This is a genomic window from Novosphingobium sp., from assembly GCF_049240505.1.
Lineage (GTDB): Bacteria > Pseudomonadota > Alphaproteobacteria > Sphingomonadales > Sphingomonadaceae > Novosphingobium.
Genome location: NZ_JBMLSM010000172.1, coordinates 1 through 57671, shown reverse-complemented (window position 1 = coordinate 57671; position 57671 = coordinate 1). Strand labels below are relative to the sequence as shown.

The following is a 57671-nucleotide window of genomic DNA, read 5'->3' as shown; positions in this document are numbered from 1 at the left end:
AGCGGAACGCCTTCTGGAGAAGCAGCCGCATCTGGCTCTGGGCAAGGCTGAGGCGGTGCTGCGCGCCGCACCGGGTTTTCCGCCCGCCGCGTTCCTTGCCGCACGGGCATTGCGCCGGATGGGCAAGGGCAAGCAGGCGGTGGCGACACTTGACGGTCTGGCGCGCGCCAATGGGCGGGTTCCGGCAGTTCTGTGGGAACTGGGGCAAGCAGCGGGCGAGATTGGCGACACGCCTCGCGCCATCGCCGCGCTGGAGGCATTGACGCGATTGCAGCCCGCCGTCGCTTCGGGCTGGTTTCTGCTGGCGCGGCAACTGCGCAAGGCAAAGCGCGGGCAGGATGCGTGGCGCGCCGACCTTTCAGGCATCCATGCTTCATCGCGCGATCCCGAACTGCTCAAAGCCGCAGTGGCGGTGAACGAGGGCGATCTGGATACGGGTGAGGCCCTGCTGGCCGCGCGTGTGGACGATCCCGCCGCACTGCGTTTGCTGGGCGAAATCGCATGGCGGCGGGGCGATATGACGCCTGCACTGGAACGGGTGGAAAAGGCCGTGACGCTCGCCCCCGGCTTCGATCTGGCGCGCGATTTCCTGATCCGCCTGCTGTTGCAGACCAACCGTCTGCCCGAAGCGCTGAGCCATGCCGAAGTGCTGGTGCAATCGCCGGTCCCTTCGCCGGGGCACCGGCTGATACTGGCATCGGTGCTGGTGCGGCTGGGGCATCAGGAGCGTGCGGCGGAGCTGTATCGCGCCCTGCTGGCCGAGCAGCCTGATCAGCCGCAGGTCTGGCAGAACCTTGGCCATGTGCTGAAGACACTGGGCGAACAGGCCGAAGCGGTGGATGCGTATCGCGCCGCCGTTAGCCGCCAACCGACGATGGGGGAGGCATGGTGGAGCCTTGCGAACCTCAAGACCGTGAAGTTGGGGCCGGACGATATTGCCGCGATGGAAGCAGCGCTGGCAACGCTCGATCCAGCGGACGAGGCGCGCCAGGAGGACAGGTTTCACCTGCACTTCTCGCTGGGCAAGGCGCTGGAGGATGCGAAGGATCACGCCGCCTCGTTCGCCCACTATGATCAAGGCAACGCCCTGCGGCGCACGATGATCCGGCATGATGCGGATGCCTTTTCCGCCGAAGTACAGGCCGCAAAAGACACATTTACGGCTGCATTCATCGCACAGATGGGCGAAGGCGGTTGCCCTGCCCCTGACCCGATCTTCGTGGTCGGCCTGCCGCGCTCAGGCTCCACACTGGTCGAGCAGATCATGGCCAGCCATCCGATGATCGAAGGCACGATGGAACTGCCCGAGATGATGATGATTGCCGCCCGCCTGCAATCGCGGGTGGATGAGGGCGAATTCGCAGACTTCGGCGCGATGATCGCGTCTCTCACCCCCGCTGATCGTTCCCGGCTGGGCGAGGAATATATCGAACGCACGCGCATTCACCGCCAGACGGACCGACCGCTGTTCATCGACAAGATGCCCAACAATTGGCAGCACATCGGTCTGATCCGCCTGATTCTGCCCAACGCAAAGATCGTGGACGCGCGGCGGCATTCGATGTCCTGCTGCTTTTCAGGCTGGAAGCAGCACTTCGCGCGCGGGCAGGCCTTTACCTATGATCTGGGCGATATCGGGCGCTATTACTGCGATTACGTGGGGTTGATGGCCGCGTGGGATGCGCAAGCGCCCGGCACGGTCCATCGCGTGATCTATGAGCGGATGGTGGCCGATACCGAGGCCGAAGTGCGGCATCTTCTGGACTATATCGGGGTGCTGTTCGATCCTGCTTGTTTGGAGTTCTACAAGACCGACCGCGCGGTGCGCACGGCGAGTTCGGAACAGGTGCGCCAGCCGATTTTCCGCGATGGGCTGGAAGCGTGGAAGCCCTATGAGGCATGGCTGGGGCCGTTGCAGACGGCGTTGGGGCCAGTGCTGGAAAGCTACCCGGACGCGCCGGTGGGTTGAGGTTATCCCCAATCATACCTGAACCCCAGCGCAGGCGGGGGCCTCAGGCGTTTTACACAACCCTTCCGTAACAACACCGAGGCCCCCGCCTGCGCGGGGGCGCTGATGGTGTGGTTCCCCCTCCTCTGAAGAGGAGGGGGCTTTTTGACGCACACAAAAAATGGCCCCCACGGTTTCGCGTGGGAGCCAGTCTTTCCTTCGCAGGGTAACGCGTGAAATCAGTACCGCTGGCCCCAGCGGATGCCGAAGAACTGCGGCTTGATCGGGAACGTGCGTGACGAGCCTGAGCAGAACGTGATCGAGCAGAACGTGTTGCGCGTCAGTTCGCCGCGCTTGTCGAAAGCGTTCTGCAGGAACACGTCGAGCGTCCAGTTGTCTTTCTTGATCCCAGCCGAGAAGTCAAAACTGACGAAGCCCGGGGTGGCGCACGAACGGTTTGCGTCGGTTTCGGCATCGGCAATATCAGGGCAAACCAGCAGGTTGTTGTTGTAGACGTTGAGGTTCTGCGTGGCGTTGGTCTGATACAGCGCGGCACCCTGAATATAGGCGTCGGCATCGCCGAAGCTGGTATCGAAGCGGATGGACGTCGTGCCCTTGAACTGCGGCTGACGCGGCAGGCGGGTGCCGGATGCAGCAGCGACTTCGGCCACCGGCGGACTGCCGAATGTCGCCCCCGGCGAACAGGCTGCCAACTGGTTGATTGAAAGGCTCGCCGGATCGAACTGGAAGTTGCAGAAGTTCCCCGAAAGCGCGGCGTTGTTGTAGGCCCCGCTGGTGGAGATGGTGAACTTGCCCAATTGTAGGTCTGCTTCGTATTCAACGCCATAGACACGCGCCTTGCCGGCGTTGCCGGTCATTCCGGCCCCCTGCGTACCGGCAATCACGACGCTGTACTGGATGTTGTCCCACTTTTCGTAATAGATGGAGGCGTTGAAACGGAACATGTTGTTCCATTTGCCCTTGAAGCCCAGTTCGAAATTGCTCAGCTCTTCCGACTGGAACGGCGGCACAGTGGCAACGCCGATATTGCGGATGCGCAAGGGTCGATTGAAACCACCGGGGCGGAAACCAGTAGAGTAGTTGGCATAAACCATCTTCGTCGGATCGAACTGCCAGTTCAACGCCACCTTGTGCGTCTCGCCTTGTTCCTTGTAGCGACCGACCTGATCGGCAGCGGCAAGGTTGGTGTTGAGGCACTGCAGGCGATCCGCCGGAAGCGGGATCGGGCATCCCATCGTGCCGGTGGGCACATAGAGCGAGGTCACCGTGTTCCGCGCCGAACCCGCCACACCGGCAAAGCCGACGACCGCGAATTCCGTCCAGAAATAGCGGAGGCCGCCGGTCAGTTTGAGTGTGGGCGTGATGTCATAGTGACCTTCGGCGAAGATCGCGTAGTCTTTCCAGTTCTGGTCCTGTTCGGTCATGTAAAAGGCATCGCCCTTTACCGCCGGGCTGCCGAGGACCATCGTGCCGCCCTGCGCCACCGGAATGCCGAAGCCTGCCGGGTTACTGTCTCCCCCGCCTGACTGGGTATAGCCCGCGATCTGATCAAGCCCGCGCGTGGCGTAGTTGTTGTTAACCTCGTTTTCCTGCTTGTGGTAGAAACCACCGAGCGTCACGTCGAACGGCCACGATTTCGGTGTGGAAATGCGCAGTTCCTGCGTGAACTTCCGCTCATTACGCAAACCGTGATAGTATTGCTGCGGATTGATCAGGGTGTTGCATTTCAGCGTTGCACCCGCGCCTGTGCAACCGTTCTTGTCGAAGAACTGAAGGTAGTTTTCATACCCCGGACCGAAACCATCATAGGTGACGGTGTAGTAGGTATAGTCATTGAGCAGCTTGGTCTGGCGCTGGAAATATCCGGTCGCCGAAACCACGTCCCAGTCGCCGATGTGGCCATGAATGCTGAGCGCAGCCTGATAGAACTTGTCGTTCTGTTCGGTCACATCGTAATCGTGGACCTGAAGATCACCCACGCGCGGGTCAAACCCGAAATAGCCGCTGGCGATCTGCTGCTGCGCGGTGATCTGGGGCATGATGTCCCAGCCATCGACCGGCGACCACAGCACCTGAAGGCGACCGCCGTATTCCTCGATACCGTTGTAATCGTCGCTGGCGATCGCTGCGTTGTTCAGCGTGTAGTTGGTGTTCGGGTTGTTATCGCCCAGCGTAAGCGTGGCAGGCTGGCCATTGTTGAGCAGGCCATTGTTCGGCGTATTGTCGATATAGCCGCCGTCCTTGCGGTAATATCCCATCGCGCGCACGGCCAGCGTATCGGATACCGGCACGTTGATGAACGACTGGTACTGGCCACCGAAATCGCCTGCGCCATATTTGTTGACTTCGGCATCCCAGCCGAATTCGAACTTGTCGAGTTTGGGCTTGTTCGAAATGAAGCGGATCGTGCCTGCAAGCGAACCCGCACCATAGAGGGTGCCCTGTGGGCCAGACAGTGCCTCGATACGTTCGAGATCATAAGCATGGATATCGGGCAGGCCTGTGCCGGTGATCGGGATGTCGTCGATATAGTAGCCGACCGATTCACGCGCGCCACCGGCAGGCACGATGCCACGGAAGTAGGGCGTGTTGCGGCCCGGCCCGATGCCCGCGAAAGTGACCGAGGGCAGCAGTGCGGCAAAATCGGTCAGGCCTTTTACCTGACGCTGCGCCAGCATATCCGCGCTGAGTGCCTGCATCGAGATCGGGACTTTCTGGATCGACTGGGCCGATCGTGTGGCGGTGACCACGATTTCACCAAGGCCACCTTCGCTGCCCTCCGCCTGCGGTTCGGCAGCGGGGGCCATCGCTTCCTGCGGCTCTTCGGCAGCGCGTGCCGCAACCGGCAGGGCCATCGTTGCCAGAATCGTTGTGGCACCCAGCACCCTCATGGCGCGTGACCGGACCGTGATCTGCTTTCTCATTCCGATTAACCCCCTAGAAGTCGTTCTTGGCGTTCCCGCCCTCCCCTGACAGCACCCTCAACAATTCCTCGCGCCGCCTTATGCTGCGTCGCAGCACGCCATTGGCGCTGCGCGGAGCACTCGGCTGGAAGAGGCAAGACTTCCCCGCAGCCGGAAGACAGCAACGTCTCCGGCCCCGCCGCATTGGCGCGGCAGCGTTCAGGTTGTCAGTAATACCCCTTCGACAAGCGCGGCCTTTTGGCCATTCCATGACGCCTGTCCGGGATTGATAATGCTGCACAGCAACATGGAGTCAACGCCCTTTTGCGCAGCCGCAACACCCTTTTCGTGACGATCTTCAAACAAGAGCGGCGCCGGGATCCCTCCCGACGCCGCCTTGGCTTGCCAATTGCGGGCAGTTCTACCAGGTGCCGGTGTTTGCCATGCTGGCCCACGGCTCCTGCGGGGGAAGGTGTCCGTCCTGCAGCAGTTCCACTGAAATGCCGTCGGGAGATTTCACAAAAGCCATGTGGCCATCGCGCGGGGGGCGATGGACGATGTGGCCCGCATCGATCATGCGCTGGCACGTCTCGTAGATATTATCGACACGATAGGCGAGATGGCCAAAGTTGCGCCCACCTGCATAGGTTTCGGCAGGTGAACCATCCTCTGGCGGCCAATTGTGGGTAAGTTCCACTTCCGCCACACCTTCATCGCCCGGTGCGGCAAGGAAGATCAGCGTAAAGCGGCCCTGATCGCTGGAGAAACGGCGCACCTCTTTCAGGCCGATCAGTTCGAAAAAGGCGATGGTTGCATCCGGGTCGGTCACCCGGATCATGCTATGCAGAAACTTGGTCACGATGGGCCTTTCCGTTCAAAATCGGTTCATCGACAGAATTACACATCTCGGCGCAGTCCAGCAAAACGCGGGACGACAGGGAGATCACGATGCAGGGCGAAGATAGGGACGATCAGGGTGAGGCGAAAGCGGGCGTGATGCGCTTTGTGCCGCAGGGTGGAAAAGGCCTGCTGCCTGTTGCCATCCTTGCCGCCGGGCTGGTGATCGGCGGATGGTTTATCGGCGATGGTTTCCGCCGCGCCAAGGTGGCAGACCGCTCCGTCACCGTGCGCGGCCTTGCCGAGCGCGAGGTTACGGCAGACCTTGCCACGTGGACGCTCGCCTATTCCGCCACCGCGCCCGACCTTGCCAGCGCGCAGGCCAGCGTTGACCGCGACAGCCAGTCGATCCGCACGTTTTTCAATGAACTGGGTTTCCCCGCTGAGGCGTTGCAGCCCACCGGCGTCAACGTGCAAAGCTTCAACAACAATGGTGTGGTCAGCTTTACCGTGCGACAGCGCATGACGCTGCGCACCACCGATATGGATCGCGCGCAGAAGGCGGTGAAGCGGCAGTTCGATCTCGTGCGGCGCGGGGTAATGCTGGAAGAAGGATCTGGCATGGCCTTCACCTTTACCCGGCTGAATACGATCAAGCCCGAAATGGTGGCGGCAGCCACCAAAGACGCCCGCGCTGCGGCAGAGCAGTTTGCGCGGGACAGCGGTGCTTCGGTCGACGGGATCAAGACTGCCAGCCAGGGCTATTTCGAAATCACCGCGCGCGATGGCGATGGCGGCGGCTGGGGCGTATCCGACACGCCGTACAAGAAGGTGCGCGTGGTCACGACGATAGACTTCTATCTGCGGTGATGGGCTGCCGCCCGTAAACCTCGCATGTTGCAACGCGCACAGGTTGCCGCCATATCGCGCGGTAACGAGGGTCCATGTTAAACAAGTTGCGCTCCCTGTTTTCCACCGGTGCTGATGACGCCGACGTCGCCGCCATGCCGACCGCGCGCCTGCCAGAAGGGCAGCGCGTCTATGCCGTGGGCGACATCCACGGACGGCTCGATCTGTTCGAGCAGTTGCTGCAGCGCATCGAAGAAGATGATGCGCGCCGGGGTACCGCAGATACGACGCTGATCCTGCTGGGCGATCTGGTGGATCGCGGGCCGGAAAGCCGGGGCGTGGTGGATCGCGCGATTGCGCTTTTGCAGACGGGCAAGGTCCGCGTGCTGGCCGGCAATCACGAAGAAATGCTGCTGACCAGCATGGAAAGCGACGAAGCGCTGCGCCATTTCCTGCGCCACGGCGGCAAGGAAACGCTGTTCAGCTATGGCCTGGACCCTGCAGAATACAGCCGTTCCACCCTGCCGGAACTGCGCGAACGGATGAACGCGCTGGTTCCGGCAGAGCACATCGCCTTTTTCCGCGCGATGGAAGATCGCATCGTGGTTGGCGATTACCTGTTCGTTCACGCAGGAATCCGCCCCGAAGTGCCAGTGGAGCAGCAGACCACTTCGGACTTGCGCTGGATACGCCGCGAGTTCCTCGACCATGTGCAGTGGCATGGCCACATGATCGTGCATGGGCACACCATCACCGACGAACCCGAAGCCATGCCCAACCGCATCGGCATCGATACCGGCGCCTACGCATCGGGCCGGTTGACCGCTTTGGGCGTGGAAGCCGATGAATATTGGTTCGTTTCGGCTGTAATCATACCCGATCCGACCGCAGCGGGAGAGTGAACGCGAAAAGGGTGGGGAAACCTTCGCGCTCGCAGCAATTTTTGCCCCGCGTTGCACAAATGCAACTCCCGCCATTTCCTTAGGGATACAGCGTTTCATCTGAAACAATATGTCCCGCATACAGAAATGGACGCAACGCAATTTCAATCGCCGAACAGCGAATGTCTTTCGGTCGCAACATCGTCATTCTGGTGTCACATGAGACCGGTTTTGGGGCCTCCACAGGGGCGGCTAAGGGCTGTTCGCAGCTGAACCGGCCGGGGTGATTCCCTGGCCGGGCAGGTGCGACGGCGCGGAAACGCCCACGCTGCAACCGCGCTCATCCGGGCGCATCAACGGGGTCACATACCATGCAACTGAGATTCCTTCTGGCCGCAAGCGCTGCCAGCCTGACGATGGCCGCCGCCATCGCAACGCCAGCCTACGCGCAGGAAACAGCGTCTGCCGTTCGCGGCACCGTGATGGCCGATGGTCAGCCTGTTGCAGGCGCTACCGTCACCATCGTTCACACCCCGTCGGGCACGACCGCATCGACCACGACCGATACGGGCGGCAACTTCTCGTCGAACGGCCTGCGCGTTGGTGGTCCCTTTGCGGTGACCGTCGAAGCAGACGGCTTCGAAACCGCGACCGTCAATGACCTTTTCCTCCAGGCCGGTTCGCCCGCACGCCTGCCAATCACGATGCAAGCCACTCAGCAGATCGTCGTGACCGCATCGGCGATCACATCGGTGGTTGGCGTATCGGACGGCCCCACAACTTCGCTCAACGCCGCGAAGATTGCTTCGTCGGCCTCGATCAACCGCGACGTGCGCGATCTTGCCCGCCGCGATCCGCTGGTCACGCTTGACCTCACCAACAGCCGCACCATCGAAATCGCGGGCAACAACGGCCGCTTCAACCGCTTCTCGGTTGACGGTATGCAGATGTCCGATGACTTCGGCCTCAACAACGGCGGTCTGCCCACCAATCGTGGCCCGGTGCCGTTCGACGCGATCGAGCAGTTCACCGTCAAGGTTGCGCCCTATGACATCGCGGAAGGCGACATGCAGGGCGGCGCGATCAACGTCGTGCTCAAATCGGGTGGCAACAAGTTCCACGGCGGCGGATTCTATTCGTACACCGACGATGGCCTGACCGGCAGCAAGACCAAGGACCGCACCGTCAACCTCGACTTTGACTCGAAGCAGTTCGGTGGCTGGCTTTCCGGGCCCATCGTCAAAGACAAGCTGTTCTTCATGCTTGCCTATGAACGCACCAAGGAAGGTCGTCCGCTGGAAGCCGGTTTCGGCGATGGCTTTGCCAACCAGGTGCCGGGCCTTACCCAGGCGCTGATCGATCAGGTAACCGCGACCGCCAAGACCCGCTTCGGCTATGACACGCAGGGCCTGATTTCGACCACGCAGGAAGAAGACGAAAAGATCGTCGGCAAGCTGGACTGGAACATCAGCGACGATCACCGCGCTTCGCTGACCTACATCCGCAACGTCGGCACCAACCAGTTCCAGCAGAACACGTTCCTGACCGCGCCTTTCGCGCTCGGCTACCTGTCGAACGGTTATGAACTGCGCGAGGAAGTGAATTCGGGCACGCTCGAAATCAACTCCACCTGGTCGGACAGCTTCTCCACCACGGTGCGCGGATCGTATCGCGACTACAACCGCGCGCAGAGCCCGTTCGGTGGCAACGCCTTCCCGCAGATGGAAGTCTGCACCGACGCTACGTCAAACGGTTCGGCAACCGGCTGCACCGGCACCCGCCTGTTCTTCGGCCCGGACGTTTCGCGTCATTCGAACGCGCTCAACACCGAGAATCTCTCGTTCGACGTGAGCGGTCGTTATGACACTGGCGACTTCACGCTGCGCCTGAACGCCGGTTATACCCGCGTCAACGTCTATAACCTGTTCCTGCAGCGTTCGCTGGGTGACTTCTACTTCGACTCGCTGGCCGATTTCACCGCCGGCAACGCAGCCCGCCTGCGTTACGGCAATGCCGTGCCGTCGAATGACCCCAACGATGCCGCAGCCCGTTTCAACACGACGAACTGGACGTTCGGCACGCAGGTGGATTGGCAGGTCACCCCAACGCTCGATCTGACGCTGGGTGCGCGTTACGATCTGTTCGACAACAACGTGTCGCCGCCGCTTAATCCCAACTTCCTGGCACGCTACGGTTATTCCAACCGTTCCACGTTCAAGGGCCGTGGTGCCTTCCAGCCGCGCTTTGCCGCAAACTGGGAAGCGACCGACCGCCTTGTGGTCCGCGTTGGCGCAGGCGTATTTGCTGGCGGCACGCCGGACGTTTATCTCTCGAACGTGTTCTCGAACACCGGCCAGCTGACCAATGCGGTTGATATCACCCGCGCCAACTGCGCCGCTTCGGGCACCTGCGGTGCACTGAACGGGCTGACCACCGGCACGATCCCAGACAGCGTCGTGAACTTCCTGTCGCGCAACACCGCCAGCCTTGCTGCGGCGCCGACGGACAACATCGACCCCAACCTGAAGATCGCGCAGAAGTTCAAGGCGACGTTCCAGGCGGACTACAGCGCCGATCTGGGCGGACTGGGCGACAACTGGCTCTTTGGCGTGCAGTTCCTCTACGACAACACGCTGCAGGGCTATATGTGGCGCGACCTCCGCTCGGTGGCAGTGGGCACCCTGCCCGACGGTCGCACGCGCTATGGCCCGATCGGCGGTGCGGCAACGACCAACCGCGACCTCCAGCTGACCAACACCAGCGACGGTCGCAGCCTGTTCGGCACCTTCCGTTTCGCCAAGAACTGGGACTTCGGCCTTGGCATTTCGGGTAGCTATACCCGCGCGGACGTGAAGGACCGTTCGTCGTCCACGTCGTCGACTTCGTCTTCGAACTACGGCAACAACGCGTTCTTCGATCCGAACCTGCCTGCTTACGGTCGTTCGATCTACGAATACCGCAACCAGTGGAAGTTCGGCGTGGACTTCAGCCGTGCGTTCTTCGGCGATGCCAAGACCACCGTATCGCTGTTCGGCGAACTGCGCTCGGGCCGTCCATACAGCCTGACCATGCTCGACAACACCAACGGTCGTGGCGCAGTTTACGGCACCGTGGGTAACCTCGGCAACGTCCTGCTCTATGTCCCGACCGGCGCGAACGATCCGCTCGTCCAGTTCGAGAATGCCGCTGCAGAAACGGCGTTCAACGGGCTGGTCGACCAGCTTGGCCTTGGCAAGTATCGCGGCAAGGTCGTGCCGAAGAACTCGCAGACCTCGCCGAACTTCTTCAAGGTCGATCTGCACTTCGGGCAGGAAATCCCGATGCCGATCGTTCCAGCCGGAAAGATCGAACTGTTTGCCGACGTCGAAAACGTGCTGAACATGATCGACAAGGACTGGGGCGCGCTGTCGCAGGTGGAATTCGCCTACAACGCCGCTGTCGTCCGCGTGACCTGCGCAGCAACGTCGGGCGCAAACTGCACCAAGTACCAGTACGGCACCGTGCAGGCCCCGAACGAAGTGCTGCAAACGCGCCAATCGCTCTACGGCATCCGCATCGGCGCGAAGGTCAAGTTCTGATCATCGCCTGATTGCTCAACACAAGATGGCGCGGGAGGGGAAACTCTCCCGCGCTTTTTTGTGCGCTGTCAGGTTACCGATAAACGCAGGCGTCCAGCCCGTCGTTCTTCACAACGCCGACGCGGCGCGCGATGGAATTGCCGTGGCGGCGGGTAAAGCCGCCCGCGCCGTTGACTTCGCGCTCTTTGGGTAGCGGCAGTACGGCGGCGATGCGAGCGGCTTCGACGGCGCTCAGCTTGCGCGCGCTCTTGCCGTAGTAGCGCTGGGCACCTGCTTCGACGCCATAAGTGCCGATGCCGGTTTCAGCGACGTTGAGATAGACTTCCATGATCCGGCGCTTGCCCCAGATCGTTTCGATCAGGACGGTGTACCAGGCCTCAAGCCCTTTGCGCAGATAGCCACCGCCCTGCCACAGGAAGACGTTCTTGGCAGTTTGCTGGCTGATCGTCGATCCACCGCGAATGCGGCCACCTTGCTGGTTACGCTTGAACGCCTGCATCATCGCTTCGTGATCAAAACCGTTGTGCAGGCAGAACTTGCCATCCTCGCCCGATATCACCGCGTCGACCATGTCACGGTCAATGTCATCCAGCGATGTCCAGTCTTTGGTTACAGGGTTATCGTCCATCAGCATGGTCAGCGTGATGGGCACCGGCACGAACTTGTAGATCACCACCTGCGCTACTGAAATGAACAGGAATGCGGCGATCAGCCGCGCGATCAACCAGCCGAAGCGGCGCGCCGGGCGCGGGATGGAGGATACAGGCTGGCGAGGGTTCTTGAGGTCTTCGAGCATCGCGCGCCAAGGTATCCGCGATGCCTGCGTTCTGGCAATGACCTTAGAGCACTTTCCGACCGATCTGGATCACCGTGACGGAGCCGAATTTGGTTCAGCGCGAGGCGCGAGGAAGGAGCAATGCTGAGGCATTGTGACTGACGAGCAACGCTGCGCTGGAGCAAATTCGGCCCGCCGCTTTGCGGTTGCGATAGGAAGCTCGCTGGACAGCGTTGCATCGCTTGCAGGGGCAACCAGCCCCTGCTGCACGCTGCGCCTTGCCAGCGAGCCTCCTATCGCAATCACGATGATCTAGATCGGTCGGAAAGTGCTCGAAAAGCGAACGATACAGCCCGATTGATCAGGCCGTCTGGGAATAACGATGCAGCCGATCCGCCAGCCGCGCCACCGACGGGACCAATATCCGACGCCCTTCGCGTGCCAGCAGACCTTCGCGCACCAGCAATGCGAATTCGCGCGTCACCGTTTCGCGGTTGGTGCCGATGCGAGCGGCGAGTTCGGCCTGCGTGGGCACGCGCACGATGCAGGCCGAGCCATCAGCCGCAGGCTCGCCCGCAAGGCGCAGCAGTTCGGCCTGAAGGCGCGGACCGACGCCCATCGTGGAGAGTTCGTAGATCCGGTTCGTCAGGTAACGCACCTGATGCGCGAGATAGCGCGCCAACCATAGCGACACCACCGGCTCGCTTTCAATCAGGCCGGTGAACGTGGCCCCGGGAATGACCAGAAGCGTGCTGTTTTCCACCGCCACGACATCGGCAGAGCGCGGCTGCCCGTCAATCGCGGCGAGTTCTCCGAACATTTCGCCCTGTTCGATCAGACGCAACACCGTTTCGCGCCCCTGCGAGGAAACCAGCGAAACGCTGACGCTGCCTTCGGTGACCAGATAGACGTCGTTGGCCGGAAGACCCACCGCCAACAGCACATGTCCCTTGCGCACGCGCAATTGCCGACCGTTGCGCGCCAGCACTTCGCGCACGTCATCAGGCACTTTAAGATAGGAATTCGACACGGTGCTGGTCCGTTTTCGAGTGATTTCTCTGGCTCGACTTACCGAATGTGCCAAGAATCACAAGCGGCAGGTGCGCTGGACAACGGCGAAACGTTGATAAGGCAGGCAATAACGTCGGCTCTGCCTTGCCGCGCGCGGCATTTCCTGCCCCCATATTGCCGAGCCGATGCACCGCTACCTGATCTGGAAATCCGGCCCTGGGCCGATTGACATAGAATTCAAACGCTTGGGCGAGGCCGTCCTGCGTCCGTCAGTCTCGATCGTGACGCCAGTGGGGGCAACGGTTGTCCCGCGGGAAGACGCCTGTGAGATTGCACGCTTCAGCCTTGATCAGGCAGACGTGGCAAGGTTGCTGTCCCCACGTGAAGAACTGCGCGCACCCTGCATCATGGTGCAATGCGATGCCTTCATGGCAATGGCATCGCGCCGTCGACGCTGGGGCTGGTCGATCCGCGTTTCCCGCAATGGTCAGGCGCTACAGGGCTATCATCTCGATGGCCGCCCTCTCAGCCTGAGCCGCGATGGCTTTACCCGCGCCCGTCTGCAGAACATGTCCGAAAGGACAGGTATGGCTCACGGTCATGACATCATTGGGTTGATCTGACTGTGTTTGCCGGTCCGCTTCTTTATTGCAGGCCGGTTAAAAGCCCGAAACGACGAGAATTTTCGTTGCGGTTCGCCACCCAAACTGAATACGTGATCTTGCCGGGGGGCATGGGGCAGGATTCGCCGCACCCGGCCTGGGGGTGCAGAAGCAGATCGTGCGGATTCTGGGAGTCGAAAACGCGGAAAACGCTCAGGGCAGCCCGTCACGATCAGGCACCCTGCCCGAACGGCTTTCGGCCGAACTTGATTCCATTCGCTTTGCCACCATCCTTTTCGCCGATATCGTCGGCTCAACACGCCTGCTGCGCGCGCTCGATCCCGAAGACGGGCGCGATCTGCTCGACAGTTCCATCGCGCTCATTCAGGACGCCATTCACGAATTTGGCGGATTGGTGGTGCGCATACAGGGCGATGGCGTGATGGCCGTGTTCGGTGTGCAGCCCGCGGCTGAAGACCATGCGCTGCGCGGCGCACTAGCCGCCTTGCGCATCGGCGAAAAGATGAAGAGCGGCGCCCTCGGCTTCCTTCCGGCCCCCCAAGTGCGCGTTGGCATTCACGCCGGGCCGATCCTGCTGCGGCGGCAGGACAACGATTTCGGCTCGATCCTTGATGTAGTGGGCCACGCCGCGCACGTTGCCGGGCAGATCGAAAAGATGGCTCCGCCCGGAAGCGTTGCGATTTCCGCGACGATTGCCTCGCTCATTGCAGAACCCACTGAACTGCGCCCTGCCGGCAGTATCGAAAGCGGCGGCAGCGAAACCCCCGAAGGGCGCGGCGAAGCAGTGTTCGAGCTTCTGTCCGTCGATTTCCTTGGCAGTGATCGCGTGCCGGTAAAGGGCAATGCCACGGCTCCGGTCATCGGCCGCGAAACCGAACTTGAACAGTTGCGCGCCCTCGTCGGTGGACTTGCCAACGCGAGACAAGGCACACTGGCGATCATCGGTGAAGCCGGGATGGGCAAAAGCCGCCTTCTGCTGGAAGCCTCGCGGATTGCGGCGGGGCATGGCACCACGTTTGCGGCGGTGCGCGGCAATGCGCTGCTGGAAGCTGTGCCTTTCGGCTGTCTTGGCGGAACATTGCGGCACCTGATCGACCTCCTCCAGCCTTTCGCGCCGGATCCGGCGGTGGCAGCGCAGCTTTCAGCGAACGAAGCGGCCTGCCTTGCCGGGTTGAGTGCCAACGAAACTGGCTGGCTGTCGCACCTTCCTCCCGGTGACCGCAGCCGCATTGCCACCGGCACCATCGTGCGGATCGTGGAACTGGCCGCCGCGCACATGAGGTTGCTGCTGCTGGTGGATGATGCGCAGTATCTCGATAGCGAGACGCTGATGGTGCTGGCCGCCATCACGCGCGGCGGACGCATCGCCATGATCGTGGCCGGGCGGCCAGAGGGGCTGCCCCGTATAAACGGGCTGTGCGCAACGCAGCTCAGGCTTGGATCGCTTTCCCGCAGCGCTGCGCGCACGCTGGTTTCGCTGATCAACCGCATCGCGCCAGTAGATGACAGCGTGATCGACCATGTGATCGACCGTGCCGAAGGCCTGCCGCTGGCGCTGCAGGAATTTGCGGTCATGCTGCAAGGGACACCGGCCGCAGATGCTGACGGTGGCGACGACGCATTAAGCGCCGCCCCGCTTCCGGCGCGGCTCGATGCGCTGCTGGCCGCACGATTGGCAGCATTGGATGCAGATGCCACCCGTCTTTGCCAGATTTGCGCCGTCCTAGGGCCGGTGTTTCCGGTCAGCCGTTTACAACGCGGGGGTGAACTGGTTTGCCGCAATCCCGTCACCGCCGTGGCTCGTCTGGTCGATGCCCGGGTGATCGAATTTGTCGGCACCGGGCAGGCGCGCTTCACCCACCAACTGGTGCAGGAAGCCGCCTATCGCGCAATGGCGCGGCGGCGGCGCACCGCGATGCATGGCAATGCGCTGGTCATCCTGAAAGAGGCGAAGGCCAGAACCGACTTGGCACTGCGCGCCGGCACCGGCGATGAAACCGCAAGTCACGCCGAACTCGCGACCCATGCCGAAAAAGCGGGACTTCATGCAGAGGCACTGGTCCATCTGTGGGAAGCCTGCGTGCAGGCACTTTCGCTGGCCGCAATCGATGCCGTCCGCCAGTTGCACGAACGCGCCTGCGCAATTGTTGCACGCCTGCCTGCCGCGCAAGCCGCGTTCGAACGTAGCCGTTTTGCCATGCTGGTGTTCGACACACTCCAACAACTGTCGCTGGAACAGATTTTGCGCACCGATGTCCTGGCTGTGGCTGACGGCAAGGTAAATCTTGGACCGGGTCTGCGCACGGTCGCGCGGATAAATATGGCTCTGCTCGACTGGATCGATGGCGCGCCAACGCGCGGCATGGTTTGGCTGGCACAGGCCGAGGCCGATCTGGACAAGCATGAAAGCCTGCCACGCCGCACCTATGCCGATCTGACAGCGGCCTATCTCGCCTTCTCGCTTGGGAATCCCGCCGAAGCAGTAAACCGGATCGATCGGTTGGGCGCGCGGCTGGCGGACGGACTGCGCGGCGAAACCTTCGGCGCGGTCGTCGTGATTCCCCACGTCCTCGCACGGGCGTTCGGCGCGTGGTATCTCACCGACCTGGGGCAGACGGCAAAGGCCCGATCGTGGGTCGCAGAGGCAATCAATCTCTCTCGCCGCTATACCCATGCCTATTCGCGAATGCTGGCCGATCTGGCGCATGGTTATCTGCATTATCGCGCGGGTCGGATGGAACGCGCTCTGCCGATCCTCCGCCGCGCCCATGCTGATTGCCTGCGGCATGATTTTCTCGGCTTCGAACCAGCCTGCGTCAGTTGGCTGGCGCTTTGCATGATCGAACAGGGCTTGCTGACAGAAGCTGCCCAAGTGCTTTCGCAATCGGTTGAGCGCGGACATTTCCGCAAGGTGCGCACATCGGCCACGTACTATCTGCACGAAGCCCGCGCCCGGCTGGCAATGGCACGAAATGAGGCCTCCGAAGCTGCAAATCTTGCCGCCCTGGCACTGAACCACGCCCGCGATTGCGAGGATGTGGTCCACGAACTGCACGCACTTACGCTGTGCGCCGAAGTTTCCGCGATCTCCGGCCAACCAGTCGCCAGAGCAGATACGCCCAGCATTTCTACGCTTAAGGCGCGGGCAGACGAACTGGGACTGGCCGTTTTGCAAAAACGGCTTGAAAGGCTGGCCATATGAGCGCGGAAGCGGAACTGGCGGCGGTTGGCCGGCGCCTGCTCGATCCTGCGGCCCTCCCGCTTGAACGGCTTGAATCGCTGGAAGATTCCAAAGTGCCGGTGCGCGTATTCGTGGCGGCACGCCACGATGCGGTGACGGGGGTATTGTGCGACGAGGCGGTGTTCTCGCTCCGCCACTATGACGAATTGCTCGAACAGGTCTTGCCCGGAACGCGCTATCTGGTGGGTGAGGACGATGCCGCACGGCAAGTGCGCTTGCGCCAGCTTCACGCGGCACAAGCCTGGCTGGACGCCCGGCGCCCGCCGGAAACCTCGACTGAGCCGCCTCAGATGGCACCCGGTTTTCGCACATGGGTCGCGGCAATGGCGCGCGAAGAGGCGAACGCCATTCTTGATGTGCTGGAGCACCGCGCACGCACGGGTGAAGCCGTGAACTTTGCCCGCGAATATGCCTTCCTGATCGCCTATCGGATGGCGCGACGGATCATCGGCGTTCCTGCTCCTGAAAAAGTCCCCGGCCTCGTCAGGCTGATTGTCATGGCCCGCAATGTAATGCGCCCCGGTCCGTGGCTGCGCCTGAAAGATGAACTGGGCGATTCCGTGGCAACGCTGGTCATGCTGCAACCGCTGTTCGGCCATGTCTTTGGCACGGTGGTGCGCAGCAATGGCGCCATTGCATGGTTAAGCCGCAAGACCGCAGGCCCCGCGCTTGACGCGATCGACACGGCCTTTGCCATGCCGCAGATCGCGCCCGACGACAGCCTGCTCAGCGCGCTGGTTGCCGTGAAACCCCAGTTCGCAGACGTAACGGATTATGATCTGCAGGCGCGCAGCGTGCTCTTCGAACTGATGGGCGCGCTGGTGCTGATCATCGGTAAATCGCTTTCGGAAATGGCGGCCTTCACCACATCTCCGGCTGGTGCGGCGGCGGGCGTCGATTGGCACACTCTTGTTGCTCGCCTTTCGGATCGGGGAGCAACCGTCAGGGATCACGATGCGGTGGTGAACGAAGTGCTGCGCCTGACCGGTGGCAGCCGCCTGACCCGGACGGTGCGGCACGATTGCCAATGGCGCGGGGTTGATCTGAAAGCGGGTGACCGCGTGGTTGTGCTGATCGATGCGGCATCACGCGATCCGGCGATTTTTGCGCAGCCTGAACGGTTTCAACCTGATCCAGCGCGGCCCTATGTCACTTCAGGTCCGCTACAGGGGCCACACGTGTGCTATGGCCGGGGCATTGCCTGGACCATCATACGCGAGGCCATTGTCGCCACGAAAGGGCGCATCATGCCCGCAGACGGCGCAAGCCTCGCCGTTTTCGCCGGGCTGCCCGACGATCTGCCCTTCATCGCCTGTCGCCAGTAGCCAGAAAGATCCCGCGTATGAGCCTTTCGCAGGACTTCATTACCATCGCCATCCCTTTTGGCGACAAGTCCGAATGGTGCGATGTCGGTGACGTGGAACGCAAGATCGCCGAACTGGGCAATCCGGCGGGCGCAGACTTGGACACGGCCTTGCGCAAGACCGGGATCGTCCATTTCGCCAGCATCCATGCCATCGCACCCGAAGCGCCGGGCCATCCTGCACACCTGCTGATCGAAGCCACTGTCGATGGCAACGCCGACCGGGCGATTGACGTGATTGCAGAGCACGCCGCAACGGTGCTCCTCCCTATTCTCTGGCTGACCAGCAGAATCGAGGATGAAGCCGCCGTTCTGCCCCTGCTCAAGCAGCACAGCCATCGCATCAGCCAATCACCCCTGCGCTGGCCCGGCCGCTTGCTCGGCCTTCCATTCGGCGGACTGCCCGGGCTGAGCGTCGAAGCGATCACGCGCAACCGCGATATCGTGGAAAAGGCACGCGCAATCATCGGGCATGAACGCGCGCACTCCTCGATGATCGGGCCGCAGACCCTGCTGAAAAAGGTGGGCGAAGCGCTTGAAAACGACCTCACTGCCCTGCCGGACAAACAACCGGCCGCGCTGGCGTTTTGCGACACCAACGATGCGCCGTGGCTGGACTTTGCCAAAACGCGCTGGTCGCTGGGTTGGATCGGGCGCGGACTTTGGGATGCGCGTCCCCTGTGGTTGCCGCTGTTGCTCCTGCCTTATGCGATCGCGCTCGTGGTGTTGCTGTGCGTCGGGGAAAGCGTAGTTTCGGCGCTTCTGGGCGCGATCGTGCCTATGGTGCTGTTTGCGGCGAAGATCGTTGCCGTCATCGCCTTCGCCCTACGGCGTGACGAACAGGCCAACACCCCGATCGACCGCACCCCTTCCGCCGCCGCGCTGGGCGCGATGATGGCGCGCGAAAATGCGCCCGGCGTAGTGCAGAACCACATGATCAGCATTACCCGCCTGCGTGCCGCGTGGATACGCAAGCTAAGCCTGCCACTGGCCTTCATCGCCGTGGCCACGATGGCCCGGATCGGCGTGATGCGGCGCGGCTTTCTTGCAACCATCGGTACGATCCATGCCGCGCGCTGGATCGTGCTGCCGGGCACGCGGCAACTGGTCTTCGTTTCCAACTATGACGGCAGTTGGGAAAGCTACCTTGAGGATTTCATCACCAAGGCATCCGAAGGCGTCACCGCCGCATGGAGCAGTTCCGAAGGCTTTCCGACCACCCGCTTCCTGTTCTTCAAGGGTGCAGAAGATGGCGACCGGATGAAGCGCTTTGCGCGCGGGTCGATGCAACCCACGCCCTGCTGGTTTTCTGCGCATCCCGATCTTTCAACCTCGGCCATGCGCAAGCACGCGCTGATCGTCAGCGGGCTGCTATATCGTTCGCGGCTGGAGAATTGCCCGTCTGAAGCCGAAGCCTGGCTCGACCTGTTCGGATCGATCCCGCGCCCGACCTACGGCCTGCAATACGAAGAAATCCAGACGCTGATGTTCGGCGGGTTGCGCCGCCATCCGCACAGCCTGCTGGTTGCGCTGAACTTTGGCGCACCGAGCAACGATGCGGGCATTCATCCCTACGCCCACGTCCAGAAATGGCTCGCCGGATTGATCGCGCGCGATGGGCTGGCCTTTGGTGACAAACCACCTGAAAGCCTCGTCGCCAACATCGCGTTTTCGGCATCGGGCCTGCGACTGCTGGGACTGGACGAAGAACTCGCGCTTGAAGGGCGTGGCACCGACCAAGGCTTCCCCGCAGCCTTCGCACTCGGCATGACTCACGCCAGCCGCAAGCGCGCCCTGGGCGATCCGGCCATGCTGGAATGGGCCGACGATGGCACTCACGCCGTCCTGCTGCTCTACGCGCGCGACGAAACGGTTGCCGCACGCTTTGCAGACATCATCACCGAAGCAAAACAGCACGGCCTTTCGGTCACGACGAAAATCCGCACCGGTATCAATTCCTTCGATGTCGACAAATTCCACGCCGCTTGGGACGCCAGCGATGGAAAACCGCTCCCGCAACCCGTCTTGCAACCATTTATCCACGCCAAGGCCGACACCAGCGACGAACTTTCCACCGAACCGTTCGGCTTCGTCGATGGCGTATCGCAACCGCTGGTGCGCGGTTTTCCGGGCCGTCATGGCGCGCCCGATCCGGTCCACGGAGTCGAACCGGGCGAGTTCATCCTCGGTTATACTGACAATCGCGGCTACTTTCCGCCCTCGCCTTTGGTGGAGCGCGCCAACCTTGCCAATGGCCTCAAGCGCCGCCTGCTCGCCGCACCACCGCAGGGCCAGCCACTCGAATACCCGGACTTTTCAGCAGGCGACGCACCTGCGCGCGATTTCGGGCGCAACGGCAGCTATCTGGTAATCCGTCAGTTGGAGCAGGATGTTAATGGCTTCCATACCCAACTCGGCAAGGCCACCGATCAGGTGTGCAAGCACAGCGACGTGATCAACCCACACAACGGCAATCCCCACCGTACTGGCGAATGGATCGCCGCGAAAATGCTGGGCCGCTGGCGTGACGGATCGGCGCTGATTGATCACCCCTTTACCCCATCGTTCCGCAGCGGCGCCGATGCCGTCCGGCGCAACGGCTTCCTCTACAAGGATTCCGATCCACAGGGGCTGCGTTGCCCTTTCGGCTCGCACATCCGCCGCAGCTTCCCGCGTGACAGCTTGGCGCAGACCGATCCGGTGGAACTTTCAGTGACCAACCGCCATCGCCTGCTGCGCCGCGGCCGCCCTTATCTGGATGACAAGAACGGAACAGCGCGAGGCACGCTGTTCATGTGCTTCAACGCCGATCTCGAACGGCAGTTCGAATTCGTGCAACAGACCTGGCTGGGATCACCAACGTTCCACGGGCTTGAACAGGAACCCGATCCTTTCGCCATGCATCACGGCGATGCACCGGGCACGGAAAAAGCCCGCTTCACCATCCACGGTCGCAATGCACCGCTGGAACTGCCCGATGTAAAGCGCCACATCACGGTGCGCGGCGGCGGCTATTTCTTCATGCCGGGCCGCCACGCGCTATGGTTCCTTGCCGGAAGCGCGCTGGAAGATACGCCCGATGGTCCGGGGCTGGCCATCACCGCCCGCTGATCCAGTTCAGGCTTGCATCAGCGCCTTCCCGCAACAGGCGGTAAGTGCGGCAAGCGTATCTTCGGGCGGGATGCCGGTGTTCAGCGCACCGATCTCATCCACCGTGCGCGTGCCATCTGCTGCCATCAGCAGAGAGCGCAGTTCGCTCTGCTCGATCTTGATCACCCCGTGATCCAGCGTGCAAAGCGTTGTGTCGCCCAGTTTCAGCATTCCGCGCACCAGTGCGCCAGAACATGGCTTCTCCGCCGGAGCGGAAGGGAATGGCGCCGGAGCAGGATGCAGAGCGACGTACCATTCGGTATAAAGCTGCAGGATCACACGCAGCAGCTTGGGATCGCTGGTAATCGTATTGATAGGCACGCGCTGCGGATAGGCAGCGGCGGCGCGCGTCAGGGCATCGGCAAGGCCATCGTCGTTGATCGTGATCACATCGTCACCCAGCACGAACGTGCCATCGTCCTGTCGCTTGATTTTCGTCGAAAGCCACAGGTTGGCAATGCGCATAGCGTCGATCCGGCGATCTGGCACCTGTTTCACGAACAGGCTCTGCCGGAAATATCGCAGCGCGGCATAATCATCGCGCGATGCGGCCAGCAGCACTTCGCCTTCGGGATCGTCAGGCATGTCCGCCCCATCGGCAACGAAGCCGTCAAGCTGGCGATTGCGCCCTGCATCGGTCAGGAAGATCAAGCCGTTGGCATGGGCCTCAGCCGCCACATCCAGCAGGCGCTGCGGATTGAAGCAGGGGCCAAGTTCATCGTGGAACAGCACCGCATCGGGGCGCTGCAACATGTTCCCAGTCTGCTGGCGCAAGGTCGTCGCCAGTGGCTCATCCCCATCGCGAGCGCGGGCGTAATCCTCCAGAAAATCTCGCACCGCGGCAATGCGCTGGTCGGGATCGTCGATTTCCCCGATGGCATCCAGCAACATCTCACGCATGATCATCCGCACATGCCCACCGGGCATGGCGTTATAACTGATGAAAGCCACACCCCGGTCCGACAGCACATGCGAAGCCAGCCGCATCGTTGCCTCACGCACATGATCGGGCACCCAGGCATAGACGCCGTGGGCAATCACATAGTCGAAAGCTCCCGCCGGATAGCGGTGATGCGCCTCGCAGATGTCCTCCACCGCCAGCGTCACGTTGGTCAGGCCCGATGCGTCGACAATCTCCTGCCCGCGCGCAATCGCGGTTTCGGAAAGATCAAAGCCGTACGCATCACACCCCGGCCACATCGCCGCCATCGCCAGCAGGTTAACGCAGGTTCCCCCGCCAATCTCCAGAATACGCGCTTCCTGCGGCGGCACCGGGTGCAGCCCCGCCAGATGCGCCAGCACCGCCAGACGTTCGGGATTGGTCTGGGCGAATACCGTGGTCGGATAGGCAACGCGATCATAGGGCGTGGTAGTCAAGCGAGCGGTCCTTCTTCAGTCGCGCACATATGTGAAAGTCTGGCAACGGTGCAGATCGAAATCGGGATCAGGGCCGGGACCGCTGGCCACATCGTGAACCGAAAGGCGCAGTTCTTTGGGCTTTGCCGGATCGGACAGCGCGAACGATACGGACAGCACCGGCGCCGCACCGCACAGGCCATCCTTGCCCCACACCGGCTTTGCGCCGTCAGCCGGATTTACGCGCGCCAGCGTGGGTGAAACCGGTTCGATGCGCAGCGTAAGCCCTTTGGCGAAGACCAGCCTGTCCGGCTTGATATCCAGTGTTCCCAGCACCTTGTGCGCATCGTTGTCATAGGCCTTCCATTGGCCCAGCAGAGCCGCGTTGATGGCGTGCGGCGTGTTGGAAGTTGCAGATGCAGCCTCCGCAACCGCTTCACTTGCTGTTGCACTTGGCGCAGGCGCATTACAGCCTGCTATGGCAAAGGCCAACGCGATGATCACAGCGCGCGCCCTCATTTTCGCACAGGCCTCGCCGGCGGGCGGCCCGGCTGGTTGCGGGCCTCGATTTCCGCGATCCGGGCAGCGGACAGAAACAAGTCCTTCACTTCCTTGTTGCGCTCCGCCGAAAGCTGCGGACGGTGTGATTCCAGCGCCGCGCGCTTCCAGTCAGGCCCTTTGGGATTGTTGATCGCGCGTCCAAAGTTCTTGAACTTCTTCGCTAATCCGTTTGGACCGAGGTTGTAGACCATATCCATCAGCCCAACCTGCGCGTCTTCCGGGAACGACGCGAAACCCGGATAGATAGTGCGCAAATTCACGATAAACGCATCAAGTTTCAGCACACGGAGACGGTCCGCTTCGGTTTGCATGATGAACAGTTGCGCATCCTTGCGATAGGATTGCGCCGAATAGTTCCTATCCGTGCCCGCCGGACTGATTGCCCGCAGCCGCCGCCATTCTGCTCGCTTCTCATCAGCCGTGGCAGGTTTCTTGTTGGGATGGCGAAGGTCCACCCCAACTGCGGCTTCTGCATCGGGCAGCATGGTGCCGTACCCGATCGTCACATAGCTGACCGAGTCCAGATACATCCAGTTGATGAACGCTTCACCCTTGGCAATCAGAGCAATAGCGCGGACCTTGGCATTGGCTAAGGACATCCCGACACGCTTTCTTCCGGCCCTCGTTTCTATCCGAAACTATACCCGAACCCATCGCCCTCAACCGTGACATCAATCACCTTTACCTCTTCGCCGTTCATCTGCCGGTTGAGCAGTTCCATCGACAGATCGGGCAACATTGTGTTGGTCAGGATCGCATCGATCAGACGACCGCCGCTGGCCACCTCGTTGCAGCGTGACACGATCAGATCGACCACCTCCTGCCCATAGTTGAAGGCGATGCCGTGGCTGTCTGCAATGCGCTTCACGATGCGGTTCAACTGGATGCGAACGATGCCCTGAAGCATGGTGGGGCTGAGCGGGTAATAAGGCTCCACAATCAGGCGGCCCAGCAGGGCGGGCGGGAAGACCTTGAGCAGTTCAGGGCGCAGCGCGGTCGCCAGCGCGGCTGGTTCGGGCTTCATCTCCTCGTCCTCACTCATCGTGGTGATGAGGTCGGTGCCGACATTGCTGGTGAGCAGGATCAGCGTGTTCTTGAAGTCGATATAACGGCCCTCGGCATCATTCATGAAGCCCTTGTCGAAAACCTGGAAGAACATCTCGTGGACATCGGGGTGGGCCTTTTCCACCTCGTCAAGCAACACGACCGAATAGGGCCGCCTGCGAACCGCCTCGGTGAGAACCCCCCCCTGCCCGTAACCAACATAGCCTGCTGGCGCGCCCTTCAACGTCGAAACGGTATGCGCCTCCTGAAATTCGCTCATGTTGATCACGATCAGGCTGTCATCGCCCGAAAACAGCAGCTCCGACAACACCATCGCGGTTTCGGTTTTGCCCACACCCGATGGGCCGCAGAGCATGAACACGCCCACCGGCTTGTTGGGATTGTCCAGCTTGGCACGGCTGGTCTGGATGCGCTTCGCGATGGAATCCATCGCGTGATCCTGCCCGATCACCCGCTTCTTGAGCTGATCGGCAATGGTCAACACGCTTTCGATCTCATTCTTGACCATGCGCCCCATCGGGATACCGGTCCAGTCACCCACAACAGCGGCAATCGCATCCTGATCGACCACGCCGAAGACCATCGGCTCGTCGCCATGCGCTTCGCTCATCGCCGCCAGCGCAGCTTTCAACGCCTCTTTCAGCGCATCCTCACCCTCGACCGGCCCGTCGCCAGCAGCCTTGCGCGCTTCGGTCAGCGCATCGCGCGCGGCAACCACTCCGGTCAGAGCGTCCTTCTCGCGCTCCCACTTGGCGCTGATCTCTTCCACCGCGATGGTGGCTTCGGCCATCGCCTCATCCAGCTTGGGCAAACGTTCACCGCTTGTGTACTGGCCCCCTGCTTCGCGCAGCGCAATTTCGCGTTCCACTTCAAGCAGTTCCAACCGCCGTTTGCGATCTTCGACCTGCGCTGGGGTGGAATGCTGCGAAACCGCCACGCGCGCGCAGGCGGTATCCAGCAGGCTCACCGCCTTGTCCGGCAACTGCCGCGCCGGGACATAGCGCTGCGAAAGCTTGACCGCAGCCTCAACCGCCTCGTCCAGCACAACCACGTTGTGATGCTTCTCCATCATCGGCGCGACCGAACGGATCATGGCCACGGCCTTGTCCGTTTCCGGCTCGGCCACATCCACCGTCTGGAACCGCCGGGTCAGCGCCGGGTCTTTTTCGAAGTACTGGCGATACTCGGCATACGTCGTCGCCGCGATCGTCCGCAGGTTCCCACGCGCCAGTGCTGGCTTGAGCAGGTTGGCTGCATCGCCCGTGCCTGCTTGCCCACCAGCGCCAATCAACGTGTGCGCCTCGTCGATGAACAGGACAATAGGCACCGGGCTGGCTTCAACCTCATCGATTACCTGGCGCAGGCGCTTTTCGAATTCGCCTTTCATGCTGGCGCCAGCCTGCATCAGGCCGATGTCGAGGCTACGAAGAGTGACGCCCTGAAGCGAGGGCGGTACATCGCCATCGACGATGCGCTTGGCGAAGCCTTCGACGACGGCAGTCTTGCCCACGCCTGCTTCACCAACGAGGATCGGATTGTTCTGGCGGCGGCGCAGGAGGATGTCGACGCACTGGCGGATTTCGCTGTCACGCCCGACGATGCGGTCGATCTTGCCGTCACGCGCCTGCTGCGTCAGGTCGACCGAGAACTTGGCCAGCGCCTCGCCATCAGCAACCGGACCTGCGCCTGCCTCTCCGCCAGCGCTTGCGCCGCCAAGGTCCGCGCCCTGCGTGGTTTCGTGACTGGACGCGCAGGCTGCTTCAAATTCGCTGGCAAGACGTTCGACCTGCACCTTGCGGAATTCGGCGCTGATCGAAAACAGGGCGTTGCGCAGCGTTGCGGTCTTGAGCATCCCGTATAGCAAGTGCCCGGTGCGCACGCGCCCGGCGCCGAACTGCAACGAGGCATAGAGCCAACCCTTCTCGATCGCCTCTTCAATCTGCGGGGAAAAGTCGGAGATGGCGGTGGCGCCGCGCGGCAGCACATCAAGTGCAGCGACAACCTGCCGGGCAAGGCTTTCATCATCAAGACCGAAGGCAGTGCGGATCGCGGCAATATCGTTCTGGGGATCCTGCAACAGGACGTGAATCCAGTGAACCAGTTCGACATAAGGGTTGCCGCGCATCTTGCAGAAGCCGGTTGCGGTTTCGATCCCTTTGAGCGCGGTCTGGTTGAGCCGCCCGAACAGGGCGCTGCGGCTGATCTCGGTCATCCTGCCGGTTTCCTTCTTTTGAGGCTGGTCTTGCGTAAATGGGCGTCGGCTCGGATCGGGCCGGTGGATTGCGAAGGCTGGGCAGCTTCCGATCCAGTAGCAGAACCGGGCTTGCGGCGACGACGCGCGATGGCAGCGATGGCCGATCCACGGGGTTTGAGCCAACCCGACCACCCCAGCCGTGTCTTGCCATCAAGCCGCGCCGGCGGCGCATCGGCATCAGCCAGTTCAACGCACAAATCCCATTCGAGATGTGTGGGTTTGAAAGCCTCGATCGCTTCCGCCGCCACGGCAAAGCGCGTGCCGCCGGGCATCAGAGAGAGATAATCGGCGTGGTTCTGCGCGCGCACGATCACGCGGAACGCATCGGACGCGCTATAAATACGCCCGCCCAGCACCGCATCCTGTCCCAGCGTGGCATAGTTGCGACCAAGCCGGGTTCGATCCTCCCGTTCGAGATCCCGCCAGCGCGGCACGAATTCCACCACTTGCGCAGGCTGGCGTAGCAGATGACTAAGCGCATCCTCAATCGCCACAGCGCTGCGCGGCCCGGCAAAAACGCCAGCATAGTGGAGCCGCGCGCGGGCGTGGAAACGATTGTCCGGGCCGGCCCCCTCGCCCGCACCCGACAAGGCACCAAGCCAATCGGCAAAGCGATCGTCCGCCGGACGGTCTGCCTGCGCGGCAGGCTGCGATTCTGCCCATGCGCGATAGAACAGTTGCAGCATTCGCCCGGAAATCGTGTTCAGCCAGTCAACAAACGGCTGCTTCTGGGCATAGCGCCGCTCATAAGCGGCAAATTCGGTCAGGTGGATGGGCAGTGGTCCCATCGGACCCAACAAACCCAGCCATTCACCATAAAGGCGTGGCCTGCCGTGGCGAAACTCCAGCTTGGCAAGCGTATGCGGCGCAAAGGCGAGCGACGGTTCCTGCGCCAGATCGACGATGGACTGCTCCGGGCGGCGGGCCGCACCGATGCGTGGCTTGCCCGCGTCCTTCGCCTCTGCCCGGCGCAGCACGGCAAACAGCCCGCTACGCTGCAGTTCGGCGATTTCCGCCGACCAGTCGATCAGATCGTGTGTTTGCGTCCGATCCGGGGGGGCCATGACATTATCGTTCCTTCGCCCGGCGTGCGGACGATCGTTTCGGTGAAGCTGTTGACGGATGTGAAATCGGCCAGAAACCGTTCCACCACGGCGGAAAAGAGAAACAGGCGTGCGTTTTCGAACGAGGCATCATCGAGCGTCAGTGTCACACGACTGCCGCGTGCCACGGCCATCGCGCCGCGCCCCGGCACGCGCCGCACCACGGGGCGCGAACCGACAGTTACGATGCCGTCGATCTGCCGCCGCAGCGCCGCATTGTCGCGCGGACCATAAAGCGCGAGGTGATCGCGCAGCATTGACGGATCACTGCCATCTTCGGGCACGAGCGTGGCATAGTTGGGCGTAAGATGCGCAATGATCCGCCATGCCGCATCATCAAGCCCCAGCGGCGGACGCGGTTTGCTTGGGCTGCGCAGAACGCTGACGGAGCGCACCGGACCGCCGGGCGGGACAAAATGCTCTGTCCCTCGAAACGACAGTTTCGATGGCAGTTCCCGGTTGGTGACCAACGCACGGACGGCCAGTTCCTTGATATCGGCAATACGTTCAGGATTGCCTGCGGCGGTTAGCGATATCCACGTTTCAGTGCCGGTGTAATCATCGCGCCGCAACCGGCGCTGTTCGCGCGTGGACAGCCTGCGCAGCTTGAGCCGGGGGACAAAAAACAGCGCATCGCGCCAGTCATAAAGCAGCGCCCCCAGTGCATAGAGCGGCGCAACCGGGCGCGGTTCGGTGGATTCGCGCAAATGCGCCGTCACATCAAGCAGCCGCCAAACTTCGAAATCGAGCGGCCTTGTACGATCAGGCATGAGCAAAAATTCATGCCCTGCCGGATCAACCTGAACACGACCAAGCTGCTTTTCAAACAAGTTGATCGCGGGCGTAGCGAAAAGCCTGAAGTTTGCGGGCGACAGTGCACCCGCCAGCGCCGGGGCATTGCGATTGAACAGCAGCACCACATCCACTGCGCCACCATCCGCAGCGGCAAATCCCTTGTTCAGGCCGTTCAGGCTGGCAAAGAGGAAGCGTTCGGGGCACGCGAAATATTCGGTCAGCAGCCGATAACCCCGGAAAGAACGCTCCTCAGCCGGGAGCAGCGCCTCATCCTTGTCAAAGCCGATCTGCGCAGGCAGCGGCAACTGCACCGGTGCTGCCGATGCGGATTTGGCAGGTTTGGCCAGAACAGCCACGGTTTCGCCAATGATCTGGCGGTAGAGTTCGCCGGGGATCGTTTCCGACCCGTCAAGGTAGATGGGCAGATCGGTGATGCTAAGCTTTTCGAGCGGGATCGCCCCCACCCCTTCGAAGCGCAACCGCAGGCCCGCCTCTGCCCTGATGCCCGCACTGGCGGCAAAACTGGCAACGGCGGTGCGCGAACCGAGATATTCGACTTCGGAAATCCGCAAGGGGTAAAGTTTCACCGCATGACCCGTGCGGAACGTCACCGGGCTGGCTCCCGCCTCGTCGGTCATCGCGACAAGTTCGGTCTGGCGCGGCACTTCATAGCCTTCGGCCAGAAGCGGATCGCCATCCTTGGGATCAAACCCGGCGATACAGATCGATGGGACCGGTGCCAGATAGTGCGGTTGCACCGCAGAAAGCAGATGCTGGGTGAATTCGGGATATTGGTCCGAAATCTTCAGCTGCACGCGCGCCGAAAGATAGGCCACGCCTTCCAGCAGCCGCTCAACATAGGGGTCAGGGTCATTCGGCGTCTTGAGGCCGAGCCGGGAGGCCACAGTCTCGTGCTCTTCGCCAAACTCTCGCGCGGATTCGCGCAGATAGGTCAGTTCTTCGTTGTAGAAACGGAGCAGCCGCGGGTCCATGTGGCTATTCCCGCACCGTTACCGCTGACGAATCCGATTCCACATCAGTGCGCAACTTGATCGGTATGGCGCGCAGAGCCGAACGCACGTCAGCCTCAATCAGAAAGGTCAGCGAATTCTCACGCTCAACCTTGCCCGAAAGTTCGACATTGAGCGAAACTGGATCGATCCGCGGTTCGAACGCCTGTACCGCATCGCGGATTTCCCGCGCACGGCGCAGGATCGCGCGGCTGCTGAGCGACTTTCCCGCAAGGTCGGACACACCATAATTCAACACGCTGGTGCGGACCTGCGGATAATTGGTGAGATCGACGCTGGATTCGAGATTTGTGGTATTGAGCAGCCAGGCCAGTTCGCGCCTGACGGTTGCCCTGAGCGCGGTTTCGTTAAAGCGCTCTACCGCAGGCACCGACAAAAAGCGCAAGGCTTCGCGCCGTTCTTCGGCATTCTCGATTTCCTCACCGCGCATTCCGCCAATGTCGTTTCCGGCCACAAGCTTGTCAAAAAGCGTGGGATTGAGAACCGGTTGGGAAGGACTGCGCGCCATCAGGCGAAAGTGAGTTTGCGCAGATCGAGCAGTGCGGCATCGCCGCCGTCCGAAAAACTCCAAAGACGCTGGCCGAGGCCGGATTGAATCGCGGCATCGCCTTCCCCCGACTCCACCCAGTCGGTTTGGCGACCAAGTCGGACCACCGCAGCAGGCGCGGCTTCCGTTCCGGGATAGCGCGCGGGAAGGAAAGCCGCGATCGACTGGCCGGATTTCAGTGCGAGTTGGACAGGATACCACACGGTATCACGCAGATCCTGCGGTCCATCCGACGTGATCGAAACAACGGCATCAAACGGCACAAGGCCATAGCGCCCCGCTACGATTGCCTCAAACGTGGGGCCGAAACGCATGTCCGCATCGGCGATCCAATCGAAAGCCTGAGCGGGGACGCGCACACCTTCGAACGTGCCGGGCGTATCTGGTGCTTCGCTGAAAGCCGCGTCGCGTGCATCAGCTGCTTCAGTCATGCGGCCTTTTGCGCCCAGCGAAATCGCTTGCGCCACACCTTCGATCCATCCGCCCATGCCGACAAGCACCGGCATATCCGCCTTGCCCGCAAAGACATCAGCCCGGAGCAATTCGGCATCGATCGCCTGGTTATAGGTTGCAGCCAGCATCTGTGCGTTATCGGCAACCTGGGCAAGTGCCTGCAATTGCTTGCGAGCCTTATCCCATTCGCCGGTAACGCACAGCAACTGGAACAGGAACATTCGGGCCTTGTCATCTCCAGGCCGTGTGCGGACGATTTCAACCAGAGCAGCACGTGCTCCGTCCAAATCGCCCTCGCGCAGCAAGGTGTCCGGATCTGCCATTTTGACTGCCCCCAGTCCGTACAACTTGTGCCCGACACACGGTCAGGCGAAAAATCAGACCGCCTTGTTGGCCTTGAGATCCCAACCGAACTTGGCCACGCCACCGAGGCCGCCCTTTTCGGTCTGTTCCTTGTAGTCGAACTTGATCTCGGCAAAGTTCAGCGAGACCTGCTCCATCGGATTGCTGCCATCGCTGCCAGCGTTCGCGATGCTCGACACCAGAATGTTCTTCAGCGTGATGCGATAGTATTCTTCCTGCTTGCCGCCTGCCTTGCGCACGGTCAGCACGCCTTCAGCGATGTGATCGCCATTGGCGCAGGCCTGCATCAGCGAAGGGGTCGACAGGTCGCAACGCTTGGTGATGGACATGTCGTTGAACGACACCTTGCCCGCGCCGCCGCCGCCGCCAGTTGCCCAGTCACCGCCGTTCTGCAGACCCCACGAGAAGTTCTCGATGTCGATCTCACCCTTGTGCTTGTCGTCCTTCGACTCGCCTTTGATGTTGGTAAGCTTCAGAAAGATGTCAGCTGCCACGTTCCGTCTCCTATAAACTCGGTCAACAGGTTGCGAACCCGAACGACGTTCAGCCCGAAAGACTGATTGGCACTCAAAAACTCTAGGCCATGCAAGCCAGTGTCCTGCGATGGGTTGGGCGTTGTTCTTCTTGTCGCCCTCAATCAGATATACCCACCGCCTGACTCATCATGTGACCAAATGCACTAACCGCCCGAATTCGGCAGCTTCGAAACCATGCTCAACGACACGTCCATGCCTTCAAGCTGGTAGTGCGGAATGAACAGGAACTTGCCCTTGTAGTAACCGGGGTTCGATTCATCAGGCACGACCTCGATCCGGGCATCCTTTAGCGGCAGACGCGCCTTCGTCTCTTCGGTCGAACTGTCGGGCTGGCCATCGATGTAGTTCGAAATCCAGCGCTGCAGATCCTGTTCGATCTGCCGTTCGGTGCGTGTGCCACCAATCCAGTCGCGCACCATGCACTTGAGATAGTGGGCAAAACGGCAGCTTGAGAAGATGTAGGGCAGACGTGCCGAAAGGTTTGCCGAAGCGGTGGCCGCCGGATCATCATAAACGGCTGGATTGTTGAGCGTCTGCGCACCGATGAAGGTTGCCTGATCGGTACCTTTGCGGTGAACCAGCGCCATCAGACCAGCCTTGGAAAGCTCTGCTTCGCGACGGTCGGAGATGGCGATTTCGGTCGGGCAGGTCATGTCCACGCCGCCATCGTCGGTCGGGAACGTTGCCACGGGCAGACCTTCGATCGTGCCGCCACTTTCAACACCGCGAATACGGCTGCACCAGCCCCAGGTGCTGAATGCATCGGTGATACGCGTGCCCATCGCATAGGCCGCGTTGACCCACAGGTACTTGTCGTGATCGCCGCTCGTATCTTCTTCGAAGGCGAACTCCTCAACCGGATCAGACTTTGCGCCATAAGTCGGGCGGCCAAGGAAACGCGGCATCGCAAGGCACATGTAGCGGCTGTCCGGGCTGTCACGGAAGGTGCGCCATGCGGCATAGTCGGTCGCTTCGAATAGCTTGGACAGATCGCGCGGGTTGGACAGTTCGGTCCAGCTCTGCATACCCATCAGACCCGGCGCGGCACCGGCAATGAACGGCGCGTGTGCCGCAGCACCGATCTTGGCCAGCCCCTTCATCACTTCAAGATCGGGGCCGGAATGATCGAAAGCGTAATCGCAGACGAACGAACCGAAGGGCTGGCCACCCAACTGGCCGAATTCGGCTTCGTAGACCTTCTTGAACAGCGGGCTCTGATCCCACGCAGCATCGCGATACTGGCGGAACATCTTGCGGCATTCGTCCTTGCCGATGTTCAGCACCCGAATCTTGAGATCCTTGCCCGTCGAGGTGTTCATCACCTGATAGTGCAGGCCGCGCCACGCGCTTTCGAGGCTCTGGAAATCGGCGTGGTGGATGATCTCGTTGACCTGTTCTGTCAGCTTGCGATCCAGCGCGGCGCGCAGCGCGTCCATCGTGCTGAACACATCGTCGCCAATGATCGAAACGTCAGCCAAGGCCTGCTGCGCCAGCGTGGACACCGCCTGTTCGATGCGGTTCGCGCGGGCATCATCGCTGGGCTTGAACTCCTTGCGAAGCAGTGCTGCGAAATCGTCGGGAGCGAACTCCGTCTCGGTTGCCGCTGCTCCGCCCTGTACCTGTTCCGTCGCCATCTCAAGCCATCCTGTCTGCCTGCCACGACACTGCCGTGGTCGGAAATTTCATCAACCGTCCGCTTCCCGCGATCAGCCTTCGCCGCCTGCACTCGGCTCCTTGCCCGCCGCCGACATCGCCTTCATCAGCGTGGGGTCCTTGAGCAACTGGTCGAGCAGATCCTGCGCGCCGTCCTTGCCGTCCATGTAGAGCATGAGATCGTTGAGCTGTTCGCGCGCTTCGAGCAGTTGCGCCAGCGCGGGCACCGACTTGGCGATGGCACCGGGCGAGAAGTCCTCCATCGTCTTGAACGTCAGGTCCACGGCCAGCTTGCCTTCGCCGGTCAGCGTGTTGTCCACATTGAAGGCTGCGCGCGGCGCGATGGCAGCCATGCGCTGATCGAAGTTGTCCATATCGAATTCAAGGAAGTCGCGATCATTGAGCGACTTCTTCTCGACCAGGCTTTTGCCCGAAAGATCGGACATGATGCCCATGACGAACGGCAGTTCAACCTTCTGCTTCGAGCCGAAGGTTTCAACCTCATACTCGATGTGAACACGAGGCGCCCTGTTTTCCTTGATAAACCGCTGACCACTCTTCGCCATTTACGCCTCCATCGCCGGTCCGGTCACCCTCTCGGCACGTTGTCTACCGTATTCCTGCACCCTCTTGCGCCGTCCGGTAAGTGCCGAAAATCACCATTCCGAAGACGCCTGCGTTTCACCCCAAGATCCAGCTTCCGCCACCGCTTCTGCCGCAGCAGGTGCCGCGCTGCGCCGGGAATGCAGAACCCGCGCCGCTTCATCGACTCCACCGGGCGCAAGGTCCTGCAGCACGGTCATGAAATCAAGGCCCGTCCATTCGCGCGCGCGTTGCAACAACAGCGGGACCGGACTACCCGGCTCCATCGCGGTGTAATAAGCGCAGATCGCATCAAGCGCGCGCACCACGTCATCACGATTGCGGATGCTGCCGGAAAACGCCGGACCGGATGACATAACTGCCGCCGGAGCAGTGCCTGAAGAACTGCTGCTGCCCCAATCGTCAGCATCGTCTGCGGTGCCTGTATCCGCCACTTCAACGGGCGCCTGTCCGGGCAACACCGCCGACAGCGCATTGCGATAGCGATCAAGCTTTTCGTAAGTCGGCTTGAAGTTGGTGGCTGTGTCGCCTTCGGCATTGATGGTCAGCACGCCATCGATCCGGCGGAAAGCGTTACGCAGCGCATCGAACCGATCGACCAGCCCGGCAATGGCCTCGGCATCGGTCGCCTCGATCGTCGCACGGAACGGTCCATAACCGTCAGCCGATGCGCCCTGATCGGCGAAGCGTTCGATATCCTCACCGGTAAAGCGCCCAAAACGCGGATGCTCGATCAGCGGGACGCGGGAAAGCGGAGCGAGGAAATCACTGATGCGGGTAAGCGATTCGCAAGGCGCCTTGCGCCCGATGAAACCATATTCATCGAGTTGCGGGTGCAGATCGGCCCAACGTTCCTCAAGCAAACCCGCCAGCCATTCGGCAGCTTCACCCAGCAGATCGAAGCGGCGGGCAAAAGTGGCCGCGCGGATGAGGTAAACCGGCAGCCAGATATCGCGCGTCTGCGCACCCTGCGCAATGATCTGGTCGATGACCTTGCGCCAATCGATGTCCGACTCACCGCCGTCTTCACTGACAGGCCGCTCGAACGCGCTTTCGATCTCCATGCGAAGATCGTCGTAGGACAAGTCGGGGCCTGATGGCACCTCTTCGGAGAGAGGCGCGATCAGGGCCGCGATATCAAGAGTCATTCGGTTCAGCCCCCGCCAACCGCTTGTGGTCAGTCGATCTTCACGATCTCGACGCGGCGGTTTGCGGCAGCCTTGGCGTTCAATCCAGCTACCGGCTTGTCAAAGCCATAGCCTTCGGGCTGGAGACGCGAACGTTCAACGCCGTTTTCAACGAGAAACTGCACCAGCGCCTCTGCACGGCGCTTCGACAGATCGATGTTGTATTCACGCCCGCCAACCGAATCGGTGTGGCCGCCGACGATGAAGCGCTTCGAAGCTGCCGACGGAGCCTTGAGCGCGCTGGCCAGCATCTGGGCCTGTGCGCGGCTGCCCGGAGCGATTGCCGCCGAACCCGAGGCGAAGTTGATCGAAAGCGTGGAGCGACCAGCCTGCGACTGTGCAACGGGTGCCGCAATCCGCGGCTTGGGCGCTGCAACCGCAACGGTACGCGGCTTTGGCGCGGAATATCCCGGTGCTGGCGGCACGACCTTTTTCTTTGCGCCCTGCGGGATATCAAAGCGCAGCGCGCGCTTTTCGCCCTGATCGCGGGTTGCGAGTTCCTGATTGAAAGCGTCGCAATCGCTGGTCAGTTCGCAAACGATCTGCGCGTCCGACTTTTCTGCGACAGGTCCGGCCTGAGCCGTAGCGATGGTCGGGATCGTGATGAGAAGACCCGATGCAATCATCTTGAATACCATAGCGCACCTCTTTCCGCGGACCTGATGCCCGCCCCGGCAATGCCGGTCATTGTTCTCGCGACGCCTGTGGTTAATATTTTCCGATATTCTTACAGGTCATCAACCAACGCCGCAAACGATTCCTGCTTTGCTGTTCACTACTGCTGTGCCAACTGGGCTATCAGTGCCGCTTCGGGACAATCTGGCCGCCAATCGTTTCATCAGATCATGAACGTGCTGCTCTCCGCTTATCCGGCGGAATAGGTGCTTCATAACAGGGTGCCGTTCTGGTAGCGGTGACGACAGTCACAGACGAAGTGGCAAAGAAAAAGCACACGGGTTGCATCGGTTCGGCATGATTGCCGGGACTTCCTGCAAGGGGAACTGATTTGGCTGACAGCCCGATGCGGCAGACCGCCCTGGCCCTGCGGCTTGGAAACGGCTCCGAACAACTCAAACTCGTGCGCCTCGATGCTTTCGAGGCGTTGAGCCAGCATTTCTCGATCACGCTCGAAGTGCTTTCGCTTGATGAGATCGAACTGCTGCCCAACCTTGGCAAGCCCGCTTCGATCGAAAGCAAGCTGGATGGCCAGCTGCTGCGCTATTTCCACGGCATCGTGGTGGACGCGGAATATGTCGAGGAAATCAACGGCGCGGGCTTCGTCTATCGGCTGGTTCTGGCCCCGGCGGGGCAGTTGCACGATCAGGGCAGCAACTTCCGAATTTTCCAGAACAAACCCGTAATCGAGATCATCAAATCGGTGCTCGGGGAATGCGGCATGGCGTTCGAGGTCAAAGCATCGGGCGGGACGCGGCAGCTTGCCTATTGCGTGCAATATGGCGAAAGCGATTTCGATTTCGTCTCGCGCCTGATGGAAGAAGAAGGCCTCTACTACTTCTACCAGCACAGTGCTTCGGCCCACACGATGACGATCTGCGACAAGCCGGGCTGCCACGTGCCGATGCCGGTGGGGCCGATGACGTACAACCCCCTGTCTGATTCCGCCGCAATGGTCGATTCGACGAGTCGTGGAGGCACCACGGGCCTGTTCGTGCAATCGTGGCACGAACGCGCATCGACCGGCGGCGAAGCGCGCGTGACCATGCGCGACTATGACTTCAAGGAACCGACTCGCGCACGGCAAGCTGAAGCAACCGACAAATGCGCCCATCCGCTTGATGAGATCGAAGTCTACAACTGGCCTGGCCGTTATTATCAGGAGTCAGCGGGGCAAACGCTCAGCACCGTGGTGCTGGAAAGCCGCCGGGCGCAGCGTTTGCGTTACGAAGGGACCAGCACCTTTGCCGGTATCGAGACGGGATACCATCTCCAGTTGAAAGGCCACACGATAGGGCGGTTCAACCGCAAATACTTGATCGTGCGTTGCCGCACGACGCTCGCGAACGAACAGTACCGGTCGGGCGGCGCGGCAAGCCAGACGTTTGTGGAATTCACCACGATCCCGCACGACGTAAACTTTCGCGCGCCGATCACCACCCCCCGTCCCACGGCCCGCGGCCCCGAAACTGCTGTGGTGACCGGCCCCAAAGGCGAGGAAATCCACGTCGACGAATTCGGGCGGATCAAGGTCCAGTTTTTCTGGGACCGCGAGGGCAAGCTGGACGACAAGTCAAGCTGCTGGATCCGCGTTTCGCAAACGGGGGGGCTGGGCAACATCATCATCCCGCGCATCGGACATGAAGTGCTGGTCGATTTTATCAACGGCAACCCCGATCGCCCGATCATCGTCGGCCGCGTGTTCAACGCCAGCCACATGCCGGTTTACAAGCTGCCCGACAACAAGACCCGCGCGCTCTGGCGCACCAAGACCTACAAGCGCACCACGGGCGATGCGCTGTCCGAAGCGGAAGATCTGGATACCAAAGCCCCCGGTGCCAACGAGCTTCGCTTTGAAGATGCGACGGGCAAGGAGGAAGTCTTCCTCCACGCCGAACGCGACATGAACACTCGCGTGCGCCACAACGAAACGCACAAGGTGGGCCGCGATGTGGAGATCAGCGTCGGCAAGAACCGCAAGGAGCGGGTCGGCAAGAACGAGGAAATCCTGATCGAGGGCAACCGCAAGGAAGAAGTCAAAGGCACCGAAACGATCACCGTCCACAAGGATCGCAAGGTTGAGATCAAGTCCAACGATACGCTGGACGTGACCAAGAAGATAACGATCAAGGCTGGAGATTCCATCGATATCAGCGCGGCCAACAAGATCACACTGTCGGTTGGTGGCAGCACGATCACGCTTGACCCGACCTCGATCAAGATTTCGACGACCACACTCAAGATGGAAGGCATGGCGACAGCCAAGCTGGGGTCAGCCATGACTACGGTCGAGGCTTCGGGCATTCTGACCGCCAAGGGCGGACTGGTGAAGATCAACTGATGGGCGACTGGAAGCTATCCACCTGGACCGATGCCGCGCAGCTTGCAGCCAGTGTGAACCCTCGCGAGGTGCCGGAAGCAGCGCGGGGGATCGCCCCGTCAGACTGGTTCACCGGCCTGCGCGAAGCAGGTAAGGCATCCTACGCGGTGAATTTCCTTGCCCATGCCATGCCCCGCTATGAATGTGTGGTCTGGGCAGTGCGCGCCCTGATCGAACTGGGCGTTGATCGCGCGGACCCGGCGATAGTTGCGGCGCTGCGTTGGATCGATAATCCTTCGGACAACCTGCGCCGCGCCGCTTCCGATCTTGGCGAAACGCTGGACGACGAAACGCCGCAAGCGCTGCTGTGCAAGGCGATATTCCTGTCCGGCGGATCGATTTCCGAAGAAGACCTGCCTGCCATCCAGCCTCCGCCTGATATCTGCGCGAAACTCGCCGCCGCCGCAGTGCTGACGGCGGCCTTTATCGGCAAGGATCCGTCGGGGGCCATCACGGCAAGCCTGCAAATCGGGGAAAGCGTTCTTGCGGGATCCTGATTGCGCGGCAACACTGCGGTGCATGATGACATTTCGAACCTGAGAAGCTAGTTCATCCGCGTGCCTTTGACTCTTACCATCCGCAATGCCGAACGGCTGGACAACGGTTCACCGCTTTCGCTGGTGCTCGACCGCCGTGGCGCGCTCATCGGGCGAGCTGCTACATCGGACTGGTGCCTGCCCGATCCATCGCTGCACGTTTCTTCGCGCCATTGCGAAGTACGCTTTTCAGGCGGTGGATACGAACTGATTGATCACAGCACCAACGGGACCTTCGTGCACGGGCAACAGGCCCGCCTTGCTGGCCCTCACGCCATTTCCCAAGGCGACGTTTTTCACGTCGGTCCGTTCGAGATTGTTGCCGCGCTGGACGATGCTTCGGCCGCCCTCGCGGCTGAGCGCAACAGCGATCCAACCCCCGCAAACTGGAAGGGCTGGACGTCCGATGCCGGTGGAGCCGCTCCGGCGGCACAAGCGTCAAGTTGGGACGCACGACCGGTTGGCTCGGCAATTTCCGGCACTGGCCCGATGTCGCAAAGCTGGGCAGCACCGCCAACCGCAGCGTCTACCCCCGCTTCTGGCGGTTGGGGAGCACCACCACCTGCGGCGCCGCCACCGGTTACAACGCCTTCCGAACCACCGTCTGCAGGTTGGGGCGCGGTTGCATCCCCTGCCCCGCCACCCGTTTCGGGCTGGGGCTCACCAACGCCTGTTGCCGACACCACCGGTCCTTCAACATGGGGCACGCCCGCGCAAGAACCGCTCAAACCGGCGTCTGACTGGTCAAGCCCGATTGCCGCACCACCACCTCCCGCCGCTGATGATATCTGGGGCAAATTCGCACAATCCAATGTGGTCGATTGGGCGCGGGGCGGCTTTGGCGCTGCATCACCTCCGGTCACACGTGCCTTCGCGCCACCACCGCCACCCGCACCGCCTCAAACAGCGGCGCCTCCACCCCACGCACCTGCTCCTGTAGCAGCGGTTCCGCCTGCTCCACCGCCTGTAGCGGCGCAAGGCGCTGGTCTGGGAACGCTGGCACAGTCCGCCGGTGTGAACGCCGACCGTTTGCAAGCAGGCGAAGCGCAGACGCTGGGGATGGCTGGAAACCTCTTGCGCCGCCTTGTGGCAGGCATGGTGGTCATGTTGGAGGCGCGCGCGCGAGCGAAAAGCCAGCTTGGTGCGCAAGGAACCAGTCTGGAATTTGACGGCAACAATCCGCTCAAATTCGCACGCACACCAGAACAGGCGCTCGAACAGCTTCTGAACAGCCCTCAGCGCGGCTTCATGGACAGCGAACGCGCCGTAGAGGATGCGTTCAAGGATCTTCAGGCGCACCAGATGGCGACGTTGAAGGCCATGCAGGGCGCACTGCGGTCTACGCTAGATCGGTTCAGTCCCCGCGCGATCCGTGCCCGGGCCGAACAGGGCGGCATACTGTCCCGCATCCTGCCCGGCGCACGCGAAGCCGCACTTTGGGCCGCCTATGAACGCGAATTCAGCGGCGTGGCACAAGGATCTGACGAGGCGTTCATGGAAATGTTCGCCAAGGAATTCCGTCGCGCTTACGAGGAAATCGCACGCCAGCGCTGAACGCGGCCCAAAGGCCGCGCTCAATCAGGCTTGTCGTTGACGGTCTTGTACCACACCGTGTCGGCCTGCCAGCCTTTCGACCGTGCCTCGGCGAGGAAACGCTGCGCCCAGTCCCCTCCTCTGGAACCGGTCGATCCGTTCAACAGGCTCTGATCGAATGGTCCCTTGCCATAAAGCAGGAACACACCGGTCCAGCCCGGATGAGTGGTGGTGATGGGGAACCGATAGACGTCCGGGGAAACCTTCACCGGCTCCAGCGCCGCTCGATCCAATCGTGGTTCGAACGTCATCTGTCCGCTGTCTTCAAGCCCGACGACAGCGATATCGCCCGAAACGCCGTTCAGATCGATATTCAAGACGACGGGAGCACCCAGCTTGCCGGCATCCTGATCATCAGCAGGAAGCGGGGCCAGTTCCCACTTCACCTGCGGCACGGAAAGGTGCGATGCACCCTTGCCTCGAATCTGGCGAAAAGCCTCGATCGGACCGCAATCGTTGGGGCTGATCTGCGACACATCGCTGAAATCGATGGAAGCTGCGCGGAGGCCCTTGGCCGACAGCAACTTGCCGATTTCGTTCTGCGCTTCGACCGGACGCCCGGCAACGCCCTTTACCGCCAGTGCGACGTCGCTGCCCTGCACCTGCAGGTCGCTGACGTCGAGCCAAGAGCACGAAACCGATGCCAGCCCGCCATCCAGCACGGCCTGCGCGGTTTTCAACGGATCGCCAGTCGGCGCCGTCACGCTCGCCATCGAGGCGGAGGGATCGGGTGCCTGCTCGTCCCCGCCAGAAGACAAGGCATAACCCAAACCGCCGAGTAGCACCACGGCACCAGCCACACCGGCGCCGATCAGCATCTTGCGTTGTTTGCCGTCATCGCTCCCGTCAGCCGCCACGACTTTCGGCTTCGGTGGAGCTTTGGGTGGTTTGGTTGCCTTGGGAGGCGGGGCCGATGGGACGCTGGCCGCGGCCGCACCTGAACCAAGCGCTGCGATCACGTCTTCCATCGTGCGAAGGCGGTCTGCTGGATTGGGCTTGAGCATCCCTTCCAGAACGGGCCGCACTTGCGCAGGAACAGGCGACAGGTCTGGTCCTGCACGGCGCTTGTCCACTGCATCGACCAGCGATCCGCCCATATTGACATCGCGCTTGTTGATCAGGGCAAGGATGGTCAGGCCAAGGCTGTAAACGTCGGTCCAAGAACCCACCTGACGCCCGAAATCGCCAAGCTGTTCGGGCGCGACATAGTTCAGCTTTCCAGCAAAACCATCGCCAACGATGGTCTGGCTGCCACCATCGAGATCCTTGGCGATGCCGAAATCGATAACCTTGGCCCGTTCGAGCCGGCCGCCTTCGAGCATGATATTGTCGGGCGAAATGTCGCGGTGGATTGCCCCCAGCGAATGCGCGACTGCCAAACCTTCGGCCAGCGTGCGAATCAGCGAAACCAGTTGCGCCGGGCTGGCCTCGGTCGTCGAAAGCACATCCGACAGGTTGCGTCCGTCGATGTATTCCGTGACGATATAGAACACGCCAAGCTGCGGTTCCATCGCCAGCGTGCGATATTGCACCAGTGCCGGATGGCTGAGCCGGGTGAGCGTGCGCGCTTCCTTGCGGAACATCGCAAGCACATTGGGGTCGCGGGCGAGGTGCGGCAGGATCACCTTGATCGCAACGCGCTCGTCCTCGTTATTGATGTTCACGCCTTCGAACACCTGCCCCATGCCGCCGCGCGCGATAAAGCGCCGCACCTGATAGAGGTGGTTCAGCACATCGCCTTCGCGCACTTCGCGCGGCTCGCCGCCGCCCGTGGCAGGAAATGACGTCATCCCCGGAAATTCGGTTTCGGCCAAGGGCGCTGCAGATGTCTGCTGCGCTTCCGGCGCGGGCGGTTCCTGCGGCGAGCTACCCCAGCCGCTGCCCGTCGCATTTCCGGCAGGTGGCACCTGCTCCTGCCCCGGTGCAGGCTGCGGATTGAAGACGGTGCGCGGTTCGTCGTCGCTGCCTTGGCCGTTGTTCTCGCTCACGATGACGCTCCGTTCAGGACCAGCAGAGTGGGTTCGGTCACGCTTACCAGCGCGACTGTAATGTTATCCGGCGCTCCACCCGCCAGACTGGCCTCGATCAGATCCTCGCCAGCGGCGATGCCGCGTTCGGCCACAAGTCGGGCGATTTCCGCTTCGCCGACAACGCCGTAAAGCCCGTCGCTGCACAGCAAAAACAGGTCGCGCGTCTGCAATTGATCGCGGATCGCATCGATCTCAAGCGTATCCTGCACGCCTACTGCACGCGAAAGAACATGCTTCATCGGATGATCTTCGACATCCGCCGGATCAAGCAGTCCGCGATCAACCATCTCCTGCACCTGGGTGTGATCGCGGGTAAGCTGGATCAACTGGCCATCACGGTGCAGATAGGCGCGGCTGTCTCCCGCCCAAAGAACCGCAAATTCATCACCACGCACGACAAGAGCGACCACGGTCGATCCCATCTGCACGCCAGCTTCCTGAGCATGGCCGAAAATTGCCGTATTTGCTGAATGGATCGCATTGGCGACGACATTGCAAGCCGCGTCGAGCGCGTCGGGCACACGAACCGCACCGACAGCAGCCGCAAGCGCTTCTGACGCCAGCTTGCCATTGGTATGACCGCCCATGCCGTCTGCAACCAGCCATACCCCCGCCTCGGGATCGGTAAAGTGGCTGTCCTCGTTCTGGCTGCGCACTTTGCCGACATGGCTCAGCGCGTTGTCCTCGATGCGGAACGTATTGGTCATGCGGCCATCTCCAGCATCCGCTCGATCACCCCTGTCGGAGTTCTACCTTGATATTCCACCACGGGTCCATCCTCTCCGACCAGCGCCCATGACGCGCCTGTCGGCTGCCACGGCAAGCTTTCGGGCGCAAGCGGTGCTTCCATCATCCGGTCAGCATCCCACCCTTCTGCAAAAGCCTGTCCTACCAGCCCCAAACACGCTGCCGAGAGGGCCGCTGCCGAAGCGCAATCTGGCGCTGGTGCTGCAAAGATCAGCGGAAACCGCCGCCCCACCCGGTCTGCCGAAGCGCAGAGGATACCCCCGCTCCACCGGCCATTGCCAGCCTCATCAACAAAATGCCAGACCGGCGCAGCTTCATAGCGCAGCTCGAACTCGCCATTCCATGCCGCCTGCGCCTGCTCCATTTCAGCGGTCAACCAGCGATCAAGCTCGTCACGCATGGCAGCGTCCATCCCACGCGAGACAAAATCGCCGTGTGCGGGGAGTTTTCCAAAGAGGGAGCGGGTCAAAGCACCGTCGGGCATCGGAAGCTCCACAACCCGCCGCGCCCGAATGGATTGCGATCGTTAGGCAGGCTGATCTTGAACACTGCCGTCTGTGCGCCCGAACCGAACGTCGCCAGCACCGCCAGCGGTCCGGCATTTTCCTTGCGCGCGGCGTCCATCAGGCGGAACAGCGCCCAAGGGCCTTCGGTTTCCACGCCGCCCACTTTCGCACCGCCCGACATCATGGATACCGAGGCGACCGGCAGGTTGCCCTGAGGCGACCATACCAGCGGCTTTTGCGCACCGAGCGAGCCGCGCTCGAAATTGTAGCGGGTATTGCCGACCACCATTTCTACGGCATCTACTCCGGCGCCAAAGGCCTTGGCTTCGATCTTCACGTTCAGCCCACCCGCCAGAATATCGCGCAGTTGCCGTGCCTTGACGAATTCTTCGGGCGTAGAAGGGTTGAGCGTGGCAGTCTGCGGACTTTGCGCGTTCCAGCGCCACACCGGCCCGGTCAGATCGAGCAACGGCACGATCCGCCCCTGAATGAAACTGTCCAGCGTACCGCCGAGGCCGAATATCCGCTGGACATCAGCCAGCGAAGCGTCGGCCACGGCGGTTCCGACAAAAGGGTAGCGGTCCTGCGTGGCAAGCTGGCAATCAGGGAAGACCGACTGCGCATAGGCATCGCTAAGCGCACCCTGTGCCGCAGCTGTCGTGGCAGTTGAACCGCCGCTGGTGGCCGCTGCAACGAAGTTCTGCAACTGCGGAGGCGCGCCACCTGCGCTGGTTGCCACGGCTCCCAGTGCCATCGCCATCTGGCTCTGCACGGCATCGGCCCCCATGCCGCCACCCGCCAACTTGGCGGAGTTGATTGCCTCGCCCGCTTTCTTGATCGCGCCCACGAAATCATCGATCGGAGCCGGTGCCTTGCCGTCACCTACGTAATCATGAACCGGCTTGAAGTGCGATGTGATCGCAGTGGCAGCGTCAACCTGCGGTCCTGCCGCCGAAGCCGCGGCTGCCTGCGCCAATTTGCCGAAGCGTGACGATTCGATCTTGGCATTGGCCATATCGCCCAATGCCTTTGCCCCGCCTGCAAAGCTGGTGTTCTTGCGCAGTTCGATCAGCAAGACCTTGAGCGGTGATGGCGATTTGGAAAAGGCGCCAAGAACTGCAGGATCGCCAAACAGATTGCCCGGCGTGGGCAGCGTTGCCACCCGTTCCCATGCTTCGATATAGTCGCGCGCATAGAGTGCCGCGACCCCGGGACGGATCTGTTCGACCTGCGCCTGCACGCCCGCCGTTTCCGCACCTTCACCCAGAACCCAAAGGTCTTTCTGCAAATCGCCCGCCACGGTGACCAAGCCTGGCAGATAAGCTTTCTCATACCCCTCACGGGTGTAGAAATAGGGCACTTCCAGCAGCATGACCTCGGCCCCATTGGCAAAGGCTTGCCCATCACCCGCCGAAATCGCCGCGCTGGCACGCCACGGCTGCTCCGCCCCTGCCAGCGCCTTCTGCCGCAATACTGCATAGGCTCGGTCAGCCAAACTCAGCGTCTGCAACGCAGCCCGCGCAGAGGCAATCGCCGTGCCATCCAGCGGAGCCTTGCGCCCGGCCCATTCGGACGACATGCCCTGATCTTCGAGCAGCGCGGCAAGATGTTCGCCCAGTTCTTTGCGCACTGGCGCGCGATCTGCGCCGGGGAATTGCTCGTTCAGCCAATCGCCTTCTACCCACGATTTCACGGTGCCGGGATCAAGCGGTCCCTGCCCACCCAACATCAGGTAGACCTTGAGCGGCTGGTAAATCGCCATCGGATCGGCCGAATTGGCCGCCATGTATTGCTCTGCCCGCAGCAACAGACGCGGCAGAAGAATGCGGCGCAGGCCCGCGCGATAGGCTTCTACCGCCGTGTCGGCATGACTGGATTGGTAGAGCCCGAAGCGTTTGAACAACCCCGGCTCACCCGCTGCCTGTTCGGCATAGCCCTGCGGCAAAGTGCGGAGTGCGCGCAGCGTGATCAACGCCTGCTCAAGATCGGGGTCGGTATCGCGCACTTCCACCAGATCGACGCCCGTCTGCTGGATCAACGTAGCGGCCTGTGCGGAAGACTGACCCAGCGCGGACTGGAACGACCGGTTCTGCCAGAAACTGACACCCCACAGCGCCACGACCACCGCCGCAGCCGCAGCCACGCCGATGACGCCTGCCGTGGTGCGTGCCTGCTGGCGGCGGCGTGCGGCAGGATCGGCCTCGACCAGCCCAGCCTCTCCGAACACAACTTCGGTCAGCACGCGATTGAGGAAATAGGTGCGGCCCGAACCGCCCGATGGCCGCGTTGCGCTTTGATAGCTTTCCGCAACGCCTGCCAGAATGCGATCAAGCGGTGCGCCCTGCTGGACGCCGCTGGTAAAATAGAAACCGCGTAGGGTGCCTGCGGGTTGATCACCAGAAAGAAACGCCCCGTCGACAAACCGCGCAAGGCGGTTGCGCAACGCACCCAATTGCGCCGGAAAGCCAAGGATCAGGCTGCGGCGGGTCTGGTCCACTTCTTCGAACAGGCGCTTGGCCTGCCGCGCTTGCTGCGCCGCGATCACGGCATCGAAAGCGCCCACCAAATCGTCGCTGGTGGGCTTTTTCATTTCAACCGGCAGCGTTGCACCCAGAACAGCGCGGCGGCCTTCAACATCGAGATCATCGTAGAATTCGCTGAACCCTGCGATCAGATCGGCCTTGGTCAAAAGCAGATAGACCGGCACCGAAACTTCCAGCGTTGCGCGCACTTCGGCCAGACGGCGGCGCACCAGCGCAGCGTGGCGATCCAACCCCGCTCGATCCGCCTGCAGCAGTTCGTCCACCCCGATCGCCACGATCACGCCGTTCACCGGAGAGAGCGGGCGGTGCCGCTTCATCAGACTGAGGAAGCTGGTCCAGCCTTTCGCATCGGCAGCCTGATCGGAATCCTGCGTTGTGTATCTGCCCGCCGTATCGACCATCACGGCTTCATCGGCGAACCAGAAATCGAGGTTGCGGGTGCCGCCAACGCCCTTGAAAGACTGGTCGGACAGTGGAAAGCGCAGGCCAGAGTTGAGCAGCGCCGTGGTCTTGCCCGCACCCGGCGGACCAATGATCACGTACCAGGGCCGGTTATAGAGGTAATCGCGCTTGTTGCCCGAACCGGAACGCAGCGAGGCCAACGCTTCGGCCATGCGTGCCGAAACGGCCTGTCCTTCCGCATCGCCGGGCGCAGGCGCGGAAAGTTCCGCTGCAATGGCCGCCGCCGCTTTGCGCGCCTTGCGCACCCGTAGCCAGCCCAGCACACCCCAAGGCACCACGATCACCGCCAGCACCAGCAGCCGCACCCACCACGGCGACAACATGCGCACGAAAATCGGCAGGCCGATGCAGAACACCAGCACAAGGAACAGCACGACAAGGCCGCTCAGGACCCACCAGTTGCCGAGGAACTTCTTCACGGGCGTCGCCTCTTTCGATTAGCGCTGACGCGGAATGATGATTTCGACACGGCGGTTGAGCGCCTTGCCTTCGGCGGAGCCATTGTCGGCAATCGGGCGACTGTCGCCAAACCCCTGCACCGAAATACGCCCCGGATTGGTCAGGACCGAACCAAGAATGCCGGCCACAGCCTGCGCCCGCGCTTGCGAAAGCGCAGTATTGTCGGGGAAAGCGAGGCCGCTGATCTGGTCAGAGTCGGAATGCCCTTCAACCGTTACCTGACCCGGTTCAGCTTCCACCGCGCGGCCTATCCGCTCGAACAGATCTGCGCGGCCCGGCTCAAGCTGATCAGAGCCGGACTGGAACAGCTGGCCAACCGTGGTGCGCACGCGCACGGTGCTGCCGTCTTCTTCGACCACGACGAGATTCTGTCGCACTTCAGGTTCAAGGAACTTGCGCATCCGTATCAACTGGTCGCTTTCAACGGCAGGCGGCGGGGCGGCACCCATGCGCGAGAGACGCAGGTTTTCCTGCGGCATCAATGCCTTCGCGCTTTTCAACGAGTCCGATCCCGCCGTCATGAGCAGCAAACGCAGCACGATGTAGACCGCGAGCAAAACGGCCAGTGCAGCAGCCGCGGCAAGCGCGATCTTGCTCCACGGACTGATCTTGCGCAGCGGCGCATCGGCCCCGCGCCACATAGGGGCGATCTCAACCTGCGAGAGCGAGCGGGGGTGTTCCAGCGCACCATAGAGGCTTGTCAGGATCTGCTGAAGGCGCGCCTTGCCATCCGGCATCACGCGGAACCGGCCTTCGAACCCTGCGGCAAGGCAATCAGCGTAAAGTTCGATCAGTTCGGCATTCTGGCCGGGCCGGGCGAGCAGATCGTCTACCAGCTGCCAGAACCGATCACCACCGATGTTCTCGCGAAAGAAACTGACGACAAGGCTTCGCCGCGCCCATTCCGCGCCATCGCCACCCACGCCGGGCAGGTTTTGGGCAATATCGTCAATCGTCGCGCAAATCGCATAGCGCGCACGCATCCGCGCCTCTTCGGGGTAAAGCGGCGCTATCGCCCGATCATAGGCTGCGACTGCTTCCATCGCTTCGCGGTGAAAGTCCGGCAAGGCAATGCGCGCACGGCCAGAACGCACCGAAGCGGCCAACGCCAGCACAGTGCCAGCCTCAATCACCAGCGGGCTGCGCGTATCACGCGGGCGCGAAGGGACGGGAATATCGTCGTCATTAAGACGGCGACCACCGCTCATCATGGGCTGCGGCGCGGCAAAGGATGGGGGCGGCTCCCCAAAACCGGCAGGCGGAGCGCCAAAGCCGGAAGGCGGGGCCTGCGGCGGCACCGGCGGTTGCGCCATCGGCGGCGGGGCGCCCCAGCCACCTCCACCAGCAGGCGATTGTGCCGTCGGCGCAGGCTGAGCGGGTGTGCCCCCGCGCATCCCGGCAAGCGGCGATGGCCGGAAGACCGTGCGATTGCCGTTGTCGGAAGAACCATCTCCGCTCATGCCGAACGCTCCATCGACCAAGCCCGTGCCACGCTCATCGCGCAGCCCTCTTCACGCACCAAAGTTCCATCCGCAGTTGCGGCCAGTCACCCGCCACATGCAGACCAAGCGCGGTAGCCGTGGCAAAATCGCGCCAATCGCCCACACCGCGATCCAGCTCAAAATAGACGAAGCCCGGCAGCACGCGAAGCTGCGAAGGCGGCGTAGGTGTGTGTCGCAAAGGCACACCCGGCAGCGCGGAATCGACGATCTGGCGCATCTTTTCCACCGCACCGATCTTGGCCACAGCCGGGAACATCTGCCGCACTTCGTCCACAGAAGCCGCCGCTCGCACGGCCAGATAGAAGTAGCCGTGCTGGTACAGGTTGCGATCCGTGATCGTAGACGTCCACGCGCCCGGCCCCATCGGCTCCAGCGACAGTTGCACCGCAGACCGATCAAACACTGCCGACAGCATCGACTGCAACAGATCGAACAGCGGTTCGAACGTGCCCCGCAGATTCTCATGCTCATAGGCGGGCAGCGGCGGCGCCTTGCGCTCCGGCTTGACCAGCGTGGCAATTTCCCCGGCGAGGCTGGCGAGTTCCTGATACATGCGTTCAGGGTGAACCATCGGCAGCGATTCCAGATGGCGCAGCACCGGAATCCAGCGGTTCAACGCCTGCAACAGCAGGAAGCTGGCGAAGGTTTCCGCCCCGCCATCAGTCGCTTCCACCGCGCGCAGCGCCAGTTCGTCAGAACGCTGTTCGCACCGCCCCAGAATATCCACCAGCCCATGCCGCAACGGGCGTGAGCCGCGAATATCCAGCAGCGGCGGAATATAGCGGTCATCGAACATGACCTTCTTGCCCTGCATTTCGCGGATCTGGCCAAGCCCGCACAGAATGCGGCCATAGGTCTGATCGCGCGTCACGCCGAGCCGCAGATTCGGTCGCGCCACCTCGATCGGTTCCTGGCTGCGATCCTGCGAAAAGCAGTCGGCAATCTCGCTCTCTTCCACCAGAAAGCGTATGTCAGGGCCAGCCCCGTCAGCTTCATCGAACTCCTGCGCGCCAGCCTGTGCGGCGGGCAGCGTCAGATAGACAGTCGCATCACGGGTATCGACTGGCACATCCAGCGGCGGTGGCGGGGCCATATCATCGGGGATCGAAAACGGCGTACCATCAGGCATGACGCCTTTGGCACGCACCAGCGTGAACTTGCCAATTGCGGCAAGATCTTCGTCAACCTCAACCTCGGTCAATCCCCACGGATAGGGGCGCAATGAATCCGAACGCGCACGCAACTGCCACAACAGCGCGCGGTCGGCCTGCTGGAAGTGCTGTGGCCGAAGAAATTGCCCTTCACGCCAGGCTACACGACTTCCGAACGACATCCGCTCCCCCGATAATCAGCAGATTACTGTTAAGCACAGCTTCACCCTTCGCAAAAGCGTGGTTATAGCCAGACACGAATATTTCACGGCGACTGCTCCCGCTTCTGAGGCGAGATTTCCGATGGACGAAGATTCTTTCGATCCGAAACAATGGGTCTCTGGTTGCGGGCAGCATTCCGCTCCCCCTGTCCAGAAACCGGAATCGGACGAAGGCATGGGCGCGTTCTGGCGCGAAGTTGCCGAACCGCAGCACACCGCCGCAAATGCTGCGCCCGCCGATACTGCGCACAAAAGCGTCGCACCTCGCCCGTCGCAGGACCGCCGCCTCACATTTGCCATCGCCGGTTCGGTGCTCATCCTTGCCGTTGGCGCAACTGCCTCCTGGCTGACGCGCGGCGATCCGGCGCTCGCGCCATTGGCCAGCCCTTCTGCTGCAATCCCTGCGTCCAGCAACGCGCAGGAGCGCGCGATCAATCTGGCAGGTCCGGGGCAGCTTGCCGGTGCCCTGATCGAAGCAGGCGTGCGGGCTGACGATGCCTCCGCCGCCGCAGCCGCAGCGGCACCCCATCTCGCCAGCGGAGGCGAAATTCACGCGATCATCGTGCTGCTGCCGGGCGAAGGCGGCGCGTTGCTGCAGCAATTGCGCGCCGTCCACATCAACGGTTCGGGCGTTGTTCTTGCCCGCACGGCGGATGGTACATTCTCGGTCACCCCGCTCGCCGCTGACGTCAGCCGCAAGATCGAGGTTCTGCGCGGTGAGATTGACAGCGAGAGCTTCTACACCTCCGCCGTCTCGGCCGGACTGATCGACACGCTGATCCCCGAATTCATCAATGCCTTCTCCTATGACTTCAACCTTGCGTCCGAAGTCAGCCCCGGCGACGTCTTCGAAGTGGCCTACGACCAGGAAGTCAACGCAGATGGCGATGCGGTTGGTCAACCCAAGCTGCTCTATGCCCAATTGACGACGCCGAAAAAAAGCCTCGCGCTCTACCGTTTCCAGCCACCGGGCGAAGACGCAGGCTGGTTTGACGGCAACGGCGCCACGACCAAGCGCGGCCTCATGCGCACGCCAGTAGACGGTGCCCGCATCACGTCGAAGTTCGGAATGCGTTTCCATCCCGTGTTGCACTACAACAAACTTCATGGCGGCACCGACTTCGCTGCCCCCACCGGCACGCCGATCTATGCCGCTGCCGATGGCACGATCGAATTTGCAGCGATGAAAGGGGCGAACGGCAACCTCACCGTACTGCTGCATGACAATGGCTGGCGGACGCTCTACCTCCACCAGAACGTGTTTGCGCCTGGCATTGCGGCGGGCGTCCGCGTGAGTCAGGGCCAGCGCATCGGCGATGTCGGCACCACGGGCCGTTCCACCGGGCCGCACTTGCACTACGAAGTCCATATCGATGGCGAAAGGGTCGATCCGCTCAGCATTCCGGTGGACGAAGCCAGTCGCAAGCGCATGGAAGGCGCAACATTGCAAGCCTTCCTCAAAGAGCGGGACCGGATCGATATGGCGCGAAGCCAGCGCACGTTCTGAATTCCGGCTCAGGCGGGCGCGACGATTGGTGCGGCACGGCGGATCGCCAGCAACGGCAGGATTGCGGCGACGATCACCAGCACCGCGCCAATACTGGCGTTAAGGCCCTCCTCATTTCCACCCCACAAAGGATTTCCGACAAGATCGAAGTCCATGATTGATCCCAGCATTTCGTTGCCCGGATTGGGAACTAGGCCGAAGATGGAATCCTCGGTCACATTCCACGCCGCATGGGCAGCGATCGGTGCAAGGATTCCGCCACTGCGCAGCGCCAGCAGGCCGAACAGCACGCCTGCCAACGTGATAAAGGCCAGTGTCAATGGCTGGCGCGCGCCTCCTACCAGATGGAAGCCCGCAAACAGAACCGCGCTGCCACAAACTCCCGCGATCTGCCCGAGCCTTTGAGATAGCGCGGTCTGCAACCAGCCCCGGAACAGCACTTCCTCCATCGCCGATTGCACCAGCGTCAGCGCAATGCCCATTGCCACCAGTCCGGTCAGCCCGGTTGCCGCGCTGCCGGTAATGGCCGTCCCGTTAAGCCAACTCATCGCCAGCGCCACGCTCAGACCGGCGGCTCCAATGACGAGACCGGCCACAGTCCAGCCGAGCGGATACTTGCCCAGCGTCAGAACTTTCGTGCCTCCGATCCACCCCGCCAGCAACGATACGATCAGCAGCGGCACATAGATCGTCAACGTATAGGCGGCATAGACGCCCGGCGTTGCTTCGCCGCCAAAGATATCCGGGGCAAACGTGACGACGATCAGCACCCAACTCCACGAAGCCAGCAATCCGGCGCCGATGGCCAGCCATTGCCGCCAGGCAGCTGTGCCCGCTTCAACCGATCCGGTTTGCGCCATCGAACAGCCCTCCTTCAACCAGCCGGTAGTGATGCATCGCCGTGCCGCCTGCACTTTCCACCGAATATTGCTGCACGCCATCGAACCACGGCGCGCGCTCTTCAGGCGTGGCCGCACGGATGTAGGTGTTGAACACGCGCGGGTCGTAATAGCGGAACAGCACGATCATGCCGTCGGGCAACTTGGCCTGCAAAAAGCGGCGCAAATGCCGATGCAGCCGTTCCATCGGCATGTCGGTCAGGATCATCACTCCCCAACTCGCACCGTGACCATGCTGCTGCCAGACACCAAGCAAAGGTTCAGCAGAATCGATGCGTACCATCCAGGGCGACGCGCCCAGCAGTTGCGGATCGAGGTTTCGCCCCTTGAACAGGCAGAGATGATCGCGGCAGGAGCGCACAAGCTCGACAAGGCGCGGGTCCTGCGCACAATCGATAACGGCATACCAGGCAGCGGTCATCGCCCCAAGCCTACCCGATCTGTGCTTTGCTGCACTGTTCGCAGAACGGCAGGCCTTCCTTGGCGGCGTTGATCATGGCCTTGGCCATATCCGCAGGCGCGGTGCCATCGCCTTCCAGCCCGATCGGAAGATTGACCAGTGCCTGCGTCAACCCGCCCAGGCTGGCGCTGCCTGCGTCCCCGATCAGCACCGTGGGCATTCCCACCACAACTACGCCGCCATGCGCGGTCATATCGCCCATGCGGGCGGCGGGGCTGCCTTGCACCAGCACTGTGAATGCTCCCAGCGCGATAACATCGGGTGGTCCCACGCAGACCGCCTTGTCACCGATGCGTGCCTGTGGAAGGTTGCCCGTCAGCACCCTTATCGCGGCAGGCGGCAGAATTGGCCCACCCACATGCGGCACCGTGCCCGAAACCATCGGGCAGGTGTGCATATCGGTGATGCGCGCAGCGGGTTTACCCATAGCTTCGATCCTTGACCGCCACGCCCGCGATTGCCGTGCGCAAGATCACAGCTGCCCGCCGATATTTGCGTGGTGACCGCAGCTTACCAGCTTTGCGATCACCGAACAGCGCCCAAGTGACGTCAGCCCCAGCAGATGCGAAACGGCCTCAGCGCCGGGCGAACCCGGCGCTAGGACATCAACGCGAACTCGCCCCGTTTCCGTCCGCCAGTGCGACGGCAGGCGTTGCACGCTGATCGACCGCCATCTTTGCCGCGCCATTCAGCAACGGCTTCTGCGCATCACCGATCAGTACGAATGCCCCCCAATAGAGCGGATGCGAACTGTCGCGATTGGACATCAGCGAAACTTGCGCCTTCTGCAGCGCACCACCGATGGTCCCTTCACGCGCATTGCCGTAGAAGTCGGTGATCAGCTCCACGCTCTCACCCGCGTCCGAAATCGGCCAGTACGTGGACAGCACAGCCTGTGCACGCGCCGCAAGAAACGCACGGACCAAACCGTCGAGTGATGCGCCGACCTGCTCCTGGCCCGCCGCACGCGCTGCAGAGCTCGTCACACCTGCCGAAGTATCGCAGGCCGAAAGCACCACAAGATTGGCGTCGAGCCGCAGTTGCGCCACTTCATCGAACGACAGGATGCCGTCCGAATTGGCTTCACCCACGCTGGTCACCAGTGCCGGCGGTGCCTTGGAGCAGGCCCACTGCCCTTCGGTCAATCCGTGCGTGGCAAAGTGCAACACCTGGAACTGATCGAGATCGGTGCGGCTGCGCACATTGGTATCGGTGAACTCGGCCCCGATCACTTCGGGCGCATTGGGCACGCCGAGCGCCGCACTGGCTTCCTTCAGTTCGATCGCGTCGATCGGCTGCACCATGCGGCTGAGTTCTGCCACTTTCGACAGTTCAACTTCACAATTGGTGCCGATGCTGATCATCGTCCCGCCCACATTGGCTTCGAGCGGCACCGGCTGGTGCTGCGCAAATCCAATGAACGGATAAGGTGCCTTCGACGGCGCCAGATTGCGTGACACGATCAGTGAACGCGGGGAAAGCGCGGTCGACAAAGACATCTTGCGGGCAAGGAAGCCGACGCCAGTGTAGTTGTAAGGATCCTTGCGGCGCGATTTGGCGAATGCTGCTGTCGAGGCATCGTCTGTCACCAGCACGCCCACAGGCAGCGTATCAAGCACGCCCGACCCATCGATCACCATCGACGAATATCCACCCACACGGCTTGCCGCCGGGCCAATCAGCAACTTGTAGAGCGCGTTGGCACCGGCCACCGAGAAGATCGGAACCTTGTCGTTGCCGCCGGTAATCGTTTCACGCACCGACTTGATCAGCGGATCGATTTCCACCGCAGGGCGTGCCACGCGATAGATACGCGTGCCATCGGCATCGATCAGCGCACCAAAAATATAACCGCCGACCTTGCTGAGCTTGAGATATCCCTCACCCGGCTTCAGCACCGCGCGAATTTCGCCAATCGAGGCGGGCGTATCCACCACTTGCCGGAACGAACCGTTAGCCGCCAGTTCGTTCTGCAACGCGAATGAACGGCTTTCCAGTTCGGTGCGGCGTGCTTCAAGCGCCTGCACTTTAGCGGTATCGCCACCCGATGCGATCTCGAAGCGCAGTTTGTTGATTTCACGCTCAACTTCCTGGCGGTCCTGCACCTTCGCAGCCAGCGCCGGATCGGACGCAATAAGCGACTGCAGTTGCACGAATTGCCGCGCGATGGCCGGTGTTGCCGCCGCCTGCAGCGCGCGGAAGAAGCGTTCGGGCGAATTGCCATCAGGCCTCCGCGCCGCATCGTTCACCAGCGCATCGAGATAGCTGCGCGTTTGGGTGGGCAAGCCGCCCGTATCCGCATCTGCCGAAATGAGGCTGGTCACCGCCTCATCGAACTGCGCCAGCACTTCTTCGCTTGATGCACCACCACCCGAAAGCACGGCAGCACGTTCAAGCTGTACCTGCGCCAAGGCAGGGCCGTTGTCGCCCGCATCCTCGGCCAGTCGCAAATAGCCAATGGCCTTATCAAGCGACGCCAAGGCCGCAGGACGATCACCACCGCGCAATTGCATACGTGCACGCTGGCGCTCGATGCGCGCCGCCAACCACAGCAACTGTTGCTGCGGAATCGGCTGTCGGCGCAAGGCATCAAAGCTTGCGTCGGCCAGACCAAGTGCAGCCGCTGCTTCCTCGGGCCGGTTCTGGCCAAGCAGCGCCACGCTGCGCGCCCATGCCGCCTGCGCATCGATCACCAACTGCGTGCGCGTCCGGTTGTCCCACGCCGATGCCAGTGCCGATCCGGGACTGCCGGTGGCAGGCGCTTCGTTCAACGCCTGCACCTTGCGCGTATCGAGCAGTGGCTGATCTTCCGAAGCAGCCGTCATGCTGCCCATATCGAGCGCCGAAGCGGCCACCGTGAATTCACGCTTGTTGATGAGATGCAGCGCCGCATAGTTACGGCTCTTCATCTGCAGCACGTCTGCGCCGGGAATGCCTGCGTTCTGGGCCAGAAGCCCATTGGCACGGCCAAAGTAATCATCGGCGGATTCAAAGAAGCGCAAGTTGGAATCGGCAAGCCCGGCGAGCAGCAGCAGGTCGATGCGGGTCGCAGGCGCGGCATCTGCTGGCAGGCGCGCCAGCGCGTCGCTCACGATGCGCGCGGCATCAAGGTGCAGCCCCTGCCGTACCAGTCGCAAACCCTGTTGCAGCGCATCCTCGGCATTCGCCACGGCACCAGCCGTGGTGCTCTGCACAGCAGGCGATGGGGCAAGCACGCCGACTTCCACCGCAGCAGTCGTCTTGCGGGCACGATCCTGATTGGGAGCAGCCGCGCCTGAAATGAAGCGCAGCGCCTCTTCCGCCGGTCCCTGTGCCAGCGGCACTGCACTCGAGGTATAGATCCGGCCATCGCGCGCGAACCGGGTTTCGATCGTTTCCTGCCCCAGCAGCTTATCGAAACAGCGCCGCGCCGTGGCAGCACCGATACCAGGAATCGTCACCGCCATCCCCGGACCACAATCCAAGAGCCCGTCAATCGGAGCGATGGCCGAAGCACGCACCGACCGGACGATGCCGAGAAAGCGGTTCGCGCTCGAACCACGGCAGGTAAAGGTATAGCTGCCCTTGAAGGCATCTTCCTTCCAGAACGGGGTCGCCACGCAAGGATCACCCGGACCCGTGCGACCAAGTTCAAGCTGATCAGGCAATTCTGCAGGCTTGGCAGCGACTGGCGCCGCAGAGACTGCAAGCGCCACCACGGACAGCGAGGCGAGGAACGCGCGCTTCATCAGTTGCCACCCTTCTTCTGTGTTTCGCAGATACCGTTCGGGTCGCTGCATTCGATCGGAGTCATCGGAAGTTCGCCCAAGCCGAACGAGCCAACGTCGTCGAACAGGGCATCGTTGTTGGTGCCGACCAGCGGATCGAACGGCACCTGGAAGTCTGGCTTCACGGTGAAGATCGTGGTGCGGATATTATCGAGCGCGTTGAGCGCCGGCGTAAGGTTCTGGACCGACTGGCAGTTTCCACCGCCAATCACACAACCATTGATGCGCGATGCGCTTACGTTGTCATAGTGCGCCAGCGGCGGGTTGCCGAGCAGCGCAGTGGCCGCATTGATGATGCCATTGATCGAACCGAATGCAGCAAACACCGGCTGTGTCGATGTATTGGCAATATCCAGCGCGATTGATGTCGGGTTGCCGTTACCCAAGGCAACACCCGTCCCGATCAGGCTGGTTCCGGTGTTCTGGAACATCGCAAACCCGCTGAAGGTGACCTTCATCGATCCCACATCGATCATCGTCTCATTCGTGATCGCGGTCGGGCTGTAGAGCTTGCTGCCGGGATTGATGTTCATCGCAAAGGCCGCATCGCGCGAACCTGTGCTTGATGCGCTTCCGGTCACTGCCGAAAGATCGGCGGCGAAGTCGTCAGCACCCGAAACGATGTTGGCAGCCGACAGTTCAAGCACACCGCCATCGCTGGCGATCGATCCGCCCTTGGTGGTGGACAACTGGATGATCGTCGTCCCGCTGCTACCCAGCTTGAGCGTGGTATCACCATCGAAGACGATACGGCCGGTCACGTCGATCCGCTTGCCCGATGTCGGCACAATCACGGTCTTGGGCACGCTGAATTCGACGCCGCCAATCTCGACATTGTGCGCGGCGTCTGAACCCAACGTCAGCGTATCGCTGGCCTTGAGCCGTGCGGCCTCGGCACGCGACAGGGCGAAATCCGCTGCCGTTGTGGTAACCCCATCGCCGATGGCGAGTTTGCCGGTCGCCGCACCCGAATTGAACACGGTGATCGTCTTGGTTGTCACATCCGCGCCAATCGCGGCGTTGCTGGCCTTGAGATTGACCGCATTGCCCGCCTTCACCGCGCCATTCAGCGTGATCGCGCCCACCGCAGTGATCGCAGCGTCGTTCACCACATCGATGGCGCCCCGCGCTTCAAAAGCGCCACCCGCGTTTGCCACGAGCGATGCCCCGAGAACCGATCCGACAAGCGTGTCCGCACCGGACGTGAGCGACACTGCAGACTGCTTGGCCGATCCGCCGTTCAGCGTGGCACCTGCCAGGGCAATGCCCGTCTTGGCATTCAGCGTCAGCGCTTCAGCACCGGTCACCGTGCCATCACTGTTGGCGGTCAACGTCAGGCCATTCGCGCCCTGCTGGATCGCACCGCCGCTGCTGGTCAGGCTAACCGCACCCTTCGCGGACTGCGATTGGCCAGCCGACTTACCCAGCGTGATCGCGCCGGTGGTAGCCACGGTGTAGTTGCCGCCCGCAGACACTGTGCCAAGCGTTGCAGTCGTTCCGGTAATGCTGGTATCCAGCCCGGACGTGGCGCTGCCGATGTCAGTCG

40 protein-coding genes (1 of these 40 running past the window's edge) are annotated in these 57671 nt (G+C 61.9%); 12 read left to right on the top strand and 28 right to left on the bottom strand.

Going from position 1 to position 57671, the window contains the following annotated elements:
• Window positions 1-1969: the 3' portion of a sulfotransferase gene (locus tag ACOVQ0_RS13795; protein ID WP_421885441.1), read on the top strand. 47 nt of this gene lie to the left of the window's left edge; the window shows 1969 of its 2016 coding nt (coding positions 48-2016); the start codon falls outside the window, past its left edge; its stop codon occupies window positions 1967-1969.
• Window positions 1970-2187: 218 nt separating this feature from the next.
• Here ACOVQ0_RS13795 and ACOVQ0_RS13790 read toward each other — a convergent pair whose 3' ends face one another.
• Window positions 2188-4860: a TonB-dependent receptor gene (locus ACOVQ0_RS13790; protein WP_421885456.1), complete on the bottom strand. Its 2673-nt coding sequence runs from the start codon at window positions 4858-4860 to the stop codon at window positions 2188-2190.
• Between the two features lie 433 nt (window positions 4861-5293).
• On the bottom strand, window positions 5294-5731 hold the full coding sequence (locus tag ACOVQ0_RS13785; RefSeq protein ID WP_421885439.1) for a VOC family protein: 438 nt from the start codon (window positions 5729-5731) through the stop codon (window positions 5294-5296).
• Between the two features lie 137 nt (window positions 5732-5868).
• Between ACOVQ0_RS13785 and ACOVQ0_RS13780 the strand changes: the two genes are divergently transcribed.
• The 3 genes from ACOVQ0_RS13780 to ACOVQ0_RS13770 all read left to right on the top strand — a co-directional run bounded on the left by ACOVQ0_RS13780 (window position 5869) and on the right by ACOVQ0_RS13770 (window position 11017).
• Window positions 5869-6579 carry an SIMPL domain-containing protein gene (locus tag ACOVQ0_RS13780; RefSeq protein ID WP_421885454.1) on the top strand — a complete coding sequence of 237 codons (711 nt, stop codon included), beginning with the start codon at window positions 5869-5871 and terminating at the stop codon, window positions 6577-6579.
• Between the two features lie 74 nt (window positions 6580-6653).
• On the top strand, window positions 6654-7460 hold the full coding sequence (locus ACOVQ0_RS13775) for a metallophosphoesterase family protein (RefSeq protein ID WP_421885437.1): 807 nt from the start codon (window positions 6654-6656) through the stop codon (window positions 7458-7460).
• Window positions 7461-7810: 350 nt separating this feature from the next.
• Window positions 7811-11017: a TonB-dependent receptor gene (locus tag ACOVQ0_RS13770; protein WP_421885434.1), complete on the top strand. Its 3207-nt coding sequence runs from the start codon at window positions 7811-7813 to the stop codon at window positions 11015-11017.
• A gap of 73 nt (window positions 11018-11090) precedes the next feature.
• On the opposite strand, the gene mtgA is transcribed toward ACOVQ0_RS13770, so the two are convergent.
• Window positions 11091-11813: a monofunctional biosynthetic peptidoglycan transglycosylase gene (mtgA, locus tag ACOVQ0_RS13765; protein ID WP_421885431.1), complete on the bottom strand. Its 723-nt coding sequence runs from the start codon at window positions 11811-11813 to the stop codon at window positions 11091-11093.
• Between the two features lie 340 nt (window positions 11814-12153).
• Window positions 12154-12822 carry a Crp/Fnr family transcriptional regulator gene (locus ACOVQ0_RS13760; RefSeq protein ID WP_421885427.1) on the bottom strand — a complete coding sequence of 223 codons (669 nt, stop codon included), beginning with the start codon at window positions 12820-12822 and terminating at the stop codon, window positions 12154-12156.
• 166 nt (window positions 12823-12988) lie between these two features.
• Here ACOVQ0_RS13760 and ACOVQ0_RS13755 point away from each other — a divergent pair, with 166 nt between their 5' ends.
• From ACOVQ0_RS13755 to ACOVQ0_RS13740, 4 genes are all read left to right on the top strand, one after another.
• Window positions 12989-13426: a hypothetical protein gene (locus ACOVQ0_RS13755; protein WP_421885424.1), complete on the top strand. Its 438-nt coding sequence runs from the start codon at window positions 12989-12991 to the stop codon at window positions 13424-13426.
• Window positions 13427-13583: 157 nt separating this feature from the next.
• Complete coding sequence (locus ACOVQ0_RS13750; protein WP_421885421.1) at window positions 13584-16628, top strand: AAA family ATPase; 3045 nt, start codon at window positions 13584-13586, stop codon at window positions 16626-16628.
• Window positions 16625-17992, top strand: a complete 1368-nt coding sequence (locus tag ACOVQ0_RS13745; protein WP_421885418.1) for a cytochrome P450 — start codon at window positions 16625-16627, stop codon at window positions 17990-17992. The genes ACOVQ0_RS13750 and ACOVQ0_RS13745 overlap by 4 nt, the downstream gene beginning before the upstream one ends.
• Before the next feature lie 17 nt (window positions 17993-18009).
• Window positions 18010-21141, top strand: coding sequence for a Dyp-type peroxidase (locus ACOVQ0_RS13740; protein ID WP_421885415.1), 3132 nt, complete (start codon window positions 18010-18012; stop codon window positions 21139-21141).
• A 6-nt stretch (window positions 21142-21147) separates the two neighbouring features.
• Here ACOVQ0_RS13740 and ACOVQ0_RS13735 read toward each other — a convergent pair whose 3' ends face one another.
• The 13 genes from ACOVQ0_RS13735 to ACOVQ0_RS13675 all read right to left on the bottom strand — a co-directional run bounded on the left by ACOVQ0_RS13735 (window position 21148) and on the right by ACOVQ0_RS13675 (window position 35325).
• A complete protein-coding gene (locus tag ACOVQ0_RS13735; protein WP_421885412.1) occupies window positions 21148-22557 on the bottom strand; it encodes a methyltransferase domain-containing protein in 1410 nt (469 codons plus the stop codon).
• A gap of 15 nt (window positions 22558-22572) precedes the next feature.
• The gene (locus tag ACOVQ0_RS13730; protein WP_421885409.1) at window positions 22573-23055 is read right to left on the bottom strand and encodes a hypothetical protein; all 483 of its coding nucleotides are present in this window, start codon (window positions 23053-23055) and stop codon (window positions 22573-22575) included.
• Window positions 23052-23696 (bottom strand): hypothetical protein, encoded by a 645-nt coding sequence (locus ACOVQ0_RS13725; RefSeq protein WP_421885406.1) that lies wholly within the window; start codon window positions 23694-23696, stop codon window positions 23052-23054. The genes ACOVQ0_RS13730 and ACOVQ0_RS13725 overlap by 4 nt, the downstream gene beginning before the upstream one ends.
• A 29-nt stretch (window positions 23697-23725) precedes the next feature.
• Window positions 23726-26374 (bottom strand): type VI secretion system ATPase TssH, encoded by a 2649-nt coding sequence (tssH, locus tag ACOVQ0_RS13720; RefSeq protein ID WP_421885403.1) that lies wholly within the window; start codon window positions 26372-26374, stop codon window positions 23726-23728.
• Entirely contained in the window at window positions 26371-27480 is a 1110-nt protein-coding gene (gene tssG / locus ACOVQ0_RS13715) for a type VI secretion system baseplate subunit TssG (RefSeq protein ID WP_421885400.1), read from the bottom strand. The genes tssH and tssG overlap by 4 nt, the downstream gene beginning before the upstream one ends.
• Complete coding sequence (tssF, locus tag ACOVQ0_RS13710) at window positions 27444-29306, bottom strand: type VI secretion system baseplate subunit TssF (protein WP_421885397.1); 1863 nt, start codon at window positions 29304-29306, stop codon at window positions 27444-27446. Before tssF ends, tssG begins: the two co-directional genes overlap by 37 nt.
• A gap of 4 nt (window positions 29307-29310) precedes the next feature.
• Window positions 29311-29853 carry a type VI secretion system baseplate subunit TssE gene (tssE, locus tag ACOVQ0_RS13705; RefSeq protein WP_421885394.1) on the bottom strand — a complete coding sequence of 181 codons (543 nt, stop codon included), beginning with the start codon at window positions 29851-29853 and terminating at the stop codon, window positions 29311-29313.
• Window positions 29853-30668 (bottom strand): type VI secretion system accessory protein TagJ, encoded by an 816-nt coding sequence (locus ACOVQ0_RS13700; RefSeq protein WP_421885391.1) that lies wholly within the window; start codon window positions 30666-30668, stop codon window positions 29853-29855. Before ACOVQ0_RS13700 ends, tssE begins: the two co-directional genes overlap by 1 nt.
• A 54-nt stretch (window positions 30669-30722) precedes the next feature.
• The gene (locus ACOVQ0_RS13695) at window positions 30723-31202 is read right to left on the bottom strand and encodes an Hcp family type VI secretion system effector (RefSeq protein WP_421885388.1); all 480 of its coding nucleotides are present in this window, start codon (window positions 31200-31202) and stop codon (window positions 30723-30725) included.
• Between the two features lie 185 nt (window positions 31203-31387).
• On the bottom strand, window positions 31388-32878 hold the full coding sequence (tssC, locus tag ACOVQ0_RS13690; protein ID WP_421885385.1) for a type VI secretion system contractile sheath large subunit: 1491 nt from the start codon (window positions 32876-32878) through the stop codon (window positions 31388-31390).
• Between the two features lie 72 nt (window positions 32879-32950).
• A complete protein-coding gene (gene tssB / locus ACOVQ0_RS13685; protein WP_421885382.1) occupies window positions 32951-33463 on the bottom strand; it encodes a type VI secretion system contractile sheath small subunit in 513 nt (170 codons plus the stop codon).
• Window positions 33464-33553: 90 nt separating this feature from the next.
• Entirely contained in the window at window positions 33554-34648 is a 1095-nt protein-coding gene (locus ACOVQ0_RS13680; RefSeq protein ID WP_421885379.1) for an ImpA family type VI secretion system protein, read from the bottom strand.
• Between the two features lie 29 nt (window positions 34649-34677).
• Window positions 34678-35325, bottom strand: coding sequence for an OmpA family protein (locus tag ACOVQ0_RS13675; RefSeq protein WP_421885377.1), 648 nt, complete (start codon window positions 35323-35325; stop codon window positions 34678-34680).
• A 383-nt stretch (window positions 35326-35708) separates the two neighbouring features.
• On the opposite strand from ACOVQ0_RS13675, the gene ACOVQ0_RS13670 reads away from it, so the two are divergent.
• Genes ACOVQ0_RS13670 through tagH form a run of 3 tightly spaced genes read left to right on the top strand, consistent with a single transcriptional unit; the run spans window position 35709 to window position 39832 of the window.
• The gene (locus ACOVQ0_RS13670; RefSeq protein ID WP_421885375.1) at window positions 35709-37703 is read left to right on the top strand and encodes a type VI secretion system Vgr family protein; all 1995 of its coding nucleotides are present in this window, start codon (window positions 35709-35711) and stop codon (window positions 37701-37703) included.
• Window positions 37703-38239 (top strand): DUF6931 family protein, encoded by a 537-nt coding sequence (locus ACOVQ0_RS13665; RefSeq protein ID WP_421885373.1) that lies wholly within the window; start codon window positions 37703-37705, stop codon window positions 38237-38239. The genes ACOVQ0_RS13670 and ACOVQ0_RS13665 overlap by 1 nt, the downstream gene beginning before the upstream one ends.
• 60 nt (window positions 38240-38299) lie before the next feature.
• Entirely contained in the window at window positions 38300-39832 is a 1533-nt protein-coding gene (tagH, locus tag ACOVQ0_RS13660; protein ID WP_421885370.1) for a type VI secretion system-associated FHA domain protein TagH, read from the top strand.
• A 20-nt stretch (window positions 39833-39852) separates the two neighbouring features.
• Here the strand turns inward: tagH and ACOVQ0_RS13655 are convergent, their stop codons facing one another.
• Genes ACOVQ0_RS13655 through tssK form a run of 6 tightly spaced genes read right to left on the bottom strand, consistent with a single transcriptional unit; the run spans window position 39853 to window position 49453 of the window.
• The gene (locus tag ACOVQ0_RS13655) at window positions 39853-41859 is read right to left on the bottom strand and encodes a serine/threonine-protein kinase (RefSeq protein WP_421885367.1); all 2007 of its coding nucleotides are present in this window, start codon (window positions 41857-41859) and stop codon (window positions 39853-39855) included.
• Complete coding sequence (locus ACOVQ0_RS13650) at window positions 41856-42608, bottom strand: PP2C family protein-serine/threonine phosphatase (protein WP_421885365.1); 753 nt, start codon at window positions 42606-42608, stop codon at window positions 41856-41858. The genes ACOVQ0_RS13655 and ACOVQ0_RS13650 overlap by 4 nt, the downstream gene beginning before the upstream one ends.
• Window positions 42605-43132: a type VI secretion system-associated protein TagF gene (tagF, locus tag ACOVQ0_RS13645; RefSeq protein WP_421885363.1), complete on the bottom strand. Its 528-nt coding sequence runs from the start codon at window positions 43130-43132 to the stop codon at window positions 42605-42607. Before tagF ends, ACOVQ0_RS13650 begins: the two co-directional genes overlap by 4 nt.
• Entirely contained in the window at window positions 43114-46578 is a 3465-nt protein-coding gene (gene tssM / locus ACOVQ0_RS13640) for a type VI secretion system membrane subunit TssM (protein ID WP_421885360.1), read from the bottom strand. The genes tagF and tssM overlap by 19 nt, the downstream gene beginning before the upstream one ends.
• Window positions 46579-46596: 18 nt before the next feature.
• Window positions 46597-48078 carry a type IVB secretion system protein IcmH/DotU gene (icmH, locus tag ACOVQ0_RS13635; protein ID WP_421885357.1) on the bottom strand — a complete coding sequence of 494 codons (1482 nt, stop codon included), beginning with the start codon at window positions 48076-48078 and terminating at the stop codon, window positions 46597-46599.
• A gap of 34 nt (window positions 48079-48112) precedes the next feature.
• Window positions 48113-49453 carry a type VI secretion system baseplate subunit TssK gene (tssK, locus tag ACOVQ0_RS13630; protein ID WP_421885354.1) on the bottom strand — a complete coding sequence of 447 codons (1341 nt, stop codon included), beginning with the start codon at window positions 49451-49453 and terminating at the stop codon, window positions 48113-48115.
• 121 nt (window positions 49454-49574) lie between these two features.
• Here tssK and ACOVQ0_RS13625 point away from each other — a divergent pair, with 121 nt between their 5' ends.
• On the top strand, window positions 49575-50999 hold the full coding sequence (locus tag ACOVQ0_RS13625; protein ID WP_421885350.1) for a peptidoglycan DD-metalloendopeptidase family protein: 1425 nt from the start codon (window positions 49575-49577) through the stop codon (window positions 50997-50999).
• 8 nt (window positions 51000-51007) lie between these two features.
• On the opposite strand, the gene ACOVQ0_RS13620 is transcribed toward ACOVQ0_RS13625, so the two are convergent.
• From ACOVQ0_RS13620 to ACOVQ0_RS13600, 5 genes are all read right to left on the bottom strand, one after another.
• On the bottom strand, window positions 51008-51859 hold the full coding sequence (locus ACOVQ0_RS13620; protein WP_421885347.1) for a CPBP family intramembrane glutamic endopeptidase: 852 nt from the start codon (window positions 51857-51859) through the stop codon (window positions 51008-51010).
• On the bottom strand, window positions 51837-52319 hold the full coding sequence (locus ACOVQ0_RS13615) for a DUF4123 domain-containing protein (RefSeq protein WP_421885344.1): 483 nt from the start codon (window positions 52317-52319) through the stop codon (window positions 51837-51839). Before ACOVQ0_RS13615 ends, ACOVQ0_RS13620 begins: the two co-directional genes overlap by 23 nt.
• Before the next feature lie 10 nt (window positions 52320-52329).
• Window positions 52330-52785, bottom strand: coding sequence for a PAAR domain-containing protein (locus ACOVQ0_RS13610; RefSeq protein ID WP_421885341.1), 456 nt, complete (start codon window positions 52783-52785; stop codon window positions 52330-52332).
• A 178-nt stretch (window positions 52786-52963) separates the two neighbouring features.
• Window positions 52964-56086, bottom strand: a complete 3123-nt coding sequence (locus ACOVQ0_RS13605; RefSeq protein WP_421885337.1) for a CHAT domain-containing protein — start codon at window positions 56084-56086, stop codon at window positions 52964-52966.
• On the bottom strand, window positions 56086-57671 hold a 1586-nt coding region (locus ACOVQ0_RS13600), incomplete at its 5' end, for a hypothetical protein (RefSeq protein ID WP_421885334.1). The genes ACOVQ0_RS13600 and ACOVQ0_RS13605, both read right to left, overlap by 1 nt.

Excerpts from the sequence above, each read along its gene's own strand:
- ACOVQ0_RS13675 (WP_421885377.1), bottom strand. The coding sequence starts at position 35,325 with ATGGTATTCAAGATGATTGCATCGGGTCTTCTCATCACGATCCCGACC.
- ACOVQ0_RS13670 (WP_421885375.1), top strand. The coding sequence starts at position 35,709 with ATGCGGCAGACCGCCCTGGCCCTGCGGCTTGGAAACGGCTCCGAACAA.
- ACOVQ0_RS13755 (WP_421885424.1), top strand. The coding sequence starts at position 12,989 with ATGCACCGCTACCTGATCTGGAAATCCGGCCCTGGGCCGATTGACATA.
- icmH (WP_421885357.1), bottom strand. The coding sequence starts at position 48,078 with ATGAGCGGAGATGGTTCTTCCGACAACGGCAATCGCACGGTCTTCCGG.
- ACOVQ0_RS13745 (WP_421885418.1), top strand. The coding sequence starts at position 16,625 with ATGAGCGCGGAAGCGGAACTGGCGGCGGTTGGCCGGCGCCTGCTCGAT.
- ACOVQ0_RS13740 (WP_421885415.1), top strand. The coding sequence starts at position 18,010 with ATGAGCCTTTCGCAGGACTTCATTACCATCGCCATCCCTTTTGGCGAC.
- ACOVQ0_RS13680 (WP_421885379.1), bottom strand. The coding sequence starts at position 34,648 with ATGACTCTTGATATCGCGGCCCTGATCGCGCCTCTCTCCGAAGAGGTG.
- ACOVQ0_RS13770 (WP_421885434.1), top strand. The coding sequence starts at position 7,811 with ATGCAACTGAGATTCCTTCTGGCCGCAAGCGCTGCCAGCCTGACGATG.
- ACOVQ0_RS13620 (WP_421885347.1), bottom strand. The coding sequence starts at position 51,859 with ATGGCGCAAACCGGATCGGTTGAAGCGGGCACAGCTGCCTGGCGGCAA.
- ACOVQ0_RS13775 (WP_421885437.1), top strand. The coding sequence starts at position 6,654 with ATGTTAAACAAGTTGCGCTCCCTGTTTTCCACCGGTGCTGATGACGCC.
- ACOVQ0_RS13650 (WP_421885365.1), bottom strand. The coding sequence starts at position 42,608 with ATGACCAATACGTTCCGCATCGAGGACAACGCGCTGAGCCATGTCGGC.
- ACOVQ0_RS13700 (WP_421885391.1), bottom strand. The coding sequence starts at position 30,668 with ATGGCAGATCCGGACACCTTGCTGCGCGAGGGCGATTTGGACGGAGCA.
- ACOVQ0_RS13605 (WP_421885337.1), bottom strand. The coding sequence starts at position 56,086 with ATGAAGCGCGCGTTCCTCGCCTCGCTGTCCGTGGTGGCGCTTGCAGTC.
- ACOVQ0_RS13730 (WP_421885409.1), bottom strand. The coding sequence starts at position 23,055 with ATGAGGGCGCGCGCTGTGATCATCGCGTTGGCCTTTGCCATAGCAGGC.
- ACOVQ0_RS13780 (WP_421885454.1), top strand. The coding sequence starts at position 5,869 with ATGCGCTTTGTGCCGCAGGGTGGAAAAGGCCTGCTGCCTGTTGCCATC.
- tssE (WP_421885394.1), bottom strand. The coding sequence starts at position 29,853 with ATGGCGCGCAGTCCTTCCCAACCGGTTCTCAATCCCACGCTTTTTGAC.
- tssG (WP_421885400.1), bottom strand. The coding sequence starts at position 27,480 with ATGGCCCCCCCGGATCGGACGCAAACACACGATCTGATCGACTGGTCG.
- tssB (WP_421885382.1), bottom strand. The coding sequence starts at position 33,463 with ATGGCGAAGAGTGGTCAGCGGTTTATCAAGGAAAACAGGGCGCCTCGT.
- tssC (WP_421885385.1), bottom strand. The coding sequence starts at position 32,878 with ATGGCGACGGAACAGGTACAGGGCGGAGCAGCGGCAACCGAGACGGAG.
- ACOVQ0_RS13610 (WP_421885341.1), bottom strand. The coding sequence starts at position 52,785 with ATGGGTAAACCCGCTGCGCGCATCACCGATATGCACACCTGCCCGATG.
- ACOVQ0_RS13725 (WP_421885406.1), bottom strand. The coding sequence starts at position 23,696 with ATGTCCTTAGCCAATGCCAAGGTCCGCGCTATTGCTCTGATTGCCAAG.
- mtgA (WP_421885431.1), bottom strand. The coding sequence starts at position 11,813 with ATGCTCGAAGACCTCAAGAACCCTCGCCAGCCTGTATCCTCCATCCCG.
- ACOVQ0_RS13615 (WP_421885344.1), bottom strand. The coding sequence starts at position 52,319 with ATGACCGCTGCCTGGTATGCCGTTATCGATTGTGCGCAGGACCCGCGC.
- tssF (WP_421885397.1), bottom strand. The coding sequence starts at position 29,306 with ATGGACCCGCGGCTGCTCCGTTTCTACAACGAAGAACTGACCTATCTG.
- ACOVQ0_RS13625 (WP_421885350.1), top strand. The coding sequence starts at position 49,575 with ATGGACGAAGATTCTTTCGATCCGAAACAATGGGTCTCTGGTTGCGGG.
- ACOVQ0_RS13790 (WP_421885456.1), bottom strand. The coding sequence starts at position 4,860 with ATGAGGGTGCTGGGTGCCACAACGATTCTGGCAACGATGGCCCTGCCG.
- tagF (WP_421885363.1), bottom strand. The coding sequence starts at position 43,132 with ATGCCCGACGGTGCTTTGACCCGCTCCCTCTTTGGAAAACTCCCCGCA.
- tssK (WP_421885354.1), bottom strand. The coding sequence starts at position 49,453 with ATGTCGTTCGGAAGTCGTGTAGCCTGGCGTGAAGGGCAATTTCTTCGG.
- tssH (WP_421885403.1), bottom strand. The coding sequence starts at position 26,374 with ATGACCGAGATCAGCCGCAGCGCCCTGTTCGGGCGGCTCAACCAGACC.
- ACOVQ0_RS13665 (WP_421885373.1), top strand. The coding sequence starts at position 37,703 with ATGGGCGACTGGAAGCTATCCACCTGGACCGATGCCGCGCAGCTTGCA.